The organism is Streptomyces sp. CB01249 (assembly GCF_001905735.1).
In the GTDB taxonomy this organism is placed as follows: Bacteria; Actinomycetota; Actinomycetes; order Streptomycetales; family Streptomycetaceae; genus Streptomyces.
This window is the reverse complement of the sequence record NZ_LISW01000005.1, coordinates 199,128-255,551: the sequence shown is the minus strand read 5'-3', so window position 1 is coordinate 255,551 and position 56,424 is coordinate 199,128. Positions and strand designations below refer to the sequence as shown.

Sequence of the window (56,424 nt, the reverse complement as noted above, 5' to 3'; positions counted from 1 at the left end):
ACTCCGGGTGGGCGCTGCCGTCCGCCGACAGCGCAGATCCCTGGGACTCACCCTGGCCGCGGTCGCCTCGCGCAGCGGCCTTTCCGTGCCGTTCCTCAGCCAGATCGAGAACGAGCGCGCCAGACCCAGCGCCCGGTCGCTCGACCGGGTCGCCGAGGCGCTGGAGACCACCACGGCCCGGCTGCGCGCCGCCGCGGACTCCGCACGCGCGGTCGACGTCGTGCGCGCCGCCCAGGAGGACGGGGTGCACCGGGTGGTCCGCGGACGCCACCAGCTCAGCGCCCTGGAATTCACCGGGGAACTCGACCTCGGGCGGGAGTTCCAGCACCGCAACGACGAGCTCCTGTACGTCGCCGAGGGCGCCGCCGAAGTGGAGGCGGAGGGGCGGGCCTACCGGCTGGTCCAGGGCGACACGCTCTTCCTGTCCGGCGGGGTCCGGCACCGCTGGCGGGCCACCCTCCCCGGCACCCGGCTGCTGTGCGTCGCGGTCGCCGAACACATCGACGCCACGTCCGACCCCAGGCGCTGAGGGCAGGCGTGCGCGTCGTCTCGCTGGTCCCCTCCCTCACCGAGGCCGTCGCCGGGACGGCCCCCGGGCTGCTCGTCGGCGTCACCGACTGGTGCACCCACCCGGCCGGACTCGCCGCCGCCCGCGTCGGCGGCACCAAGAACCCCGACGTGGACGCGATCCTGGCCCTGCGCCCCGACCTGGTGGTGGCCAACGAGGAGGAGAACCGGGCCCCCGACCTGGCCGCCCTGCGGGACGCCGGCGCGGACGTCCTCGTCACCACTGTCCGCACCCTGGACGACGCCTTCGGCGAGCTGGACCGGCTGCTGACCGGCGCCTGCGGGCTGCCCCGTCCGCGCTGGCTGGACGAGGCCGAGGCCGCCTGGGCGACCCTCCCGCCGCCCGGCCCGCCGCGCCGCGCGATCGTCCCGGTGTGGCGCAGGCCGTGGATGGTGCTGGGCCGCGACACCTTCGCCGGTGACCTGCTGGCCCGGCTCGGCGTGGCCAACGTGTACGCGGACCACGCCGAGCGCTATCCGCGCGTCCCGCTCGACGAGCTCAACGCGGCCGGTGCCGAGCTGGTGGTCCTGCCCGACGAGCCCTACCGCTTCACCCGGAACGACGGGCCGGAGGCCTTCCCCGGGCTGCCCGCCGCCCTGGTCGACGGGCGGTACCTCACCTGGTACGGGCCGTCGCTGGTACGGGCCCCCGCGGCGCTGCGAGCAGCACTCCGCTGAGCAGCCCGCGCACCGTGCGTACGCCCGCCACCGCCCACGCCGAGACCAGCAGCACGTACAGCGCGACGGCCAGCCAGCTGAACGCGGTCAGTCCGGTGTGCCGGGCCAGGCCCGCCGCGCCCGTCACACAGGTGCCGACGGGGAACGTGAAGCCCCACCAGGTCATCGAGAACGTCATCCCGCCCCGTACCGCCCGCACCACCAGCGCCACGGCCAGGGCCAGCCACATCAGGGCGAAGCCCATCACCGGCACCCCGTACAGCACCGCGAACGCCCGCAGCGCCGAGGCGTACGGGCTTCCGATCGCACCCGGCGCCACATCGGCCAGCGCGTTGACCGCGGTGGTCGACTGGCCCAGCGGGCCGAGCACCAGGAACAGGGTGGGCGTCAGGGCGAGCGGCAGCGGGCCCCCGTGCACCAGCCGTCCGAAGACCAGCGGGAGCATGACCAGCGTCGCCAGCAGGCTGAGCCCGAACATCGCGTAGCAGCCGAGGAGCAGCGCCTCGCGCCCCTGGCCCGGGGGCAGCTCCGCCACGAGCAGCGGGCCGAGCGCGGCCGACACCATCGGCGCCACCACCGGCAGCAGCCACACCGGGGACGCGGTGCCCGGCTCCGGCCGGTGGCGCACGATCATGAGGTACGGGACCGCCACGGCCGCCACCAGACCGGTCACCGTGCCCGCCGTGTACAGCACCACGTCCAGCGCGAGCGCCGCCGGGTGCCCGATGAGGTCCTTGCCCACGGTCAGGCCGGAGCCCCCGACGGCCAGCAGCGCCATCGACAGGCAGCCGTAGAACGGCGCGACGGCCTGGTCCGCGAGATGGGCGCGCGCCTGGTCGGGGTGGGCCGCCCAGTGCCCGGCGCGGGCGGCCAGCACGGCGGCGAGCAGCAGCGCCGAGAACAGCCAGACCACCGTGCACGCGCCGCGCAGCCCCGGCACGTGCACCGGCAGCGCCGCGCCCGCGCTCGCGACGATCGCGGTGCCCATCACCGTGGCGTACCAGTTGGGCCCGAAGTGCCGCAGCGCGGGCCGCCGGAGGGTACCGGCGTACGGGGGAGAGGTGCGGGTCCGCAGATGGATGGCCATGCCACGATCCTCTGCGGCGCGGCAGAACCCCACCAGGGATCACCGCTCTATGAGGTCATAAGGTGGACTTATGTCCAGCGAACCGCCCGCCCCCCTGTCCCACCGGGTGCCCGACCTGGGCGCACTGGAACTGCTCCTCGCCGTCGCCCGGCACGGCAGCCTCGGCCGGGCCGCCCGGGACGTCGGCATCACCCAGCCCGCCGCCAGCAGCCGGGTCCGCTCGATGGAACGGCAGCTCGGCCTCGCCCTCCTCGACCGCTCGCCCCGGGGCTCCCGGCTCACCGACGCGGGCGCCCTGGTCACCGACTGGGCGCGCCGGGTCGTGGAGGCCGCCGAGGCGTTCGACGCGGGCGCCCAGGCGCTGCGCGACCGCCGCGACTCCCGGCTGCGGGTCGCCGCCTCCATGACCATCGCCGAATACCTGCTCCCCGGCTGGCTCATCGCCCTGCGCGCCGAACGCCCCGGCACCGCCGTCTCGCTGCTCGCCGGGAACTCCGCGGTGGTCGCCGAGCGGCTGCTGAGCGGCGAGGCGGACCTGGGCTTCGTGGAGGGGCTGTCCGTCCCGGCCGGGCTCGACGGCACGGTCATCGCCCACGACCGCCTCGTCGTCGTGGTCGCACCCGCCCACCCGTGGGCCCGCCGCCGCACCCCGCTGACCCCGGGCGAACTTGCCGCGACCCCGCTGATCCTGCGCGAGCACGGCTCCGGCACCCGCCAGGTCCTGGACGCCGCGCTCGCCGTCCACGGCCCGCTGGCCCCGCCGCTCCTGGAGCTCTCCTCGACCACCGCGGTCAAGGGCGCGGCGGAGAGCGGCGCCGGCCCCTGCGTCCTGAGCGAGCTCGCGCTCGGCGAGGAGCTGTCCGCCCGCCGCCTGGTGAAGGTCCCGATCGCCGGGGCCCGGCTGCGCCGCCAGCTGCGCGCGGTCTGGCCCTCGGGCCACCGCCCGACGGGCCCGGCCCGCGATCTGCTCTCGCTGACCCGGTCGGAACCCTCCGGGGGCACGGTCTAAGCGGAGCCCGTGGAAAACCGCGCGACGTGCCGGGCCGGGCACGACACCCTTGCGGGGCACGGCACTTCAGCGAAAGGACGAACCATGGGTACTTCGCCGCACCTCAGGCGGGCCGGCGCGGACGACGCCGCCGAACTCACCCGGCTGCGCCTGATCATGCTCGCCTCCCTCGGCGACGTTCCGGAGGCGGGCTGGACACGGGAGTGCGAGGCGGCCTTCCGCGAGCGGCTGACCACCGACCCGCAGTTCGTCGCCTATGTGATCGACGGTGGGGACCGCCTGCTGTCCAGCGCGGTGGGCCAGTACACGCGGTCGCTGCCCCGGCCCGGCCGCCCCTCGTACGTCGGACACATCGCGTCGGTCGCCACCGATCCCGCCCACCGGCGGCAGGGCCACGCCCGCCGGGCCTTCGAGGCCGTCCACGACCACCTCGTGGCGGCCGGGTGCTTCCGCATCAACCTGACCACCACCCCCGAGGGTGAGGGCCTCTACCGGGCGCTGGGCTACGCGGACCCCGGCGGCCCCACGCCCCTGAGCTGGTTCGCCGCCCCCACGCCCGGCACCACGGGGAAGACGGACCGATGACCTCCACCGCACCGCCCGCGCAGGGCGTCCGCCACCCCTGGTCCGGACTGCCCGCCACCGTACGGGCGGCCGTCGAGGACATCCTCGGCGCGCCGGTCACCGAGGCCCGCACCCAGAACGGCGGCTTCTCGCCCGGCGTCGCCGCCCGGGTCCGCCTCGCGAACGGCGGCCGGGCCTTCGTCAAGGCGGTGAGCGCCGAGGTGAACCCGGACAGCCCCGACATGCACCGCGCCGAGATCCGGCACACCGCGTTGCTCCCGGCACACGCCCCCGTACCCCGGCTGCTCGGCTCGTACGACGACGGCACCTGCGTCGCCCTCGTGCTGGAGGACATCGACGGCCGCCAGCCGCGAGTGCCCTGGGACCGGGCCGAACTGGACCGGGTCCTGGCGGCGGTGGGGGACCTCTCCCGGGCCCTCACCCCGGCCCCGGCCGACGTGGCCGCGGCCGACTGGGGCAAGTCCACGATGTTCGACGGCTGGCGCACCCTGCACGCCGCCGGCGGCGACGCCCGCCTCCACCCCTGGGCCGCCGGCCACCTCGCCCTCCTCGCGGAGCTGGAATCCGGCTGGGCCGAGGCCGTCGCCGGGGACACCCTCGCCCACAGCGACCTGCGCGCCGACAACATCCTGCTCACCGGAGACCGGACCGTCTTCGTGGACTGGCCGCACGCGGTGCGCGCCGCGCCCTGGTTCGACCTGCTGGTGATGCTCCCGTGCGTGGCCGCGCAGGGCTACGCCTCCGGAACGGACCGCCCCGACCCCGAGGCCCTGTTCACCGCCCACCCGCTCGGCCGGGACGCGGACCCCGCCGCCGTCACCGCCGTACTCGCCGCCGTCGCCGGGTACTTCGCGGAGCACGCGCTGCGCCCCGACCCGCCCGGCCTGCCGACGCTCCGGGCCTTCCAGGCGGCCCAGGGCGCCGCCGCCCTGACCTGGCTCCAGCAGCGGTTCTAAGCGCCCGCCGCCTCCACCAGCCCCCGCACCACGCGGAAGTCCTCGCCCATCTCCGGATGCCACTGGACCCCCAGGACCCAGTGGTCGCCGGGGAGTTCGACCGCCTCCACGGTGCCGTCCGCCGCGTGCGCCGACGCCACCAGGCCGGTGCCGATCCGGTCCACGGCCTGGTGGTGGTACGTGGGCACGGCGCACACCTCCGGCGCCAGCGACGCGTAGCGGGTGCCCGGGACCGGCGTCACCGGGTGCGAACCGAACACGCCCACCGGCCCGCCGTGGCCGTCCAGATGCTGGGTCAGGGTGCCCCCGCACACCACGTTCAGCAGCTGCATCCCCCGGCACACCCCCAGCAACGGCGTCCCCGACTCCAGCGCCGCGCCGATCAGCGCCGCCTCCCAGGAGTCCCGCTCCGGCGCCGGGGGCCCGGTACGCGGATCGCGCCCGGCCCCGTACCGCGCCGGGTCCACGTCGGGGCCGCCCGCCACCACCACCGCGTCCAGCCGGGCCACGGTCTCCGCCGCGACTCCGGGCGCGTCCGGCGGCAGCAGCACGGCCAGGCCGCCCGCCTCCCGCACCATCCGTGCGTACCCGGCGGGCAGCAGCGCCGCCGGCAGATCCCATACGCCCCAGCGCGCCGAAGCCACCAGGTACGTGCTGATCCCGACCAGCGGACGGTTCACCGGTGCCCTCCCTCGTACGGCGCGCGGAACACCCCGGCACCGTACCCACAACACCCGCCCTGCCCATAGATTTGTACCCGCCTGCCGGCCCGCGAGGAGAGGACCCGTCCGTGTCCGACCGCACCGCCCCGCTCGCCCTCGGAGACCTGCGCCGCCTCGTGCACGGCGGGGAGATCGACACCGTCGTCCTGGCCTTCCCCGACATGCAGGGGCGCCTCCAGGGCAAACGCTTCGCCGCCCCCTTCTTCCTCGACGAGGTCGTCCGCCACGGCACCGAGGGCTGCGCCTATCTCCTCGCCGTGGACACCGACATGAACACCGTCGACGGCTACGCCATGTCCTCCTGGGACAACGGCTACGGCGACTTCGCCCTCCGCCCCGACCTCGACACGCTGCGCCGGGTGCCGTGGCACGAGGGCACCGCGCTGGTCCTCGCCGACCTCGCCTGGGCCGACGGCGCACCCGTCACCGCCGCGCCCCGGCAGATCCTGCGCCGCCAGCTCGCACGCCTCGCCGAACACGGCTACACGGCCCACGTCGGCACCGAGCTGGAGTTCATCGTCTTCAAGGACACCTACGAACAGGCGTGGGACCGGGGCTACCGCGACCTGACCCCCGTCAACCAGTACAACGTCGACTACTCCGTCCTCGGGACCGGCCGCGTCGAGCCCCTGCTGCGCCGCATCCGCAACGAGATGGCGGGCGCGGGCCTCGCCGTCGAGTCCGCCAAGGGCGAGTGCAACCCCGGCCAGCACGAGATCGTGTTCCGCTACGACGAGGCCCTGGTCACCTGCGACCAGCACGCCGTCTACAAGACCGGCGCCAAGGAGATCGCCGCCCAGGAGGGCATGGCGCTCACCTTCATGGCCAAGTTCAACGAACGCGAGGGCAACTCCTGCCACATCCACCTCTCGCTGCGCTCCACCACCGACCCCGGACGCTCCGTCATGGCCGGTGCGGACGGGGAGATGTCACCGGTGATGCGGCACTTCCTGGCCGGGCAGCTCGCCGCCCTGCGCGACCTCGCCCTCCTCTTCGCGCCGAACATCAACTCGTACAAGCGGCTGCGCCCCGGCTCCTTCGCCCCGACCGCCGTCGCCTGGGGCCACGACAACCGCACCTGTGCGCTGCGCGTCGTCGGCCACGGCGCCTCGCTGCGCTTCGAGAACCGGCTCCCCGGCGGTGACGTCAACCCGTATCTGGCCGTCGCCGGACTCGTCGCCGCAGGCCTGTACGGCATCGAGCACAAGCTCGAACTCCCCGAACCCTGCGAGGGCAACGCCTACACCGCCGCGTACGACCACGTCCCGGCCACCCTGCGCGAGGCCGCCGCGCTCTGGGAGGAGAGCGGGATCGCCCGCGAGGCGTTCGGCGAGGACGTCGTCGCGCACTACCGCACCATGGCCCGCGTCGAACTCGACGCCTTCGACGCGGCCGTGACCGACTGGGAACTGCGCCGCTCCTTCGAACGCCTGTGACCACGACGCCCGCGAGGCCACGACCGCTGTGAGGACCACGTGATCCACGAGCACCACGTCCTGAACCCGGCGACCGAAGAGGTCGTCGCCACCGTCCCCGCCACCCCGGCCCCGGCCGTCCACACCGCCGTCGTCCGCGCCACCGCCGCCCAGCGCACCTGGGCCGCGCTCGCTCCCGCCGACCGGGCCCGGCTGCTGCGCCGGTTCGCCGCAGCCGTCGACGCCCGCACCGAGGAACTGGCCCGGCTGGAGGTCCGGGAGGCCGGCCACACCCTCGGCAACGCCCGCTGGGAGGCCGGCAACGTCCGCGACCTGCTCGACTACGCGGCCGGGGGAGTGGAACGCCTCAACGGCCGGCAGATCCCCGTCCCCGGCGGCATCGACCTCACGATCCTCGAACCCCTGGGCGTCGTCGGCGTCATCGCCCCCTGGAACTTCCCGATGCCCATCGCCGCCTGGGGCACCGCCCCCGCCCTCGCCGCCGGCAACGCGGTGATCCTGAAACCCGCCGAGACCACCCCGCTCACCGCGCTGCGCCTCGCGGAGATCGCCCTGGAGGCGGGCCTGCCCGAACACCTCTTCCAGGTCCTGCCCGGCGCGGGCGACGAGGCGGGCAACGCCCTGGTCGAACACCCGGACGTCGCCAAGATCGTGTTCACCGGCTCCACCCGCACCGGCAAGCGGATCATGGCCAAGTGCGCGGACCGCCTCAAGCGGGTCACCCTCGAACTCGGCGGCAAGAGCCCCAATATCGTCTTCGCCGACGCCGACATCGAGGCCGCCGCGGCCGCCGCCCCCGACTCCTTCCTGGACAACGCCGGCCAGGACTGCTGCGCCCGCACCCGCATCCTCGTCCAGCGCTCCGCGTACGACCGCTTCCTGGAACACCTCGCCCCGGCCGTCGCCGCGTACACCGTCGGCGACCCCGCCGACGAGAAGACCCGGATGGGCCCGCTCATCTCCCGTACCCAGCTCGAACGCGTACGCGGTTACGTCCCCGAGGGCGCCACCGCGATCCGGGGGAGCGCGCCCGAGGGGCCCGGCTTCTGGTTCCCGCCGACCGTCCTCACCGGCGTCCCGGCGGACGCGCCCGTCGCCACCGAGGAGGTCTTCGGGCCCGTCGCCGTCGTGCTGCCCTTCGAGGACGAGGCGGACGCCGTCCGGCTCGCCAACGCCACCGACTACGGGCTCGCCGGCTCACTCTGGACCCGGGACGTGGGGCGCGCCCTGCGGGTGTCCCGGGCCGTACGGGCGGGCAACCTCTCCGTCAACTCGCACTCGGCGGTGCGCTACTGGACCCCGTTCGGCGGGTTCAAGCAGTCCGGCGTCGGGCGCGAGCTGGGGCCCGACGCCCTCACCGCCTTCACCGAGACCAAGAACGTCTTCCTGAGCACGGAGGCATGAAACGCCCATGACCACGGATGAGATCATCTGCCGCCGCCTCGTCGGCCGCACCGCCGTCATCACCGGCGCGGGCAGCGGCATCGGCCTGGCCACCGCCCACCGGCTCGCCTCCGAAGGGGCGCACGTCGTCTGCGGCGACATCGACGCGAAGGCCGGCGAGGCGGCGGCCGAAGCGGTCGGCGGCACCTTCGTACGCGTCGACGTGACCGACCCCGGACAGGTCGCCGAGCTGTTCCGCACCGCCGACGACACCTACGGTTCCGTCGACATCGCGTTCAACAACGCGGGCATCTCCCCGCCCGAGGACGACTCCATCCTCACCACGGAGCTGGAGGCGTGGAAACGCGTCCAGGACGTCAACCTCACCTCCGTCTACCTCTGCTGCAAGGCCGCCCTGCCCTACATGCGCCGCCAGGGCCGCGGCTCCATCATCAACACCGCCTCCTTCGTGGCCCGGATGGGCGCGGCCACCTCGCAGATCTCGTACACCGCGTCCAAGGGCGGGGTGCTGGCGATGACCCGCGAACTCGGCGTCCAGTTCGCCCGCGAGGGCATCCGCGTCAACGCGCTCTGCCCGGGACCGGTCAACACCCCGCTGCTCCAGGAGCTGTTCGCCAAGGACCCGGAGCGGGCGGCCCGGCGGCTGGTGCACATCCCGCTCGGCCGGTTCGCCGAGGCCACCGAGATCGCCGCCGCCGTCGCGTTCCTGGCGAGCGACGACGCCTCGTTCGTCAACGCCACCGACTTCCTGGTGGACGGCGGCATCTCGGGCGCCTACGTCACCCCCCTGTAGGCCTCTCTCCTAGAGTGGAGCGATGAGCTACCCGACGCCGCCCGGCTGGTACCCGGACACCGCAGCGCCCGGCACCGAGCGCTGGTGGGACGGGACGGCGTGGACCGCCCACACCCGGGCGCCCGCCGCGCCCGTCCCGGCGCCGATGCCGATGCAGTTCCAGGCCCCGGTCCATGCCCCGGTTCCGGCTCCGGCTTCGCAGGGCGGCGGCAGCGGCTGGGCCGTCGCGCTCGTGGTGGCCGGGGCGGTCGTCGTCGGCGCCGTCGTGACCGGGGCCGTGCTCCTCACCCGGAACGACGACCCGGGGACCCCGGTCGCCCACGCCTCGCAGTCGCCCACCCGGACCGGCAGCGACGGGGCGCCCGGCGACGACAACTCCTCGCCGGACGGCACCCCCGCGCACGAGGACGCGAACGTGCTCACCGACCAGCTCAACGGCATCACGCTGCCCATCCCGGACGGCTGGGAGCGGCCGGACCGGACCGCTGACGAGGCGCTCACGATGCGCACCAAGGACTCGTACGAGTGCCCCGGCGCGTCCTCCTCGTACTGCTACCACGGCACCGTCACCACCCGGACCCCCGGCGGCACCGACGCCACCACGCCCGAAGCCCTCGCCGAGGAGGACATCGCCGACGCCGCCGACCGCGCCTACGAGGAGGACATCGTCGGGCGGCGCATCCACGGCGGCATCACCGCGCACCGGCAGACCGCCGCGGGCGAGGTCACCGTCGCCGGCCGCACCGGCTACTTCATCCGCTGGAAGGTCACCACCGCCAAGGGCCCCGGCGGCTACGTGGAGTCGCTCGCCTTCCCGTCACCCGCCGGCAGCGAGTCGCCCGTCATCGTGCGGTTCGCCTTCGACGCCGGCCCCGACGGACCGTCACTGGCCCTCATGGACACCGTCACGAAGGGCATCCGCCCCATCGGTGCGAAGGCGACGGACGGCGGCGTCGGCAGCGCGGTCGAGCACCCGGGCGGCTGAGGAGACGTAGGGCTGAGGAAACGTACGGCTAGAGGAACGTAAGGCCTTCGCCCCGGTACGTCGGAACCGTCGCCGTCACCCGGTCGCCCTCGATCAGGTGCAGCGCGTCGAACCGCTCGCACAGCTCACCGGCCTTCGCGTGCCGGAACCACACCTTGTCACCGATCAGCAGATCGTCGGCCGGGGCGCCGAGCAGCGGGGTCTGCACCTCGCCGGGGCCCTCCTGCGGGTCGTAGCGCAGCCCCTCCGGGAGATACGGGACCGGCAGCCGGTCCGCCCCGGCCGCGCCCGACGCCGGATAGCCGCCCCCGAGCACCGTCACCACGCCCACGCCCGGCCGCCGCACCACGGGCTGCGCGAACAGGGCCGCCGGGCGGGCCGTGAACGAGGTGTAGTTGTCGAACAGGCGCGGCACGTACAGCCCGGAACCGGCGGCGATCTCCGTCACCGCGTCCTCCGCCGCCGTGTGCTGCACGCTGCCCGTGCCGCCGCCGTTCACGAACTCCAGGTCCGGCGCCACCGCCCGGACCGCCCGCACCACCTCGGCCCGCCGGGCCGCCAGCTCCTTGCGGGCCGTGGCCTGCATCAGCCGGATCGCCCGGGACCGCAGCGGACGCCCCGCCACCGAGTCCCCGACGCCCGCGATGTGCCCCTCGTACGCCATCAGCCCGACCAGCCGGAAACCGGGGCGCCGGACCACGGACCTGGCCAGGTCGGCCAGCTGGGCGGGGGAGCGCAGCGGCGAGCGCAGGGCCCCGATCCGGACCCGGCCGCCGAGCATCCGCAGCGAGGTGTCCAGCTCCAGGCACACCCGGATCTCCTGCGTGCCGCCCGCCCGCGCCGCGTCGATCAGGTCCAGCTGGGCGTGGTCGTCCACCATCACCGTCACGGCGGCGGCGAGCTTCGGATCGGCGGCCAGCTCCGCGTAGGCCGGGCGGTCGGCGGAGGGGTACGCCAGCAGCACGTCGTCGAAGCCGGCCCGGGCCAGCCACAGCGACTCCGCAAGCGTGAACGACATGATCCCGGCGAACCCGGGCCGGGCCAGCACCCGTTCCAGCAGGGCCCGGCAGCGCACCGACTTGCTCGCCACCCGGACCGGCTTGCCCGCCGCCCGGCGGACGAGATCGTCCGCGTTCGCGTCGAACGCCTCCAGATCCACGACGGCTACGGGAGCGTCGAGATGGGCGGTGGCCCGGTCGTAACGGGCCCGGTCAGTGGCTCGGGCAGTCATGGCCGCAGCTTGCCAGACGGTTCTACCGCTGGGTAGGGGGAAGATCCGTGCAGATCCGCCGGTGCGCGGACCACCCGCTCCCACCCGGGTCTCCGCAGCCCGTAGAGTGACGCCCACGCGGCGAACGGGGTCCCGCCCACGCGGGCGGAGGGACGCGCGGTACGGAACGGACCAGGGGGGCGGATGAGCACCGAAGCACGGCGCTCCCCCGTACCACCCCGCCCCGCCTCACCCCCGCTCCACGAGCCCGCGCCGCCCCCCGCCGACTGGCCACCCCCCGAGGCCCCCGCCCGCCCCCGCCGGACCGTGGCCGCCGGAGTCTGCGGCGTCCTCGGGCTCGGGCTGATCGCCGGGGCCGCCGCCGGCAGCTGGCTCACCGGCGGCTCCGACGACGACCCCGCCGCCCGCAGCGCGTACACCGTGGGCCGGGAAGCCTGGCACAGCATCCCCGTGGACACCCTCTTCCCCCGCACCCTGAAGGGCGACGGCACCGGACCCGGCGGCGCCGACCGGGTCTGGACCCGGCTCGCCGTCGCCCCCGACGGCGGCTGCGCCGACGCGCTCGACCCGCTGCTGGCCAAGACCCTGCGTACGGTCGGCTGCGCCCACGTCCTGCGCGCCACGTACACCGACGCGACCGCCAGCAGCGTCACCACCGTGGGGCTCGCCTTCACCGAGGCCGACACCGACGCGATGCGGGCCCTCGGCGCCCGGTTCGCCGACCAGCACCTCGACCGCCGCACCGACCTGCTGCCCCGCACCTACCCCGTGAAGGACAGCCCGGCCGCCTCCTTCGGCGCCCGGCAGCGCGCCAGCTGGTCCGTCCACGTCCTGACCGAGATCCCGGTCGTCGCCTTCGCCGTGACCGGGTTCGCCGACGGACGCGCGAGCACCCCGCCCCAGCCCGCCGACCGGGCCATGGCCGACGGCGCCACGACCCCCGCCGCCCAGGCCGGACTCGGCCACGAGGCCAAGGGCCTGGCCGACGGCGTCGAACGCGCGCTGCGCACCCACGTGGCCGACCTCACGGAGCAGCCACGATGAAACACGCCGCGGGCGTCCTCTGCGCGGCCACCGCCCTCGCCCTGCTCCCCGCGACCCCCGCCACGGCCGACACCATCCGGGCCCAGCAGTGGGGCCTGGCCGCGATGCACACCGACCGGGCCTGGGAGACCACGCGCGGCAAGGGCGTCACCGTCGCCGTGGTCGACACCGGGGTCGACGGCAGCCTGCCCGACCTCGCGGGCCAGGTCCTGCCCGGCAAGGACCTCATCGGCTTCGGCGCCGGGCGCGGCGACAAGGCATGGGCCAGGCACGGCACCGCCATGGCCGGGATCATCGCGGGCCGGGGCCACGGCAGCGGCCGCGCCGACGGCGTCCTCGGCATCGCGCCCGAGGCCAGGATCCTCCCGGTCCGCGTCATCCTGGAGGCGAGCGACCCGGACCGCGCCGAGGCCCGCAGGACCCGGGGCACCGCGCTGGCCGACGGCATCCGCTGGGCCGCCGACCACGGCGCCGACGTCATCAACCTCTCCCTCGGCGACGACAGCGAGTCCGCCCACCCCGAGCCCGGCGAGGACGCCGCCGTCCAGTACGCCCTGAAGAAGGGCGCCGTCGTCGTCGCCTCGGCCGGCAACGGAGGCGAGAAGGGCGACCACATCTCGTACCCCGCCGCCTACCCCGGGGTGATCGCCGCCGCGGCCGTGGACCGGTACGGCACCCACGCCTCGTTCTCCACCCGCCGCTGGTACGCCACCGTGAGCGCCCCCGGCGACGACATCGTCGTACCGGCGCCCGACCACAAGTACTACGTGGAGTGGGGCACGTCCGCCGCCGCCGCGTTCGTCTCCGGCGCGGTGGCCCTCGTGAAGTCCGCGCACCCCGGGCTCACGCCCGCGCAGATCCGGAAGCTGCTCACCGACACCGCGCGCGACGCCCCCGCCGGCGGCCGCGACGACGCGCGCGGCTACGGGATCGTCGACCCGGCGGCGGCCATCGAGGCGGGCGGCGCCCTGCGCTCCGCCGACGCGCGCGGCGAATCCGCCCCGGCCGGCTACCGCAAGCGGTACTTCGGCGCCGGACCCACGCCCGAGCCCGAGGACGACGGACCGGCCGGGTGGCTCGCCCCGGCCGCCGGTGGCCTCGGCGTGCTTCTGCTGGCGGCGGGCGTGCTGCTGTGGCGGGGCCGCTCCCCGTTCACCCGGAACCGCTGACCGGGCCCCTTCGGCCAGGCACTACGCTCGCCCTGTGGCGCAGAAGAACATTCCGGACCCCGGTTTCTCCGACGACGACGGCACCGCCGACCCCGCTCTGGCCTCGGCGCTCGCCGCCTGGGCCGAGGACCGCGGCGCCGTCGCGCCGGTCCTCGAAGCGCTGAAGAGCGCCCGGCTCCTCGTCCCCGTCGTGGCGGTTCTCGGTGAGGTGGAGGAGGACGAGAACGGACTCCGGCGCGAGAAGACCAGTGACATGGCGGTGCCCACCCTCCAGGCCGGGGACCGCCGCGCCCTGCCCGCCTTCACCTCCACCGCGTCACTGGCCCGGTGGGACCCGCAGGCCCGCCCCGTCGCCGTACCCCTGCACCAGGCGCTCCAGGCCGCCGCGCACGAGAAGGCCGACACGGTGGTGCTCGACCTCGCCGGTCCTGTGGCCTTCGAGCTGACCGGGGCCGCCCTGCGCGCCCTCGCCGAGGGCCGTACCAGCGCGGACCCGCTGGACGACCCCGCGGTCACCGCCGCCGTCCGCGCCGCGGTCGCCGCCGAGCCCGCCGTGCTCCGCGCCCACCTCGGCCCGGGCAGCGCCGACGGCACCCTCGCCCTGGTCCTCGCCCCCGACGCCGAACCGGCAGAGGCGGCGGGCCGGGTCGCCCGCGCGCTGGCGGCCGACGAGGTGCTGCGCGCCCGGCTGGTCCGCGGCCTGGACCTCGCGCTGCTCCCGGCCGGGGCGAACACACCGGGTGAGCCCCTGTTCACGCGCTGAATCACCCGCCCGGCTCAACGCGCGCGAAGCCGTACGCAGCCGGAGAATTGCGAAGAAAAGGAACGATCTTCGCGAGGTGGTTGTATGCAAGCGCGGACAGCCGTGTCGGAGTTCCTCGGCACCCTGCTGCTGGTCTTCTTCGCCGTGGGAGCGGCGGTCCTGTGCGTCGATTACATCGGAACCCTGGGCATCGCCCTGGCCTTCGGTTTCGTGCTCCTCGCACTCGCCTACGCCCTCGGCCCGATCTCCGGCTGCCACGTCAACCCGGCGGTCACCCTCGGCATGCTGATGGCCCGGCGGATCGACGTGCGCACGGCCGTGACGTACTGGATCGCGCAGTTCCTCGGCGGCATCGCCGGTGCGGCGCTGCTGTTCCTGCTGGCCAAGCAGGTGCCGGGGCTGAAGACGAGCGGCAAGTTCGGCAGCAACGGCTACGGCAGCCGCTCGGACGTGCACATCAACCTCGGCGGCGCCTTCCTGGCCGAGGTGGTGCTGACCTTCCTGCTGGTGTTCGTGGTCCTCGCGGTGACCCACAAGGTGGCGGTCGTCGGCTTCGACGGACTGCCGATCGGCATCTCCCTCGCCGTGATCCACCTGGTCGGCATCCCGCTCACCGGCACGTCGGTCAACCCGGCCCGGAGCCTCGGCCCGGCCCTGTTCGCGGGAGGCGCGGCCCTCTCTCAGCTGTGGCTGTTCATCGTGGCCCCACTGATCGGCGGCATCCTCGCGGCGCTCGCCCACCGGCTGACCCACCCCTCCATGCGCGGCGGCGAGACGACCGCGGAGGTCTGACCCGCGCCCGCGAAGCGAAGAGCCCCCGCCGGGAGGACCGGCGGGGGCTCGTTCTCGTACGGGGAAAGGGGCGGCGGGCGGACGGCTCAGCCGAAGACCGCGCCGGTGTACTTCTCGCCCGGGCCCTTGCCCGGCTCGTCCGGGACGAGCGACGCCTCGCGGAAGGCGAGTTGGAGGGACTTCAGGCCGTCGCGCAGCGGGGCGGCGTGGAAGGAGCTGATCTCGGTGGTGCTCGCGTCCAGCAGGCCGGCCAGGGCGTGGATCAGCTTGCGGGCCTCGTCCAGGTCCTTGTGCGCGTCGCCGTCCTCGGTCAGGCCGAGCTTCACGGCGGCGGCGCTCATCAGGTTGACGGCGACCGTCACGATCACCTCGACGGCGGGCACCTCCGCGATGTCGCGGGTCATCTCGTCGAAGCCGGGGGAATCACTGCTGGGGGTCGCGTCACTCATGCGCCTTACGATAGGCCCACGGCGACGGCCCCCGTTCTGTGGGAGTCGATGAGACCCGTGGTTCGCGCACCCCTCGGCGAGCTGCTAACCTTGTGTAACGACCGGCCGGACAGCTATGTGCCCGGCCCACAAGTGGAGGCTCCGTTCTCCCACCTGACCGCCCTCAGGGCGGCGGGTCACCGGTCAGGCGGTCCCCATCGTTCCGTACGGACGATGGAACCGCCCGATGCGCCCCGCGGTTCACCGTGGCGGTGTTCCGGTTTTCCAGGAGCCCCGCCTGTGTCCCGTCCGGGGCATTTTTGTTGCTCCGATGCGGTTGGTCTGTCTGAAACAGACGTTACGTGGCTGTCCGCCAGGCGGTCGCGTGGTGCTACCGAGGAGGATCCATCAGCGCCGAGCCCCGCATCAACGACCGGATTCGCGTGCCCGAGGTGCGACTTGTCGGTCCCAGCGGCGAGCAGGTCGGGATTGTGCCGCTTGCCAAGGCCCTGGAACTCGCACAGGAGTACGACCTCGACCTGGTCGAGGTGGCGGCAACCGCCCGTCCGCCCGTGTGCAAGCTCATGGACTACGGGAAGTTCAAGTACGAGTCGGCCATGAAGGCCCGTGAGGCGCGCAAGAACCAGGCGCACACGGTCATCAAGGAGATGAAGCTCCGGCCGAAGATCGACCCGCACGACTATGACACCAAGAAGGGTCACGTCGTCCGGTTCCTCAAGCAGGGCGACAAGGTCAAGATCACGATCATGTTCCGCGGTCGTGAGCAGTCCCGCCCCGAGCTGGGCTTCCGACTGCTCCAGCGGCTTGCTTCGGACGTGGAGGAACTCGGCTTCATCGAGTCCAACCCGAAGCAGGACGGCCGGAACATGATCATGGTTCTGGGCCCGCACAAGAAGAAGACCGAAGCCATGGCCGAGGCCCGCGAGGCCCAGGCCGCCCGCAAGGCGGAGCGCCAGGGGAACAACACCCCCGACGCCGCGCCCGCGGAGACGGCCCCCGAGGCTCCGGCCGAGGCGGCGCCCGAGGCCGAGGCCGAGACACCTTCCGAGGCGTGACCGCAGGGGGTGCCATCCAGGCACCCCCGGGTCCCCCCGGAACCCCCATCAAGATCTGACGCCCCTGCAGTCCGGTGCTCGCACCGAGAGGGGCGCCACTGACGAGGAGAGAACGGCGCGATGCCGAAGAACAAGACGCACAGCGGTGCCAGCAAGCGTTTCAAGATCACCGGCTCCGGCAAGGTGCTGCGCGAGCGGGCCGGCAAGCGCCACCTGCTCGAGCACAAGTCGTCCAAGAAGACGCGTTCGCTGACCGGCACGGTCGTCGCGGCTCCGGCCGACGCCAAGAAGGTCAAGAAGCTTCTCGGCAAGTGAGGCCGTCGTCCCCGGTGAGTCCGGGGACGCGCCCTCGATCCGACCGGGACCAATTCGTTTCCGGGCCGTGTGAGTACGACCACGGCCCCGCTACAAGGAGTTAACAAGTGGCACGCGTCAAGCGGGCAGTCAACGCCCACAAGAAGCGCCGGGCGATCCTCGAGCAGGCCAGCGGTTACCGCGGTCAGCGTTCGCGCCTGTACCGCAAGGCCAAGGAGCAGGTCACCCACTCCCTGGTCTACAACTACAACGACCGCAAGAAGCGCAAGGGCGACTTCCGTCAGCTCTGGATCCAGCGCATCAACGCGGCTGCCCGCCAGAACGGCATGACGTACAACCGCCTCATCCAGGGTCTGAAGGCCGCCAACATCGAGGTGGACCGCAAGATCCTGGCCGAGCTCGCGGTCAACGACGCCAACGCGTTCGCCGCCCTCGTCGAGGTCGCCCAGAAGGCCCTCCCGAGCGACGTCAACGCCCCGAAGGCCGCCTGACCCAGGGCGCACTTCTCGGTTTTGAGCCGGACCCGCAGGCGCTCGCCGTCTGCGGGTCCGGTGCGTTGTACCCCCAGGACCTTTTTCGTACCGCAGAGAGGCTCGCCGCCGACCATGGGCATCCCCGAACTGATCTCCCCGCGTTCGCCGCGGGTCGCCGCCGCCCGGCGGCTGGCCCGGCGCAACTTCCGCGGCAAGGAGCGCAGGTTCATCGCCGAGGGGCCGCAGGCCGTGCGCGAGGCCGCCGAGCACCGGGGCGACGACGGCGAACCGACCCTGGTCGAGCTCTTCGCCACCGTCGAGGCCGCCGACCGCTACGCCGCCATCATCGACGCCGCCCACGCGGCCGGCGCCCGCGTCCACCTCGCCGGCGCCGACGTCCTGGCCGACGTCTCCCAGACCGTCACCCCGCAGGGCCTCATCGGGGTCTGCCGCTTCCTCGACTCGCCCTTCGACGCGATCCTCGCGGCCCGGCCCCGGCTGGTCGCCGTCCTGGCCCATGTCCGCGACCCCGGCAACGCCGGCACGGTGCTGCGCTGTGCCGACGCGGCGGGCGCCGACGCGGTCGTCCTGACCGACGCCTCGGTCGACCTCTACAACCCCAAGTCGGTGCGCGCCTCGGTCGGCTCGCTCTTCCACCTGCCGGTCGCCGTGGGCGTCCCCGTCGAACAGGCCGTACGCGGGCTGCGCGAGGCGGGCGTCCGCATCCTGGCCGCCGACGGAGCGGGCGCGGACGACCTGGACGACGAGCTGGACGCCGGCACCATGGGCGGGCCCACCGCCTGGGTCTTCGGCAACGAGGCGTGGGGCCTGCCGGAGGAGACCCGGGCCCTGGCCGACGCCGTGGTGCGGGTGCCGATCCACGGCAAGGCGGAGAGCCTGAACCTCGCCACCGCGGCCGCCGTCTGCCTGTACGCCTCCGCGCGCGCCCAGCGCCCCCGCCGCACCACCGGCTGACCCCGGCGGGCGCCCCCACTTCGACGGAGAGCCGCCACAGGGTGTCGCTCCGTCACCGACGACTAGTAGGGTGACGCACTCGGGGGCCCACTGCACCGGTCGAGAGTGGGGTACGGAATGGCTGTCGGCATGAGCGGACCGCGCGCGGCACGGGCGGGCGTCGCGGACGCGGCGGGCGGCCTCGGGCTGGACCCGGACGACCTGCCCGACGGGCTCGTCGTCGCGGACGCGGCCGGCCGGATCATCTGCTTCAACGCCGCGGCCGTCCGCATCACCGCCGTGCCGGAGAGCGCCGCCCTCGGCCGCCCGGTCGAGCAGGTGCTGCCGCTGGAGGACCTCAAGGGCCGCCGCTGGTGGGAGCTGACCGACCCCTACGGCGGCCTCGCCACCCGGACCGGCCAGCCCGAGCGCAACCTCCTGCTGCCCGGCGGGCGCGAGGTCCTGGTCTCCGCCCGCTACGTGCGCGAGACCCCCGCCGGACCGGTCCGCCGCCTGGTCGTCAGCCTGCGCGGCACCGAGGCCCGCCGCCGCACCGAGCGCAGCAACGCCGAGCTCATCGCGACCGTAGCCCACGAACTGCGCTCGCCGCTCACCTCGGTCAAGGGCTTCACGGCGACGCTCCTGGCCAAGTGGGAGCGGTTCACCGACGACCAGAAGCGCCTGATGCTGGACACGGTGTACGCGGACGCCAACCGGGTCACCCGCCTCATCACCGAGCTCCTGGACATCTCCCGGATCGACTCCGGCCGCCTGGAGCTCCGCCGCCAGCCCGTCGACCTGTCCGCCGCCGTCGAGCGCCACGTCCAGGCGCACACCGCGGCCGGCCAGGACCCCGGCCGCTTCCTCGTCCGCACCCTGCAGCCGCTGCCCGCGGTGTGGGCCGACCCGGACAAGGTCGACCAGGTGCTCGGCAACCTGCTGGAAAACGCGGTGCGGCACGGTGAGGGAACTGTCACCATCGACGTGGCACCCGCACCGGCGAAGAGCGACGAGAGGGGAGCGGCCGTCACCGTGAGCGACGAAGGTCCCGGCATCCCCGAGGAGTCCATGAGCCGCGTCTTCACCCGCTTCTGGCGGGGCAGCAAGCGCGGCGGCACGGGCCTGGGCCTCTACATCGTCAAGGGCATCGTCGAGGCCCACGGCGGCACGATCACGGTCGGCCGCGGCCCCGGAGGCGGCGCGGAGTTCCGATTTATGCTGCCCGTGAGCACGCCGGCCTACCTCGCGTAAGGCCCCGAGCGGCCCACGGGCGCCCCACCCGCCCCGCGACCCTTAGACTCGACCCTTGGCACCTTTGCGTCCTCCGGTCTTCGAGCGAGGTCACGGGGGTCCGGGAGTATCCCCCGGCAAGCGCAGCACTCAGCCAATCGGAAGTACGGGAAGAGATGTCGGCACCGAACAAGTCGTACGACCCAGTCGAGGTCGAGGCACTGAAACCGGAAGAGATCGAGCGTATCCGGGACGAGGCGCTCGCCGCCTTCGCCGCCGCGGGTGACCTCGACGCGCTCGCCCACGCGAAGACGGCGCACACCGGTGGCACCTCGCCCCTGTCGCTCGCCAACCGCGAGATCGGCGCACTGCCCCCGCAGGCCAAGGCCGAGGCCGGCAAGCGCGTCGGCCAGGCCCGTGCCGCCGTGGGCCGCGCCCTCGCGGCCCGCCAGACGGAGCTGGAGGCCGAGCGTGACGCCCGCGTGCTGGTCGAGGAGGCGGTGGACGTCACCCTGCCCTACGACCGCACCCCGGCCGGCGCCCGCCACCCGCTGACGACCTTCATGGAGCGCGTCGCCGACGTCTTCGTGGCCATGGGCTACGAGATCGCCGAGGGCCCCGAGGCCGAGGCCGAGTGGTTCAACTTCGACGCCCTCAACTTCGTGCCCGACCACCCGGCCCGGCAGATGCAGGACACCTTCTTCGTCCAGGGCGCCGACGGCGCGAAGAACGACGAGTCCGGCGTCGTGCTGCGTACGCACACCTCCCCGGTCCAGGCCCGCACCCTGCTCGACCGCGAGCCCCCCGTCTACGTCGTCTGCCCCGGCCGCGTCTACCGCACCGACGAGCTCGACGCCACGCACACCCCGGTCTTCCACCAGATCGAGCTGCTCGCCGTGGACGAGGGCCTGACCATGGCCGACCTGAAGGGCACTCTCGACCACATGGTCCAGGCGCTCTTCGGCCCGGACATGAAGACCCGGCTGCGGCCGAACTTCTTCCCGTTCACCGAGCCGTCCGCCGAGATGGACATGGTCTGCTACGTCTGCCGCGGCGCCTCCGTCGGCAACCCGGACCGCCCCTGCCGCACCTGCGGCAGCGAGGGCTGGATCGAGCTCGGCGGCTGCGGCATGGTCAACCCCAAGGTGCTCACCGCCTGCGGCGTCGACCCCCAGAAGTACAGCGGATTCGCCTTCGGGTTCGGCATCGAACGGATGCTGATGTTCCGCCACAACGTCGAAGACATGCGAGACATGGTCGAAGGTGACGTCCGGTTCACCCGGCCCTTCGGGATGGAGATCTGATGCGCGTCCCGCTTTCCTGGCTGCGGGAATACGTCGACCTGCCGGCCACCGAGACCGGCCGTGACGTGCAGGCCAAGCTGGTCGCCGTCGGCCTGGAGGTCGAGACGGTCGAGCAGACCGGCGCCGGCCTCACCGGCCCGCTGGTCGTCGGACAGGTGTTGACCATCGAGGAGCTGGAGGGCTTCAAGAAGCCGATCCGCTTCTGCACGGTCGACGTCGGCACCGCCAACGGCACCGGCGCGCCGCAGGAGATCGTCTGCGGCGCCCGTAACTTCGCCGTCGGCGACAAGGTCGTCGTGGTCCTGCCCGGCGCCGTGCTGCCCGGCGACTTCGCGATCGCCGCCCGCAAGACGTACGGCAAGACCTCGCACGGCATGATCTGCTCCACCGACGAGCTCGGCATGGGCGACGACGGCACCCACGGCATCATCGTGCTCCCGCCGGAGTACGAGGTGGGCACCGACGCGATCGAGCTCCTGGAGCTCCGCGACGAGGTCCTGGACATCGCCGTCACGCCCGACCGCGGCTACTGCCTGTCCATGCGCGGCGTCGCCCGCGAGACCGCCATCGCCTACGGCCTGCCGCTGCGCGACCCGGCGCTCCTGGACGTGCCCGCGCCCAACGCGTACGGCTACCCGGTCAAGGTGTCCGACCCGATCGGCTGCTCCCGCTTCACCGCGCGCACCGTCACCGGACTCCAGCCCGAGGCCCGCACCCCGATCTGGATGCAGCGCCGGCTGCAGAAGGCGGGCATGCGGCCGATCTCGCTCGCCGTCGACGTCACCAACTACGTGATGCTCGAACTCGGCCAGCCGCTGCACGCCTACGACCGGTCCCGCATCGACGGCCCGATCGGGGTCCGCCGTGCCGAGCAGGGCGAGAAGCTCACCACGCTCGACGGCGCCGTCCGCGTCCTGGACTCCGGCGACCTCGTCATCACCGACAACCGCGGCCCCATCGGCCTCGCGGGCGTCATGGGCGGCGCCGACACGGAGATCGCCGACGCCGCCGAGGGCGCGCACACCGCCGAGGTCGTCATCGAGGCCGCGCACTTCGACGCGATCTCGATCGCCCGCACCGCGCGCCGCCACAAGCTGCCCTCCGAGGCGTCCAAGCGCTTCGAGCGCGGCGTCGACCCGCAGGCCGCCGCCGCTGCCGCGCAGCGCACCGTCGACCTGCTGGTCCTCCTGGCCGGCGGCACCGCCGAGGCGGGCGTCACCGAGGTCACCGCCCCGTCCGCGCCCCGCACCATCACGATGCCGGCCGACCACCCCGACAAGGTCGCCGGTGTCGCCTACGGCCGCGAGACCGTCGTCCGCCGCCTCCAGGAGGTCGGCTGCGACGTCTACGGGCAGGACGAGCTCCTGGTCACCACGCCGTCCTGGCGCCCCGACCTCACCGAGCCGAACGACCTGGCCGAAGAGGTCATCCGCCTGGAGGGCTACGAGAACCTGCCCTCCACGCTCCCGACGCCGCCCTCCGGCCGCGGCCTCACCGACCGCCAGCGGCTGCACCGCCGCGTCGGCCGGGCCCTCGCGGGCGCGGGCTACGTCGAGGCGCTGAACTACCCGTTCATCGGCGAGGCGGTCCTCGACCAGCTCGGCCTGGAGGCGGACGACGCCCGCCGCCGCACCGTCCAGCTCGTCAACCCGCTCTCCGACGAGGAGCCCTCGCTGCGCACCACGCTGCTGCCGGGCCTCCTCGGCGCACTGCGGCGCAACGACGGCCGCGGCAGCCACGACCTCGCGCTCTTCGAGACCGGCCTCGTCTTCCTGCCCACCGGCGAGGAGACCAAGCCCGTCCGGCTGCCCGTCGACCGTCGCCCCTCCGACGCGGACATCGCCGCGCTGAACGTCGCGCTCCCGCGTCAGCCGCGCCGCGCCGCCGTCGTCCTCGCGGGCGCCCGCGAGCAGGCCGGCTGGTGGGGCAAGGGCCGCCCGGCCGACTGGGCGGACTCCGTCGAGGCCGCGCGTACCATCGCCCGCGAGGCCGGGGTCGAGGTCATCGTCCGCGCCGACCGGCACGCCCCCTGGCACCCGGGCCGTTGCGCCGCGCTGTACGTGACCGTGGCCGGCGAGGAGACCCTGTTCGGACACGCGGGCGAGCTGCACCCGCGCGTCGTCAAGGAGCTCCACCTGCCCGAGCGCACCTGTGCCATGGAGGTCGACCTCGACGTCCTGGAGCAGGCCGTCGACGGCGTCCTGCGGGCTCCGCGGATCTCCGCCTTCCCGGTGGCGACCCAGGACGTCGCGCTGGTCGTCGGCCAGGACGTGCCGGCCGCCGACGTGGAGCGTGCGCTCCACGAGGGCGCGGGCGAACTCCTGGAGTCGCTGCGGCTGTTCGACGTCTTCACGGGCGAGCAGATCGGCGAGGGCAACAAGTCCCTGGCGTACGCGCTGCGCTTCCGCGCCGCCGACCGCACCCTGACGGTCGACGAGGCGAGCGCCGCCCGTGACGCGGCGGTGGCCCTGGCCGCCGAGCGTACGGGCGCGGTGCTGCGCGGAGCGTAGGACCACCCCGCTGTACGAAGGAGGGGCGCATCCGGCCACCGGATGCGCCCCTCCTGTGTGCTCGCCGTCCGTCCCCGCCGTGGAGTGTCGGGCAGGCCGGCGGGGTGGACTGCGCGGATGCGGGCCGCCCTGCTGTACGAGGGGGAGCAGACGGCCCGTTCGCGCCCTGCGAGGGGAATCATTCAAGCGAGCCCGGGGCCGCCGCGGCAGCGTGCGCGGCGGGACGGTTCGGGCATTCCGTTCACACCCCGTGTGAATCGTGCTCCACTGGGGCGACACGTCCAGGCGTGCCGAACCACCGGAGGGGGACATGGGGCCCAAGGAGCCCAATACCGCGCTGGAGGCCCTGATCGAGGAGGCGGGCGTCTCCCGGGCCGGACTGGCCGCCCATGTGAACCGGGCCGGCCGTGCGCGCGGTCTCGGACTGCGCTACGAACACACCGCCGTCGCCCGCTGGCTGAAGGGCCAGCGCCCGCGCGGCCAGGTGCCCGATCTGATCTGCGAGGTGCTGGGAAACCGCCTGCGCCGGGCCGTTTCACTGGACGACATCGGCATGGCGGCCCCCGACGCTGGCCACCCGCCCGTCCAGGGCTCCTCGCTCACCGGCTTCGTGGAACGGGCCACCGCGGTGTGGCGCTGCGACGCCCAGCAGCGCCCGCACGTCGTCGCCGCCCCGGCCGTGACCGGGACCGGTGCCGTGATGCCCGTCTGGGAGTGGGAGAACCCGCCGGAGGACACCGATGTGTCGCGGGCCGGGCCGTCCAGGGTCGGCGCGCCCGACCTGGCAACGCTGCGGGCCGCCCGTGACCACTACGAACTGATGTACCGGAAGGCGGGCGGGATCGCGACGCGGGCGCGCGTCGTCGGCTTCCTCAACGCCGGGGCCGCCCCGCTGCTGCGCGGCGGCTACAGCGATGCGACGGGCCGTCAGCTGCACCGCGCGACAGGCGCGTTGGTGGCCGTCGCGGGCATCTGCGCCTACGACTCCGACGCGCACGGCCTCGCCCAGCGCTACTTCCACCAGGCGCTGCGGCTGGCCAAGGCGAGCGGGGACCGGGCGCTCGGCGGCTATGTGATCGCGTTGCTGGTCAACCAGTCGCTGTTCCTCGCCGAGTTCCGCCAGTCCGTCGCCTTCGCCGAGGCGGCTCTGCGCGCGGCCGGGCGCGAGATCACGCCCGCGCTCGCCGCCGACCTGCACGCGATGCAGGCCAAGGCGTACGCGAGGCTCGGCGACCGGGCGAGCGCGCTGGCGTGCATCGGCCGCGCCGAGTCCGAGGCCGCCCGCATCCGGCCGGGCCGGGAACCGGACGAGACGGGCTATGTGCAGCCGGGTCTGGTCGATGTGCAGGTGGCGGAGGCGCTGCTGAGCCTCGGGGACCTGCCGGCGGCCCGGGAGCACGCGGTGGCCGCGGTCCGGACCCCCGCCCACGACCGGGGCCGGGTCCACCGCCTCGCCATGCTCACCACGGTCGAGCTCCGCCGGGGCGAGGCGGACCGGGCCGCGGCCACGGCGGTCGAGATGGCGGACCGGGCCCGGGGCATGGAGTCGCAGCGCCTGCGCGACCGGCTGCGGGCGGTCCGGGCGGACCTGGCCGCCAGCGGGAGCGCCGACGCGGAACGGGCCGCCGAACGCGTGGAGGGGGCGCTGCGCGTACCGCTGTGAGCCGAAGTCTGCTGCGATACCGCCACCAACGATCGAAAGGTGGCAGAAACGTGCAGTGGACGAACCTGAACGAACAACCCGTGTACGAGAACCCGTGGTTCCGGGTCAACCTGGCCGATGTCGAACTCCCCGACGGCGCCCGGCTCGACCACTTCGTGATCCGGCTGCGCCCGGTCGCGGCGGCCACCGTGGTCAACGCGGCGAACGAGGTGCTGCTGCTCTGGCGCCACCGCTTCATCACCGACAGCTGGGGCTGGGAGCTGGCGGCGGGCGTGGTCGAGGACGGCGAGTCCCTGCCGGACGCGGCCGCCCGCGAAATGGAGGAGGAGACCGGCTGGCGCCCCGGCCCCCTCCACCCCCTCCTGACCGTGGAACCGTCCAACGGCCTCACCGACGCCCGGCACCACTTCTACTGGTCCGAGGAGGCGCACTGGACGGGCGATCCGCACGACGCCTTCGAGTCCTCCCGCCGCGAGTGGGTCCCCCTCAAGCTGGTCCCCGACCTGATATCCACCGGCGAGATCCCGGCAGCGGGCATGGCGGCGGCCCTGCTGATGCTGCACCACTTACGACAGGGCTGAGCCCTGCCCCGTACGTGCGAGGGTTTCTCGGCCCCCGCACGTACGGGCCGGAGGCGTCACGCGTACGGGTAGAACCCCGACCCCGTCTTCCGGCCGAGCCGCCCCGCGTCGACCATGCGCTGGAGGAGCGGGGGAGCGGCGTACAGGGGCTCCTTGTATTCGGCGTACATGGAGTCGGCGACCGAGGCGACCGTGTCCAGGCCGATGAGGTCCGCGAGCTTGAGCGGGCCCATCGGGTGGGCGCAGCCCATCTCCATGCCGTTGTCGATGTCCTCGCGGCTGGCGATGCCCGACTCGAACATCCGGATCGCCGAGAGGAGGTACGGGATCAGCAGGGCGTTGACGACGAAGCCGGAACGGTCCTGGGCGCGGATCGGGTGCTTGCCCAGTATGTCCTGGACCACGGCCTCCGAGCGCTTGATCGTCTCGTCCGACGTGGTCAGCGCGGGGATCAGCTCCACGAGCTTCTGCACCGGCGCCGGGTTGAAGAAGTGGATGCCGATGACCTGGTCCGGGCGGGAGGTCGCGACGGCCAGCTTCACCAGCGGGATCGAGGAGGTGTTGGAGGCCAGGATCGCGTCCGGGCGGGTCACGACCTGGTCGAGCACCTGGAAGATCTCGGTCTTGACCTGCTCGTTCTCCACGACGGCCTCGATGACGAGGTCGCGGTCGGCGAACTCGCCGAGGTCCGTGGTGAAGCTGAGCCGGGCCAGGGTCTCGTCGCGCTCCTCCGCCGTGATCTTGCCGCGCTCGGCGGCCTTCGACAGGGAGTTGTGGAGCCGGGTCCGGCCGATCTCCAGCGCCTCGCCGGTCGTCTCGGCCACCTTGACGTCGAGGCCGCTGCGCGCGCACACCTCCGCGATGCCGGCGCCCATCTGGCCGCAGCCCACCACTCCGACGCGTGCAATGTCGGCCATAGAGTCCGTCACCTCGTGCCTTTCGCTGTTCCCGTTCGGCGGCTTCCGTCTGGTTCCGGGTTCCACCACGACTCCCCGACGTTACTCCGCGCCTTACCAGGGATAGCAGGCCGGGGCGTGCATGCTCGGCTCTGGACACCCCCGGTGCCCGGAATGCGGGCATACGGCGGGGCTTCGACGTGTACGGAGAGAGAGCGGGTGCGATGCGATGCGAGGTATGGCCCGGAGAGGGTTCGTGACGGGTGCGGCCGGGACGGTCGCCGGGGTGGTGGGCGCGGCGGCGGTCGCCGGTGACGCGGCCGCGCGGCCCCGGCGGGCGCGCGGATTGCCGGGCTCCGCCGCCGCGCGCGACGTGGTGCGGCGCGAGCTGCGCGGCGTGTGGGTGGCGACCGTCGCCAACACGGACTGGCCGTCGCGGCCGGGCCTGCCCGCCGCCGCGCAGCGGGACGAGCTGACCGCCCTCCTCGACCGGGCGGTGGCGCGGAAGCTGAACGCGGTGATCCTCCAGGTCCGCCCGACCGCCGACGCGCTCTGGCCCTCCGCGTACGAGCCGTGGGCCGAGTGCCTGACCGGGACGCAGGGCAAGGACCCCGGCTGGGACCCACTGGGCACCGCCGTCCGGGAGGCGCACGACCGGGGCCTGGAGCTGCACGCCTGGTTCAACCCGTACCGGGTCGCCAACCACACCGACCCGTCCCGGCTGACCCCCTCGCACCCCGCGCGCCGCAATCCCGGCTGGGTGCTCCCGTACGGCGGCAAGCTCTACTACAACCCGGGTCTGCCCGAGGTCCGCGCCTTCGTCCAGGACGCGATGCTCGACGCGGTCCGCCGCTACGACGTCGACGCCGTGCACTGGGACGACTACTTCTACCCGTACCCGGTGGCCGGCCAGAGCTTCGCGGACGGCGCCGCCTACGAGAAGTACGGCGCCGGGTTCCCGGACCGGGCGGCCTGGCGCCGCGACAACACGGACCGGCTGGTGCGCGAGATGTCCGAGCGCGTCAAGGCGCTGAAGCCCGGCGTCCGCTTCGGCGTCAGCCCCTTCGGGGTCTGGCGCAACGCGGACACGGACCCGGCGGGCTCACGGACGAGGGCCGGGGTGCAGACGTACGACGATCTGTACGCGGACACGCGCGGCTGGATCAAGAAGGGCTGGCTGGACTACGTCGTCCCGCAGCTGTACTGGCACATCGGCAACGCCGCCGCCGACTACGCCGAGCTCGTGCCGTGGTGGTCCGACACGGTACGCGGCACGGGCGTCGACCTGTTCATCGGCGAGGCGCTGTACAAGTGCGGCGACCCGGCCCAGCCCGCCGCCTGGCAGGACCCGGCGGAGCTGTCCCGCCACATCGACCTCGCGGCCGGTCACGACCAGGTCCGCGGCCACGCGTACTTCTCGGCGAAGAGCGTGGCGGCGGACCGGATCGGCGCGATGGACCGGGTGGTCGCCGACCACTACCGGTCGCGCGCGAGGCCGCCGCGCTGAGCCGTTACGTGATGTCCGCGTCCCGGCCCGCCGCGCAGCCCGTGTGCTGGACGACGGTGTCGGGGCCCGGTGCGAGCAGATGTTCGTGTCCGTCGTCGAAGCGGACGCGGTACGGGGGAGTGCCCCGGTCTCCGAGCACTTCCACGATCTCCGCGACCCGGTCGTGCTGTCCCACGGTCCTGCCGTGCGTCAGCAGCCGGTCGCCCTTGTGTGCCTCCATGGGGAGTGACCTCCTCGCGGGTGGCGTGCGGTGCCGTGCTGCTGACCAGTCTAGGACCGGGTCCGCGTCGCGCGCTGGGTGAGCGCGATGCAGACCAGGACCGCGACGGCCGCCGCCGGGGCCGCCGCCGAGACCTCCTTGCCGAGCAGGAAGAACGACCAGAACAGCGTCAGCAGCGGCTGCGCGAGCTGGAGCTGGCTGGCCCGGGCGACCCCGATCTCGGCCATGCCCCGGTACCAGACGTACAGCCCGAGGAACGTGGAGCCGGCCGCCACCCAGACCAGCCCGACGATCCCGTGCACGCCGAGCCGCACCGGCTCGTACGCCAGCGCGACGGCGGCGCCCGCGAGGTTGAGCGGCAGGGTGAGGATCAGCGCCCAGCCGGTCACCTGCCAGCCCGGCATCACCTTCGCCAGCCTGCCGCCCTCGGTGTACCCGGCCGCGCACACCAGGAGCGCGCCGAACAGGAAGAGGTCCCCGGCCGACAGCGCCCCGCCGCTCTGCGCCACGGTGAAGGCGATCACCACGGCCGCCCCGGCCACCGCCGCCGCCCAGAAGGCCCGGGGCGGGCGCGCCCCCGTCCGCAGCGAGGAGAAGACCGCCGTGGTCAGCGGGAGCAGCCCCACGACCACCGCGGCGTGCGAGGTCGTGGACGTCCGCAGCGCCAGCGTCGTCAGGAGCGGGAAGCCGACCACCACCCCGCCGGCCACGACGGCGAGCCCCGCCCAGGCCTCCCGCGCCGGCACCCGCACCCGGGCCGCGAGGAGGAAACCGCCGGACAGCACCGCCGCGAGCAGGCTGCGCAGCGCGACCAGGGACCAGGGGCCGAAGCTCTCCAGACCCCAGGCGGTGGAGGGGAAGGTCAGCGAGAACGTCACCACGCCCAGCAGCGCGAGCAGCGTGCCCCGGCGGGCCGGGGCGGAGACCGGGGCGGGCGGGCGCGGGCGGCCGTCGGCGGGGGTGACCGCTATCGTGTTCGGTGCGGTAGCGCTACTCTCTGCTCTCATGCATGAGCGTAGCAGTGTGGCGGATCTGGTCACAGCCCTGCGAACCGAGCTGGACCGCTACTCCCCGGGTGAGAAGCTGCCCTCCAGCCGTGCCCTGGTGGAACGCTTCCGGGCCAGTCCCGTGACCGTGTCGCGGGCCGTCGCCCAGCTCGCCGCCGAAGGGCTCGTCGTGACCCGCCCCGGCTCCGGCGCCTACCGGGCCCAGCCCTCCGCCCGTCCGGCGCCCCCGGCCGGTGACACCTCCTGGCAGGAGGTCTCGCTCAGCGGAGACGGCTCCCCGGAGGCGGTGCCCCGCAGCGTCGACGCCTCCGGCCTCCTGGTCAGCCTCGTCCCCCCGCCCACCGGGGTCATCGAGCTCAACGGCGGCTATCTGCACGCCTCGCTCCAGCCCGAACGGGCCCTGGCCGCCGCCCTGGCCCGGGCCGGCCGACGCCCCGGCGCGTGGAGCCGCCCGCCGGTCGACGGGCTCACCGAGCTGCGCGCCTGGTTCGCCCGGGACATCGGGCCCTCGCTCGGCGCCGCCGACGTGCTGATCACCGCGGGCGGGCAGAGCGCCCTGGCCACCGCGCTGCGGGCCCTCGCCCCGCCCGGCGCGCCCGTGCTGGTCGAGTCGCCCACGTACCCCGGTATGCTGGCGGCCGCCCGCGCGGCCGGGCTGCGGCCGGTGCCGGTCCCGGTGGACTCCGAGGGCGTCCGGCCCGACCTGCTCGCCGCCGCCTTCCGGGCGACCGGGGCCCGCGTCTTCGTCTGCCAGCCGCTGTTCCAGAACCCGACGGGCACCGTGCTCTCCCCGGCCCGGCGCCCCGAGGTGGTCCGGATCGCCCGGGAGGCGGGGGCCTTCGTCATCGAGGACGACTTCGCCCGCCTCCTGGCGCACGACGACGCGGGCCCGCTCCCGGCGCCGCTCGCCGCCGACGACCCCGACGGCGTCGTCGTCCACTCCCGTTCGCTCACCAAGGCCGCCTCGCCCAGCCTGCGGGTGGGCGCGCTCGCCGCCCGGGGCCCGGCCCTGGAACGGCTGCGCTCCATCCAGGTCGTGGACAGCTTCTTCGTCCCCCGGCCGCTCCAGGAGGCCGCGCTCGAACTGGTCGGCTCGCCCGCCTGGGCCCGCCACCTGCGCGCCGTCTCCGCCGAGCTGGGCGCCCGCCGTACGGCGATGACGGCGGCGCTGCGGACGGCCCTGCCGGGCCTCGGCCTCCCGCACATCCCGTCCGGCGGCGGCTACCTCTGGCTGACCCTGCCCGGCTCCGAGGCGGGCACGGACGAGTCCGCGATGGTCCAGGAGGCCCTGCGCGCGGGCGTGGCCGTCGCCCCGGGGCGCCCGTACTTCTCCGCCGAACCCCCGGCCCCGCACATCCGCCTGAGCTTCGCCTCGGTCGCCGGGCCACCGGAGATCGCGGAGGGCGTCCGCCGGCTGCGTACGGCCTGGGAGGGCACGCCCGCCGCCCTGATTCCTACTCGGGCGTAGGAGTGCCCGAACGACCTCTTGACCCGCGTCGCGATCCGCCCCACGATCGCGGCCATGAGTGTTCGGGTCACGCTCCTCGCCGCGGCGCGCGGCTCCGCCCTGCTCGGCGAGCGTTTCGACGACGACCGGCCGCTCGACGAGGCCGGCTGGTACGCGGTGCAGTTCGCCGCCCCGGCCCTGGCGCCGCTGGGCTCCGCCGAGCTGCGCTACTGCTCGCCGACCCCGCGCAGCCGCGCGACCGGTGAGGCACTGGGCTTCCACCCGCTGGTGCAACCGGCCCTGCGCGACTGCGACATGGGACGCTGGCGGGGCCGTACGCTCGCCGAGGTCACCGCCCTCGAACCGGCCGCCGTCGACGCCTGGCTGGCGGACCCGCGCTCCGCGCCGCACGGCGGTGAACCGCTGCTCGCGTTCATCTCGCGGATAGGCGGCTGGCTGGACACCCGCCCCGCCTGTGACGGCGCGATCGTCGCCGTCGCCGAACCCGCCGTGGTCCGGGCGGCGCTCGTCTACGCGCTGAAGGCCCCGCCGTCCACGTACTGGAACGTCGACGTCGGCCCGCTCTCCACCGTCACCCTCACCGGCCGCTCGCGCCGCTGGAGCCTGCGCCTGGAGTAGGCGGAGACCCGTCGGAGCCCTCCGTGTCGATGTGCGGCAGCACCCGGTCCAGCCACCTCGGCGACCACCACGCCGCGCGCCCCAGCAGCGTCATCACGGCCGGGACGAGCAGCAGCCGTACGACCGTGGCGTCGATCAGCACGCTGACCGCGAGGCCCAGGCCCAGCATCTTGACCACGATGTCGTCGCTGAGGATGAACGCCGCGAAGACGCTGACCATGATGAGCGCGGCGCAGGTGATCACCCGGGCCGTGATCTCCAGGCCGTGCGCCACCGCGTCCCGGCTGTCCCGGGTGCGCAGCCACGCCTCGTGCACCCGGGAGATCAGGAACACCTCGTAGTCCATGCTCAGCCCGAAGACGATGGCGAACATCATCATCGGGACGTAGCTCTCGATCGGCACGGTCCCCGACACGCCCAGCGAGGGCCCGCCCCAGCCCCACTGGAAGACCGCCACCACCACCCCGTACGAGGCGGCGATCGAGAGGAGGTTGAGGACGGCGGCCTTCAGCGCGACCAGCACACCCCGGAAGACGATCAGGATGATGAGGAAGGCGAGGCCCACCACGACGGCGATGATCCCGGGCAGCCGGGCCGCGATGATCGCGAGGAAGTCCTCCTGGGCGGCGGTCGTCCCGGTCACATAGCCCGAGGCGGCCGTGCCCTTCACCCCTTCCGGCAGCGCGTCGTCCTTGAGGCGCTTGAACAGGTCCGTCGTCCCCGCGTCCTGCGGGGCGTCCTTCGAGACCGCGGTCCCGACGAGCAGCGCGTCGTCGCTCGTCGGCTGGAGCGCGCTGACGCTCGCCGCGCCCGGCACGTCCGTGAGCGCCTTCTTCAGGTTCGACGCGAGCGCCGAACGGTCAGCGTCCGGCACCGAGCGCTGGTCGACCACCAGGGTGAGCGGTCCGTTGGCGCCGGGCCCGAAGGCCGAGGAGACCAGGTCGAACGCGCGCCGGTCCGTGAAGCTCGTCGGATCCGCCCCGTCGTCGATGTGCCCGAGCCGGATCGAGAACAGCGGGATGGCCAGGACGCCCACCACGACCGCCCCGGCGACCAGGAACCACCACGGCCGGCGCTCGACCCGGCGCGCGTAGCGGTGCCAGCCGCCCTGCTGGGCGACGCCCGCCCCGGCCCCGCCCTCGGCGACCGGCGGCCGGACCCGGAAGCGGTCGATCCGCCGGCCGACGAGCCCCAGCAGGGCGGGCACCAGCGTGAGCGCGCCGAGGACCGCGGTGACGACGGTGACCGCGGCGGCGGCCCCGAGCTTGCCGATGAACGTCACGCGCGAGACGTAGAGACCGGCGAGCGCGACGACGACGGTGCAGCCGGAGACCAGCACGGCGCGCCCGCTGGTGGCCACCGCCCGCCCGGCGGCCCGCACGGGATCGTCGCCGTCCATGACGAGCTGGCGGTGGCGGGTGATCAGGAAGAGCGCGTAGTCGATGCCGACGCCGAGCCCGATCATGGTGGCGAGCGTGGGCGAGACACTGGCGAAGGTGGTCAGCGCGGCCAGCAGCCCCAGACAGCTCACCCCCACGATCACCGCGATCAGCGCGGTGACCAGCGGCAGGCCCGCGGCGAGGACGCTGCCGAAGCCGATCAGCAGGACGACCACCGCGACCGCGAAGCCGATGGCCTCGCTGGTGAAGTCCTTGGTCTCGGGCCGGGCGAGCTCGCCGAGCGGACCGCCGTACTCCACCTGCACCCCGGCGCTGCGCAGCGGCTGCACCGCGGTGTCGACCTGGTCGAGGTAGGAGTCGTCCAGCGAGGTCGGGTTCACGTCGAACCGGACGGTGATGTACGCGGTCTTCCCGTCCTTCGACAGCGCGGTGGAGGTGGCCGAGGACGACGAGGGCAACGGGTTCTGGGCGGAGAGGACGTGCGGCAGCTTCTCCAGGTTCCCGACCACCTGGCCGACCTGGTCGCTCACGTCCGTCAGCGGTTTCTGCGCGTCGTGCAGGACCACCTGCGCGCCGGTGCCGCCCGCGGCCGGGTCGTGCGCCCGCAGCAGGTCGGCACCGGTGCTGGACTGCGTACCGGACAGATCGAAGTCGTCGGAGTACGTGCCTCCGAAGGCGCTCTGCAGGACGTGCAGCCCGCCGAGCGCCAGCAGCCACAGGACGAGGACCACCACGCAGTGGCGGGCGCACCACTCACCGAGCCTGAGGAGCCGCCCGCGCCGCCCCGCTCCTGTCTCATACGTACTCACGCCGAGAACGTAGAGGCCGGGCGCGGGACGGCCGGTGCGACACGTTCAGCCGACGGCGCGGTTCCACCGGGCGGGGGTCACTTGTCCGTGCCGGACGCCTGCTGCTTGGAGACGAGGATCGACAGCGCGTAGGTGATCGCCTGCTCGGCGGCTGCCTTGTCGATGCCGAGACCGCTGAGCACGCCGGAGCCGTCCTCGTGCTCCAGCAGGGCGAGCAGGATGTGCTCGGTGCCGACGTAGTTGTGCCCCATCCGCAGGGCCTCGCGGAAGGTCAGCTCCAGCGCCTTGCGCGCGTCACCGTTGTACGGGATCAGCTCGGGGATCTCGCCCTCGGTGGCCGGGGGGAGCGCGGCGGTGGCCGCCTGCCGGACGGAGTCCAGGGCCACGTCCTGCGCCTTGATGAACGCCGCCGCCAGGCCCTCGGGCTCGCTGAGCAGGCCGAGGACGAGGTGCTCGGTGCCGATCTCGGCGTTGCCGGCTGCCCGGGCCTCGTTCTGGGCCGCCATCACCACGTTCTTGGCGCGCTGCGTGAAGCGGCCGAAGCCCTGGCTCGGGTCGAGGGCGGTGCCCTCGCCGGGGTCCTTGGCGACGAAGCGCTTCTGGGCGGCCTGCCGGGTCACGCCCATGCTCTTGCCGATGTCGGTCCAGGAGGCGCCGGAGCGGCGCGCTTGGTCCACGAAGTGGCCGATCAGGTGGTCGGCGACGTCGCCGAGGTGGTCGGCGGCGATGACGGCGTCCTGAAGCTGGTCCAGGGCGTCGGAGTGCACCTTCTTGATGGCCGCGATCAGGTCGTCCAGGCGGACGGGCTGCGACGGCACTACGGGATTCGTCATGTGTCAACCGTAAGTTGACAGTCATGGAGTGTCAACCGAAGGTTGACAATGAACGTGTTTCCGAATGCGGAAACGCGCCGCCCGACGGGAAACGTCGGACGGCGCGTTCGGTCAGCCGGGGATCCGGGATCAGAGGATGCCGGAGTCCGCGATGGTGACCTTCGCCTGGGTGCGGCCGCTCTGCGAGCCGAGGCCCTCGATGCGCTTGACCAGGACCATGCTGTCCTCGTCGGCGACCTCGCCGAAGACGACGTGCTTGCCGTCCAGCCAGGACGTCACGATCGTGGTGATGAAGAACTGCGACCCGTTCGAGTTCGGACCGGCGTTGGCCATCGACAGCAGGCCCGGCTTGGTGTGCTTCAGCTCGAAGTTCTCGTCCGGGAACTTGTTGCCGTAGATGCTCTTGCCGCCCGTGCCGTCGCCGCGCGTGAAGTCGCCTCCCTGGAGCATGAACTCCGGGATGACCCGGTGGAAGGAGGAGCCCTTGTAACCGAAGCCGTTCTGGCCGGTCGCCAGCTGGCGGAAGTTCTCGGCGGTCTTGGGAACGATGTCGTCGAACAGATTGAAGACGATCCGCCCGGCGGGCTCGTCGTTGATGGTGATGTCGAAGAAAACCTGGCTCGTCATGGATCCCATCCTGACATCTCCCCGGAGCGACCCGGAAACCCGGCCCGTCAGATACCGGTGCTGCCGTCGATCCGCTCCCGGAGCAGATCGGCGTGACCGCTGTGGCGGGCGTACTCGCCGATCATGTGGTGGTAGATCCAGCGGAGCTTCACCTCGCCGCCCATGAAGGGCGCCGAGTCCTCCAGCGAGCGCTCGGCGCAGACCGCGCGGGACACGGCGACCTCCTCCCGCCAGACCGCCAGGGCATCGGAGAAGGCGGCGTCCGCGGAAAGGCCGAATCCTCCGCTGTGGACCCCCGGACCGGCCGGCGGGTCGTACAGCGACGGTACGTCCTCACCGGTCAGGACCCGCCGGAACCAGTTCCGCTCGACCTCCGCGAGGTGCTGGACGAGCCCCATCGGCGTCAGCGACGACGGCGGTACGGAGGCACTGCGCGCCTGCTCGTCGGTGAGGTCCTCGCACTTCTGGGCCACGGTGGCCCGGTAGAAGTCGAGCCAGCTCTCCAGGCCGGTGCGCTCGTCGGCGTCGAGGGGCGGCATCGGGCGTTCGGTGTGCGTCATGCTCCCCGATGCTGCCAGGCGGGTCTGACAACGGCCCGGCTACGGCCTCCGGCGGGGCTTCCCGCGCTTGGCGGCGGCGCCGCGCGCGCCCTTGGCCGCCTTGGAGCCGCCGGAGCCTCCCGCGCCGCCCCGGGAGCCCTTCCCCGCCCCCGTACCGGAAGCGCGCTTCGCCTTGTCCTTGGCCTTCGCCTTCGGCTGAGCGGCGGGCGCCGCCCCCGCCCGGCCGCGCGAGCTGTTCACCGTACGGCCGCGGACGATGCCGATGAAGTCCTCCACCTGGTCGGTGGTCTTCTCCTGCGGCCAGGACAGCGCGACGCGCGACTCCGGCGCGTCCGTCACCGTCCGGTACGTCAGGTCCTTGCGGTGGTGCAGCCGGGCCAGCGACTGGGGGACCACGAGGACCCCGATCCCCGCCGCGACCAGCTCGACGGCGTCCCCCGTGGTCGCCGGCCGCTCCAGCGCCGGGCGGCCGGGCAGCTGCTCCCAGGGCAGGGCGTCGTCCATCGGGTGGAGCACGATCTCGTCGGCCAGCTCCGCGACCGACAGCTCGTCCACCGCCGCGATCAGGTGGTCCTTCGGGACCACGACGACCGTGGTCTCCGTGTACAGCGGGATCGCGCTGAGGTCCGTGCCCTCCACCGGCAGCCGGAGGAACGCCGCGTCGGCGTCACCGGCGCGCAGCAGCTCCTGGGCGCCGAGCGCGGGGACCTGGACGAGGTGCAGCGGGATGTCCGGCAGGCGCTCGTTCCAGATCCGCACCCATTTGGCGGGAGTCACTCCGGGGACGTACGCCAGCCGGAACGAGGGGGTTGCTTCGGGGCCTGTCACCCCGCCAGGTTACCGGCCGTGGTCGAGGGCGCCGCACGCGCTGGATACCCTTGACCCCATGAAGTCCCACCAGACCACCCAGACGATGAAGCCCGCGACCGCGGCGAAGAAGCTGGGTGTGTACCTCGACGCCACCCCCGCCGAATTCCAGGAGGGTGTCGTCTCGCGCGCCGAGCTGGCGGCCCTCCAGGCCGATCCGCCCGAGTGGCTGCGCGACCTGCGGAACAACGGCCCGCACCCCCGCCCGGTCGTCGCGTCCAAGCTGGGCGTCTCCATCTCGGGCCTGGCCCGCGGCGGGGTCACCGAGGCGCTGACCACCGAACAGATCGAGGCCCTGAAGCAGGACAACCCCGAGTGGCTGCAGAAGGAGCGCGCCACCCAGGCGGACGTCCGCAAGGAGAACATCCGCATCAAGGAGCGGAACGCCGAGCGCGAGGCCAAGGACCGCGACGAGCGCGCCTGACGCCCGCGACGACGCCGTGAGGGGCCCGTTCCGCGTCGGCGGAACGGGCCCCTCACGGCGTGCTCGTCAGTTGTAGAGACCGAACCCGTTGTCACCGCCCAGGTTCAGGCCGAACCGGGCCTGCTTCGCCAGGATGCCCAGGTCGACCGGGTTGAAGGCGAGGGCGCCGGTCGTCGTCAGCCCCGTCGAGGTGCCGCGCAGCGACCACACCGCACCGCCGTCCGCGATCGCCTCCAGGTCCTCGTCCGGCGCACCGGCCGTCAGCTCCGCCCTGCCGTCCCCGGTGACGTCCAGCAGCCGCACCGAGGCGCCGAAGTGGTCGCCCTTCTCCGCCACCCCGGGCATGCCCGCCGTGTCCTGGTGGAACGACTTGGAGCCGGTGCCGCTCAGCCCGCCGGGCCCGCCCTTCAGCAGGACCACCGCGCCCGCGCCCGCCTTCGACTCCAGGGCCTCGAATGGCACGCCCACCGCGAGGTCGTCGTAGCCGTCGCCGTTGACGTCGCCCGCGCTGAGCCGGGCGCCGAACTGGTCGCCCTTCTCGCTGACGCCCGGGACGCCCGCGGTGTCCTGGGTGATCGTCTTGGTCCGGGTGGTGCTCGGACCGGACGCGGAGCCGTAATAGATCTTGACGGTGCCCGGGTCCGTGGGGAAGTCCTCGTAGATGCCGTTCGGCACCACCCGGACGGCGAGGTCGTCCTTGCCGTCCTTGTCGAAGTCGCCGACCGTCGGGGACGTGCCGGAGGGCAGCCGGGTGGAAGTGGTCGACAGGCCCTGCGGGGTGCCCAGCCACAGGCTCCCGCCCTCGGCGTGCTCCTCGTAGCTGAAGAAGGTGCACAGGTCGTCGATGCCGTCGCCGTTGAAGTCGCCCACGGCCGGGTCGGACATGAAGTTGTCCGACGTGAACATGGTCACCCGCTGCTCGCGGACCGGCTTCCCGGCCCGGCTGAACGGCCCGTACAGCACGCTCCGCTGTTCGAGGTCCCCGTCGCCCCAGCCGTGCGCCAGCATCAGGTCCGTGTCGCCGTCGCCGTTGAAGTCGCCGGCGATGACGTTGTTCCCCATCTCGCCGCTCTCGGGCCCGGGGATGCGTACCGCGCCCTCGCCCGTGATGCCGCCGGTGCGGCCCCACAGCACGATGACCGAACCCCGGTTGGTGGGGAGGGCTTCGTACGTGTACACCGCCAGGTCCGTCAGCCCGTCGTGGTCGAGGTCGGCGGGGACCAGCCGGAGGCCGAACAGATTGCCCTCACTGGGTTCGCCCGGCACCCCCGGGGTGCTCTGGTCGATGGTCGTCGTGCGGGCGGCGCTCAGGCCCTGCGCCGAACCGTAGGCGATGGTGAGGTATCCGGAGTAGGGCTGCCCGTTCACCGACGCGTGCGTCGTGCCGACGACGACGTCCTGGTACCCGTCGCCGTTGAAGTCCTCGCGGACGGTGGTGGTTGCCGTTCCCCCGGCCGTGCCCGCGTGCGCGCCCCCCGGCGCCGCGACGGCCACGCCGCCGGTCAGCGCCGTGGCGGCGCACACGGCCACGGTCAGCATGGTGCGAATGCCCACAAAATTCTCCTTGGTCGCGTACGTGGAGCCAATGGCGTACGAGGTGTGAGGGCTCGCATAGGAGACACGTGCGGCGCGGAGAAGGTTGCACGGCGAACGGAAGGTGAACTCGGCGCGGGGGCAGGGGAGTCGGGGGCGGTCCGTGGCCGCCCCCGACCCGTTTCCTAGCGGCCGGCCAGCAGGGTGAGCGTGTCGATCACCCGGTTGGAGAAGCCCCACTCGTTGTCGTACCAGGCCGACACCTTGACGTGGCGCCCGTCGACCCGGGTCAGCTCCGAGTCGAAGATGGACGACGCCGGGTTGCCGGTGATGTCGGCCGACACGAGCGGGTCCTCGGAGTATTCGAGTACGCCCGCGAGCGGGCCCTCAGCGGCCGTCCGGTACGCCTCCAGCACCTGATCGCGCGTCACGTCCCGTGCCACGGTGGTGTTCAGCTCCACGATCGAGCCGACCGGGACCGGCACCCGGATGGAGTCGCCCGACAGCTTGCCGTCCAGCCGGGGCAGCACGAGCCCGATCGCCTTCGCGGCGCCGGTCGTGGTCGGCACGATGTTGACCCCGGCGGCGCGGGCGCGGCGGGCGTCGCGGTGCGGGCCGTCCTGGAGGTTCTGCTCCTGGGTGTAGGCGTGCACGGTCGTCATGAAGCCGTGCTCGATGCCGGCGAGGTCGTCCAGGACCTTGGCCAGCGGCGCGAGCGCGTTGGTGGTGCAGGAGGCGTTCGACACGACCGTGTGCAGCTCGGGGTCGTACGCCTCGCTGTTGACGCCGTACGCGAGCGTCACGTCCGCCCCGTCCGAGGGCGCGGCGACCAGCACCCGCTTCGCCCCGGCGTCGAGGTGGGCGCGGGCGGCCTTCGCCGAGGTGAAGCGGCCGGTGGCCTCCACGGCGATGTCGACGCCCAGCTCCGCCCAGGGCAGCCGCGCGGGCTCCCGCTCGGCGAGCACCTTGATGCGGCGGCCGTCCACGACGAGCGTGTCCCCGTCCACGGTCACCGGGCGGCCGAGGCGGCCCGCGGTGGTGTCGAACGCCAGCAGCCGGGCGAGGGTGGCGGGCTCCGAGAGGTCGTTGACGGCGACCAGGTCGAGGTCGCTGTCGCGTTCGAGCAGCGCGCGCAGCACGTTGCGTCCGATGCGGCCGAATCCGTTGATGGCGATGCGAGTCACGTGAGATGTCCCTTCTCTCTTCGCCCTCCACGATCGCGCGCGCCGCGCGCCCCGGACAGCGGCGGGATCGCCACGGTCCGCAAGGATCCCGCCAGCGGGGCGTGGCGGCGGCCCACCCCCCATTCGCCCCTATTCGCCCCGGGTGAAGGTGCGCCGGTACTCGCTCGGGGTGGTGCCCAGGATGCGCTGGAAGTGCAGCCGCAGATTCGCGCCGGTCCCGAGCCCCACATCGGCGGCGATCTGCTCGACGGCCCGCTCCGAGCGTTCGAGGAGTTCGCGGGCCATGTCGATACGGGCCCGCATCACCCACTGCATCGGTGTGTACCCGGTGTCCTCCGCGAACCGCCGCGAGAACGTGCGGGGCGACACCGCCGCGTGCCGGGCCAGCGCGTCGAGCGTGAGGGGTTCGCCGAGCCGGTGCAGCGCCCACTCCCGGGTGGCCGCGAACCGCTCGCCCAGCGGCTCCGGGACGCTGCGCGGCACGTACTGCGCCTGCCCGCCGCTGCGGTACGGGGCCGCGACGAGCCGCCGGGCCGCGTGGTTGGACGCGGCGATGCCCAGGTCGCCGCGCAGGACGTGCAGGCACAGGTCGATCCCGGACGCGGCGCCCGCCGAGGTGAGGACGCTGCCCTCGTCCACGAACAGCACGTTCTCGTCCACCCGGACCAGCGGGTACTTCGCGGCGAGCGCCCGGGTGTAGTGCCAGTGCGTGGTGGCCCGGCGGCCGTCGAGCAGCCCGGTCGCGGCGAGCGCGAACGCCCCGGTCGAGATGGCGGCGAGCCGCGCCCCCCGCTCGTGGGCGGCCACCAGCGCCTCGATCACGGCCCGGGGCGGATCCTCCCGGTCCGGCTGCCGGTACCCCGGTACGAACACGATGTCCGCCCAGGCCAGCGCTTCGAGCCCGTGCGTCACGTGGTAGGCGAGCCCGTCGCCCCCGGTCACCGGCCCCGGGGCCGCCCCGCACACCCGTACCTCGTACGGCATGCTCGCCCGGGTCGTGAACACCTGGGCCGGGATGCCCACGTCGAGCGGCTTCGCCCCGTCGAGCACGAGAACGGCGACGCGGTGCAGACGGGGTGCGGGGGAGGGGGCGGGCATGGGCGCGAGCGTACGTGGCCGGGCGCCTACTCCGGTGGCGCGCCGAGCGCTACGGGGCCCGGGTCGGCCGGAAGACGGACGAGCGCCGCGGCGACGGCCGCCCGGGCGGTGGCGAACTCACCCGCGGCGCCGGGGCCGCCGCTCACCGCGAACGCCCCCTCCCCGTTCGCGGCGACGGACGGCCCGACTACGGTCAGGAGCGGACGCGTCGTGGTGGAGAACCGGAGCGCCCAGTGGCTCGTGAACGGGTAGAGCGCCCGCAGCACCGGCTCGGCGTACGCCGCCTCGATCAGCGAGCGGTACGCCGGGGCCCAGGGACAGGGGAGCCCGGCCGCCTGCTGCCGCAGCCCCTGCCACTCGGACTCGGCCAGGCGCCCGGGGTCCAGGTCCGGCACCTCGAACCGGCCCGTCGGCCGCGCGAAGGGCGCCGCCCGGTGGATGTCCTCCAGGGGCTCCCCGTCGTGCCAGCCCCGGACCGCCCGGGCCACGTGCGCCAGGTCGTCGGTCTCGCCGCCCAGCACGGGCAGCGACTGGAAGGCGTCGTCGCCCGAGATGCGCCAGCGCCGTTCGTACCGCCAGGCGCTGACCCGCAAGGGCCTCCGGTGCGGCAGCGTGGTGGCGGCGCCCGCGTCGAGCAGCGGCTCTCCGTCCGGCGAACTGAGCGGGACCGCGTCCAGGCCGCCCGCCGCAACGGCCCGCAGGGCGGCGGCGAGGCTGCCGTGCGCGGCGACCTCGGGGTACAGGGCGGCCGGGTCGGGCCGGGGGTCGGTCATCTCAGTCGAGGCAGAACTCGTTGCCCTCGACGTCCTGCATGTTGAGGCAGGACTCGTTCTCCTCGTCGGCGAGCAGCAACTGCCCGCGCTTGGCGCCGAGCGGCAGCAACCGCGCGCACTCGGCCTCAAGTACGGCAAGCCGCTCCTCGCCCTTGAGCCCGATGCCCACCCGGACATCGAGGTGCAGCCGGTTCTTGGCGACCTTGCCCTCGGGGACCTTCTGGAAGTACAGGCGCGGACCGGCCCCGGTGGGGTCGGAGGCCGCGAACCACGTGTTCCGCTCCTCCGCGGGCAGCGAGGCGTTGTACGCGTCCCAGGAGTCGAACCCCTCCGGCGGCTCCGGTGCGACATATCCCAGCACCTCGCACCAGAAACGCCCCACGCGCTCGGGGTCCGCACAGTCGAAGGTCACCTGGAACTTGTTGATCTCTGTCATGGGGGTCACCCTAAATGCAGATCCCCGATGTCACTGAGAATTCTAGTTGGCACATCATGGTCTGCGGCGTCTGCTCTCGCTCTCCTGAGGGGCGGCGTTCCATGCTGGGCCGCCGAGGTCGAGGAGGGGCTGCAGGGCGGGGTTCGCCGGATCCTGGGCGGCGTAGTCCAGCACGTCACGCTGGGACGTGAACAGCCTCCCGATCTTCGAGTCCCGTTCACGTTCCCCGAGCACCGAAGAAGAATGGAAGGCGTGTCGCAGCCTCCCGCTGCACGAGGCGAACGTGCTCCACCACTTCGGCACGTACGAAAGGTCAGACCCAGGCCATCGTCGGCGCCATCTCGCGTGTGACGCCGGAGCAGGCGACCTCCACGCATTCACCGCCCTCGTTGCTGTTGTAGTTGCTCTTGAACCAAACATGGCGCGCGGGTTCTGCATCGTTCATTGGTCCCCCAGCAAGTTTTCGATCGGGGATATCCGCTCCACATCCTCCGCAGTCGCAGCCAGTAGTCCCCTGCATTCCAGCAACTCATCCCCTGTGCACAGCAGTTCGGGCTGACGCGTCCGTCATCCCGCTCTAGTCGCCTCCCCGTAGCCGAGCCGGTCGCCCAGCTCCCTCTGGCTCATCCCGGCCCGTACCCGCACGACCCTGGTCTGCCGCCCTAGCGCCCGGAACGGGTCGCCACCTCGTCTGTACGTCCGCCTCACCGCCGGTGGGCCCCCGAACCGCCCGCCTGTGCTGCCATCCCGTACCGCTGCCCACTGCCGTCGCACCAGGGGCGAACTGTCGAACGTCCGGCCAGGTTAAGGCCGTACCTGCGCACATCCCGCCCTCCGCCCCGGGATAGTCGCCTCTCGGTACCACGCGGCACCTTTCACGATGTAGAAGTGCTTCGTCACTCTCGGTGGGGTGGGCCGGCAGGTCATCATCGTCACCGGGGGGCCGACCATCACGACTCACCACTTCCGCCTTACGTTTCACCAGCAGACACGGCGCCCACGCGAGCCCGCCATGCCGCCGAACGCTGGATTGCAGACCAGCGGGACCGCTTGGAGATAGCAGCCAGTGACGAGGGCACGGTTTGCGGTTTCCTCCCTCATTGCGGAACTCGCCGCGTACGGGCCGCCTTGCCTGCCTTGCCCATGGTCCTCACGGCTGGTGCCCTGCGCATCGAGGTCATGGATGCCTGAGGGGAGCGTCTCCCGCGCCGACGTCTGATGCGGGCAGCGAGTCCGGATGCGATCTGCTCCTCGTCGCCTCGCTCGCAGGCGCTTGGGGCTGCGAGCCCGCTACCTCGGACGGAAGACGGTATGGGCGGAACGCACCCGGCGTAAACCCGCGCGCAAGGGGGCGCGTGAGTGTAACCGTGCTCCCAGCCAACAAAGTTGGGGATTGACGGTGATTGTGAACGGCCTTCACGCTTGATGAGTAAGCGTGAAGGCCGTTCACGAGGAGCTGTCATGGCGGGCATGTCCGAGGCTGAAGACCAACTCGTCGGACTGTTCGAAGTGGCGGGGATGGCGGGGGTTGGCCGGACCGTCGTAGCGAATTGGCGCGCTCGTGACAAATACTTCCCTGCTCCCCTCGCGGACCTGCGGAGCGGCCCGGTTTTCCGGGCGAGTGAGATTCAGCACTACCTCAAATGGAGAAAGAAGCACATGGTATCCAAAGCCCACGTCATCTCGGCCATCAATCTGAAGGGCGGAGTCGGGAAGACCACGACCACGGCCGGACTCGCGGAGTGCCTCTCCGCAGAGTTCCGCAAGCGGGTCCTGGTAGTCGATCTCGATCCGCAGACCAATCTGACCACGGTCTTGATCGGGGAGGAGAGGTGGGGGGAACTGAACGACGATGGGTACACTCTGGCGACTCTGTTCAAGGATGCCCTTCGGCCCGAGGACGAGCCTCTGGAGTTCGACCTGGAGAAAACACTCCAACGCAATGTCTCTTCCGTGGACGCGGTGACGAAGGTGGACCTCCTGCCGTCCTCGCTGGACCTCATCGACGTCCAGGACCGCCTGGCGTCCATGCCCAGGGGGCGTTTCCACGCCAACAACCCCACCGATCTTCTGCGCAAGGCGATCCGGAAGATCATTGACGACTATGACTACGTGCTCGTCGACTGCCCTCCCAACCTCGGCATTGTCACTTTGAACGGTCTGCGCATCTCCGAGGGATACATCATCCCGACGATTCCCGACGTCCTGTCCACCTACGGCATCCCTCAGATCCAGCGGCGGGTGCGGGCCTTCGCCGACGACCTGGGGGAGACCATCAAAGAGATCGGTATCGTCATCACGAAATACAAGGCAAATTCGACAGTCCACTGGAACACTGTCAGGCGACTTCAGGGCGACAATAAGCTCCCCGCAGTGCTGCCGACCTTCATTCCCGAGAAGAACGACATCGCCGGTTCGGCGGAGTTCGTCGGTCGCAGTACGCTGCGCCAGAAGTACGGATACCAGGGCGGTTTCGACGCTTTCCGTGGTATGACGCAGGAATTTATTGAAATGGTCGAGGAGAAGGCGTGACCGAGCAGAGCGGCAGTCGGCCCGATGACAACGGACTCCTGAATGCACGGGTGCGGGAGGCCGAAGAAGCCCTGACTAAGCTCGGCGCCTCCGACCCTGAGCTCGCGGCGACGCTCGTAGGTGTCCTCGCCGTGGTGGCATCCGAAGCCGCACGCACGACACGCTTCGCCCGAGCGTTGGCCAAGGCGCTGACGTCTCCCGATGCGCAGACCGCACCTCGGTCGGCAGAACGCCCAAGGCGTAGCCGACGAGCCCCGGGAGTGATCGACCCGTTCGCGGTGCTCGCCGAATCCGGCGAGACGGGACTGCGTTCGAGCCTGAGCGAGCTCGGCCTCGAACAATTGCGAGACATCGTCTCCGAACACGGGATGGACCACGACCGGCTGGCGCTGAAGTGGAAGGACCCTCAACGGGTCGTCGACCGCATCGTGGAACGCGTCGAATCGCGGACAGCCAAGGGGGCCGCCTTCCGGGGACGGACGGAACAGCCCGCTCTGCGGGATGAAGAGGCCGCCGCCCCTGCGGGCGAGGACTCGTCCCTCTGAGGCAACCCGGCGCGACGCTGCAAATGCCTCACGTTCGCCACGCAGGTCAAGGCCATCCGCATTGAGCGGCGCGTACGGGACCGTTCTGTCCTGCTGATCCAGACTCAGACCCTGTCCCGGCTTTTCCATCGGTCCCGGACCCACATCAGAGCTTCGACGAGCAGCTCTCGGTTGCGATCCTTCTCCAGAACGGACAGCGGGAAGCTGGGGGCCGGTCCCCGGCCCGCCTCTCTCTCCTGATGGTCAATACCTTCAAGTTCATTGAGAAGCCGGAGGAATTCGTGACGCAGGGTGGCGCGGGTGGACGGCTCCATTAGTGAAAGCCATTGGAAGCCGAGATAGGCCGTGCCGCCCAGTCCGCAGCCAGAGGTAATGCCCATGGGCGAGATCACGCTGTCTGGGGCGCCCGTCTCCTCCAAGGTGAGCGTTGCACCGCTGCCGCTGGCCTTCGTGCCGCCGAGGTGATAGATCTTTCCGCCGATTTCATCCCAGCTTGCAAGGAGGCCGCGCACCGCCTCCACCGTCCTCGGCGAATTGTCCTCTGCGAGGTCACGGAAGAACCGCCTCTCGGGGGAGTTGTCCGCCATGAGCTGCAGGTAGAACGAGTTGGCGTCCGTCTGCTCACCCTGGCTCTCCGGGGCGCACTGCGTTGTGTCCTCCTCGCTGCCGGCCGGGTCGCCGGCTTCGCTGACCAGCGAAGCAAGCTCATCGGCGGAGAGGCGCTGCGCCGGATCGGCTGCCCCGCCGGCCGTAATGCGCACGCCGTCGCCGCTGAGCCGAGCACGAACGTCCCCTCCCGCGTCTTGAGGTGCCCAGCGGAAGCCGTCGGAGACCTTGCCCTCGGAGGTGAGCACCCGGTACGCGTTGGCCACCCCTGGCGTATTAGCCAGATGATTACCCACGGCCTGGGCGCCGGAGCCGATGAAGGCCGCGAGATCTCCGTACGACGTCCAGGCGCCGTGGGGGAGCGAGGCGAGCACCTGATGGGCTAGGTTCCAGTCCCGGCTCCGCTCCGCTCGGCCGACTCCGCGTAGCGGGGCCGGCCACAGTGTGATCGCGCGGTCGGCGAGTTCGTCGGCACGGGCGCGGATGTCTGCCGCGCCCCACCGCTCTGTGGTGGCGATGCGACGGTTCATCTCCAGATGGCTGCCCTGGAGCAAGCCCTGCTTGCGCTCGAATGGGTGATTGGATAGCTCCGAGTTGACTGCGGTGAGTGTTAGGTTCCCAAGCGTGTGCTGAAGCCGGGAGTGCAGGTCCTCCGCGCTCTCGCCGTCGACCACCTCCTCGCTCAGCATCCGGAGCCACTCATCGCTAGGCGACTGCGGCATGACATGCTCGATGGTGAGCTGCGCGGTGGCGAAGTCGATCGGTTCGGGATGCTCGTAGCTTTCCTCCAGCCGCTGGAGCACCATCTTGCGCTGGTGACCGCGGCCGAACTTGTAGAAAGGTGCCTTTCGGACCTTCTCGCGCAGTTCGTCGTCATCGGGCCAGAAGCGGTTCTCTGCGGAGAGGAGCTGGTGCAGCCCGTCGGCGACAGCCACGTCCAGCGGGAGTTGCCCAGGCACTGCCTGGAAAATCCTGTTGAGGTTGTTCGTCGGCACCCGGCACATCATCCGGCGCACCAGGAAGCTCTCGATGTAGGACATCGCGCGGGCCGTGTCCGCGGAGCTCAGCTCCCCGCGCTGACGCCGGTCGAGCAGCAGCATCAGCGCGGGATAGGCGACCTGGGCCTGCCAGGTGTCCAGCCGGTGCAAGTGGGCGCGGACCGCTTCGTTTGCCTCCTCCTCGGGGTGGAGCAGCCGACGGAAAAGGGCGCCACGCCGGTACAGCTCCTTGATGTAGGCCTCAATCTCCACCTCGCTGACCTCACCCCGCTCGAAGCGTTGCTGCTGAGCCGCGTAAAGGTCCTGGCGGCGAACCCGGCCGTCCCCGTCGAGCACCAGCTGAAGCCACATGAGCTGTTCCAACTCGTCGTTGCTCAGGCTGTCCTGCAGCGGAAGCCAGTAGGTCTCGTAGATGTGCTCACCGCGGGTGGGCAGCCGCATGAACAGGTAGTTGCGCAGCAAGTCTGCCTGGCTCAGCTTGAGGCCGGTGTTGTTGAGGGACTCGAAGATGCGGTGCACGTTGTCCGCGCGTTCGGCCGTAACCGCCACCAAGGTGAGCCGGGAGGTGATGGCCTCCTCGATGCGAAGCACGTCCTGTGGGGCGGCAGGATCGGCGGCCTCGACGAGCTTGCGGCGGAAGAAGCCGTAGGCAGCGGCGACGGCTCCGCCCGCCGCCTGCTCCGAGAGCGGTCCCCGAACGTATGCCGCGAACTGCGCCCGGTCAGCCTGGGTTGGTAGTAGCCTGAGGCGGTCGCTGCCGTTCTTACGCTTGTTGATGAGGTATTCATCGTCGATGCGCTCGGCCTCGTCGGGTTCGCCGTCCGCTATGTGGTCGCGGATCGCGGCCAGGGCGAGCGACAGCGTGGTCAGTCGCTGCTGACCGTCGACGACGAGCCAGCGGGGGAACGTAGCTTCGTTCTGCGGCGACGGCGAGAGCACCACGGACCCCAGGAAGTGAGTGCTCGCCTTCTCTCCGAACTCCACGAGCTCGGCCTGCTCCAGGATGTCGGTCCACAACTGTCTGAGCTGCTTCTCCGACCAGGAGTAAGTCCGCTGGTAAAGCGGCACCTGGAACTGCTGTGCTCTGCCCTGGACGAGATCGGCGAACAGCGTCTCCTTCGCCTGCACGGCGTCCCCCTCGGTGATCGGTCCGGCGTAGCACGTAAGTAGGACCTTACGGCTTCCCGCTGACATTCAGGAGCCTTGCAAGCCCTCGTTCAGGCACGCGCACCAGAGCGCGTGGGCCTGGCCCATCTCGTCCAGTTCAGCCCGGTGGGCCGGCCTTCCACGAGGGCTTGGTCGACGATCCGCGCCGTGAGTGAGACCAGGTGCGCCGCTGCCTGTTCCATCCGCTCCCCCGCACCCGTTCCGTCGGCGAGGCTTACGCCCAGATCCTCCTCGTCGTCGTGCACGGACGGCACGCGGGGCCTCGGGTTGGCCGTGAGAGCGGGGACGGAGCCCAGAGTGACTGGCTCGTCCGGTCCATCGTTGCCGAGGATGCGGTTGGCGGTCGTACGGACGGCCTCGGAGCATTCGACGCTCGCCGGCTAGGCCCGCAGGACCCTGGCCCCAGCGGCGGACCACCACCCGGCCGGGGACTCCGGCCTCCGCGGCGGCCTCGGCCTTCCGCCCGCACCGCGGCCGGGCTCCGCCGAGTCCGAGCCACTTCGCAGACGGCTGCGAGCGTCCAGCGGGAAGGGGCCTTCTCGATAGAAGACGGCCGGGAACCACCGACGCATGGACTTGTGCATCAACCGGTGCTTGGCACCCTGGCTCAGGCGGGCGCGCGGGCTGCGCAACAGCTACATCCCGCCGCCGATGCCTACCGCAGGCGCCAACGGGTATGGGTACCTGGGAATCCCAGCTCAGCGCGGCGGTGGCCGCGACAATGGTTCCGCTGAAACTGCCTGTCGGTGGCGCACTGTGCGTTCATCGCCGGTGTGACGGGATGACCGGCCCCTGTGCCAAGGCAGCGGGTTCGGTGTCCAGCCGATCACGTCCAGACTGGCCCGGCCGGCTAGCTACTCAGCGCTACAGGGCAAGCGTGCCAACAATCTCTCTTGGTGTGCCAATCAGGAGTCTCGGTCACAGAGTCCCGTGGCGCCTCAAGCCGTTTCTTTGCATAAAAGTGCATCACTGCGTATAGTCATGCCATCGATGAGGAGGCTTTCATGGCGGTACGCGCAGCAGTGGCAGGAGCGAGCGGATACGCGGGCGGGGAACTGCTCCGTCTGCTGCTCGCCCACCCCGAGGTGGAGATCGGCGCACTCACCGCCAACTCCAACGCGGGCCAGCCCCTCGGCGCCCTCCAACCGCACCTGCGCCCCCTGGCGGACCGCATCCTCCAGCCCACCACCGCCGACGTGCTCGCCGGGCACGACGTCGTCTTCCTGGCCCTGCCGCACGGCCAGTCCGCCGCCGTGGCCGAACAGCTCGGTGACGACGTCCTGGTGGTGGACATGGGCGCCGACTTCCGCCTCCGGGACGCCGGCGACTGGGAGAAATTCTACGGCTCGCCGCACGCCGGTACCTGGCCCTACGGCCTGCCCGAACTGCCCGGCGGCCGCGCTGCCCTCGCCGGCACCAAGCGGATCGCGGTGCCGGGGTGCTACCCGACCGCCGTGTCGCTCGCGCTCTACCCGGCGTACGCGGCCCAGCTCGCCGAGCCCGAGGCCGTGATCGTCGCCGCGTCCGGGACCTCCGGCGCCGGGAAGGCGGCCAAGCCGCACCTGCTCGGCTCCGAGGTGATGGGCAACATGTCCCCGTACGGCGTCGGCGGCGTCCACCGCCACACGCCGGAGATGATCCAGAACCTCAGCGCCGCCGCCGGTGAGCCGGTCACCGTCTCGTTCACGCCGACCCTCGCGCCCATGCCCCGCGGCATCCTCGCCACGTGCAGCGCGAAGGCGAAGCCCGGGACGAGCGCCGAGAGCGTACGCGCCGCCTACGAGAAGGCGTACGCGGACGAGCCGTTCGTGGACCTGCTGCCCGAGGGGCAGTGGCCCGCCACCGCCGCCGTGTACGGCTCCAACGCGGTGCAGGTCCAGGTCGCGTACGACGAGGCGGCCGGGCGGATCATCGTGATCAGCGCCATCGACAACCTCGCCAAGGGCACCGCGGGCGGGGCCCTGCAGTCCATGAACATCGCCCTCGGACTGCCCGAGGACACAGGTCTTTCCACGATCGGAGTCGCACCGTGAGCGTCACGGCAGCACAGGGATTCTCGGCGGCGGGCATCGCCGCCGGAATCAAGGAGAACGGCAACCCGGACCTGGCCCTCGTGGTCAACAACGGTCCGCGCCGCGCCGCCGCGGGCGTCTTCACCTCCAACCGCGTGAAGGCCGCGCCGGTCCTCTGGTCGGAGCAGGTCGTCAAGGGCGGCGAGGTCTCCGCCGTGGTCCTCAACTCCGGCGGCGCCAACGCCTGTACGGGCCCGAAGGGCTTCCAGGACACCCACGCCACCGCCGAGAAGGCGGCCGAGGTCCTCCAGGGCCACAGCGCGGGCGAGATCGCCGTCGCCTCCACCGGGCTCATCGGCATCCTGCTCCCCATGGACAAGCTGCTCCCCGGCATCGAGAAGGCCGCCGCGGCCCTCAGCGAGCACGGCGGCGAGAAGGCCGCCATCGCCATCAAGACCACCGACACCGTGCACAAGACCGCCGTCGCCGGCGGCGAGGGCTGGACCGTCGGCGGCATGGCCAAGGGCGCGGGCATGCTCGCCCCGGGCCTGGCCACCATGCTCGTCGTGCTCACCACCGACGCCGACGTGGACGCCGCCGGTCTGGACGCCGCCCTGCGCGACGCGACCCGCACCACCTTCGACCGGGTCGACTCCGACGGCTGCATGTCCACCAACGACACCGTGCTGCTGCTGGCCTCCGGCGCCAGCGGGATCGCCCCGGAGCAGAAGGAGTTCGCCGAGGCCGTCCGTACCGTCTGCGACGATCTGGCCCGGCAGCTCATCGGGGACGCCGAGGGCGCCTCCAAGGACATCCGCATCGAGGTCGTCAACGCCGCGACCGAGGACGACGCCGTCGAGGTGGGCCGCTCCATCGCCCGCAACAACCTCCTCAAGTGCGCCATCCACGGCGAGGACCCCAACTGGGGCCGGGTGCTCTCCGCCATCGGCACCACGAAGGCCGCCTTCGAGCCGGACGCGCTCAACGTCGCCATCAACGACGTCTGGGTCTGCCGGAACGGCTCGGTCGGCGAGGACCGCGACCTGGTCGACATGCGCTACCGGGAGGTCCGGATCACCGCCGACCTCGCCGCGGGCACCGAGTCCGCCGTCATCTGGGCCAACGACCTCACCGCGGACTACGTCCACGAGAACAGCGCTTACAGCTCATGACGACGGCGCGGAAGCACACCGCACTCCCGAAGGCGCAGATCCTCATCGAGGCCCTGCCCTGGCTCACCCGGCACAACGGCAAGACCGTCGTCATCAAGTTCGGCGGCAACGCCATGATCGACGAGGAGCTGAAGGCGGCCTTCGCCCAGGACGTCGTCTTCCTGCGCCACGCGGGGCTCAAGCCCGTCGTCGTGCACGGCGGCGGCCCCCAGATCAGCGCCCAGCTCGACAAGCAGGGCCTGGTCAGCGAGTTCAAGGCGGGCCTGCGCGTCACCACGCCCGAGGCGATGGACGTCGTCCGCATGGTGCTCGCCGGACAGGTCCAGCGCGAGCTGGTCGGCCTGCTCAACCAGCACGGGCCGCTCGCCGTCGGCATGACCGGCGAGGACGCCCACACCATCACCGCCATACAGCACCGGCCCACCATCGACGGCGAGCTGGTCGACATCGGCCGGGTCGGCGAGATCACCGCCATCGACACCGGCGCCATCCAGGCCCTGCTGGACGACGGCCGCATCCCGGTCATCTCCTCCATCGCCCGGTCCGCCGACGACAACCACGTCTACAACGTCAACGCCGACACCGCGGCCGCCGCACTCGCCGCCGCGCTGAACGCCGAGACGCTGATGGTCCTCACCGACGTCGAGGGCCTGTACGAGGACTGGCCCCACAGCGACGACGTGATCAGCCGGCTCACCGCCACCGAGCTGGAGAAGCTGCTGCCCGAGCTGTCCAGCGGCATGGTGCCGAAGATGCAGGGCTGCCTGCACGCCGTACGCAACGGGGTGGAGACCGCCCGCGTCATCGACGGCCGGGTCCAGCACTCGATCCTGCTGGAAATCTTCACCGACGAGGGAATCGGCACGATGGTCGTGCCCGACGCACAGGGGGAGTCATGAGCAACGCCGAGCTTTCGCAGCGCTGGCAGCACGCACTGATGGACAACTACGGCACCCCGAAGCTGTCCCTCGTGCGCGGCGAGGGCGCCCGTGTCTGGGACGCGGACGGCACCGAGTACCTCGACTTCGTCGGCGGCATCGCGGTCAACGCCCTGGGCCACGGCCACCCCGCCGTCGTGGAGGCGGTCACCGCCCAGATCTCCACCCTCGGGCACGTGTCCAACCTGTACATCGCCGAACCGCCCGTCGCGCTCGCCGAACGGCTTCTCTCGCTCTTCGGCCGCACGGGCAAGGTCTACTTCTGCAACTCGGGCGCCGAGGCCAACGAGGCCGCGTTCAAGATCGGCCGGCTGACCGGGCGCACCCACATGGTCGCCACCGACGGCGGCTTCCACGGCCGGACCATGGGCGCGCTCGCGCTCACCGGCCAGCCCAAGAAGCGCGAGGCCTTCACCCCGCTCCCCGGCGACGTCACCCATGTGCCGTACGGGGACGTGGAGGCGCTGCGCTCCGCCGTCACCACCGACACCGCGCTCCTGATCATCGAGCCCGTCCAGGGCGAGAACGGCGTCGTCGTCCCGCCCAAGGGCTATCTGGAGGCCGCCCGGGAGATCACCCGGGCCACCGGCACCCTGCTCGTCCTGGACGAGGTCCAGACGGGTATCGGCCGGTGCGGTACGTGGTTCGAGCACCAGGCCCACCAGGGCGTCGAGCCCGATGTCGTCACCCTCGCCAAGGGGCTCGGCGGCGGCCTCCCGATCGGCGCGACGGTCGCCTTCGGGGCGGCGGCCGACCTCCTCGCACCCGGCCAGCACGGCACGACGTTCGGCGGCAACCCGGTCGCCTGCGCCGCCGGTCTCGCGGTCCTGGACACCCTCGCCGCCGACGGCGCCCTCGATCAGGTGAAGCGGCTCGGCGAGCGCATCCGGGAGGGCGTGGAAGGACTGGGGCACCCCCTGGTCTCCCATGTCCGGGGCTCCGGGCTGCTGCTGGGTATCGTGCTCACCGAGCCCCTCGCGCCCCAGGCGCAGCAGGCGGCTCAGGGTGCCGGTCTCCTGGTGAACGCGCCCGCGCCCGACGTCCTGCGGCTCATGCCGCCGCTGACGATCGGCGACGCGGAGGTGGACGCGTTCCTCCGGGCGCTGCCGGGTGCCCTCGACGCGGCATACGGGGACGGACGATCCGGCGAGAAGCGCTCCGGAGAATGAGGCGACGACGATGACCGAGGCGCAGGAATCCGAGTTCGGCGGGCCTTCGGTGCCGCAGACCCGCACGGCCCGCCACCGCCGGATCGTGGACATCCTCAACCGGCAGCCGGTGCGCTCGCAGAGCCAGCTGGCCAAGCTCCTCAGCGACGACGGGCTGAGCGTCACTCAGGCGACGCTCTCCCGGGACCTGGACGAGCTGGGCGCGGTGAAGATCCGCAACACCGGCGGCGAGCTGATCTACGCGGTGCCCAGCGAGGGCGGTTTCCGCACCCCGCAGGCGCCGCTGGGCGGCTCCGCCAAGGAGGAGCGGATGCGCAGGCTCTCCGCCGAACTGCTGATCTCGGCGGAGGCCTCGGCCAACCTGGTGGTGCTGCGTACGCCGCCGGGCGCCGCGCAGTTCCTCGCCTCGGCCATCGACCAGGCCGAACTGCACGACATCCTCGGCACCATCGCGGGTGACGACACGCTCATGCTGATCAGCCGCGACCCGGCCGGCGGGCAGGCGCTCGCCGACCATCTGCTGCGGCTCGCGCAGAACGAGCGTTAGTGAAGACGCGTCAGTAGTTCGTGATCGCGGTCGCGCCGGCGACGGTGCCGATCGCGATGTGCGGGCTGCGGGCCGGGTCGGCCCAGGCCAGGATGCGGTCCATCGCGTCCGCCGGTACGGAGACGCAACCGGCGGTCGCGCCGGACCCGTTGACGTGCAGGAAGATCCCGGCGCCCCGGCCGCGTACCGGCTTGTCGTAGTTGAAGCCGATGACGAGCGCCCGGGCGTACTGCGTGGGGTACGCGGTGATCTGCTCGGACTCCGAGGCCCGGCAGTCCGAGGGCAGCGGCTCGACCCAGCGGTTGTAGGCGGCGGCCTCGTTGTCCTCGCACCACCAGGACTTGGTGGTGGCCTGCCGGTACGAGAAGCGCGTGCCCGCGGGCGCGGCCTTGACCCCGAAGGCGTACGGCAGGTCGTACAGACCGGTCGGCGTCGTGTACGTGCTCTGCTGCCGGGTGCTGCCCTCGGTGAGGCCCTTCGAGCCGAACCGGGCGGCGGCGGTCCCGGCGGCGACCCACTTCCCGTCCCGCAGGTCCCACCAGGTGAGGGTGCCGACGGTGGACGAGGTGGAGTCCGCCATGGCGGTGATCAGCTGGGTGCCGCCGCCCGTGTCGGCGAGCCGGGTCGGTAGCGGGGCGGTGGCCAGCGGCGGCCGCCCGGCCCCGACGACGGTGCCGAGGGCCAGCAGAACGGCGGCGGTTGTCACAAGTCTTCGCATGCCACGGACTCTAGGCCGTACCCGGCGGATCGGCTCAGGGTTCCGATACGGGATCAGCGCGCCGCCCGCAGCAGCCGCTGCGCCCCCACCCGCACCGCCCGGCGCGACTCCGGGCTGTCCCGCTCGCGCAGCCACTCCACCGGGAACTCGGCCGCGTGGGGGAGCAGGGCCCGGGTCGCCGCCCGGACCACGGCGGATGACGGGTCGTCCAGCAACGGCGCCAGCCCCTCCCATCGCACCGCGTCCAGCGCCCGCAGCCCGTTCACCGCCTGGGCGCGCACGGCCGGGTCCGGGTGGCGGACCAGGGCCCACAGCGTGCCCGCGTCCTCCTTCAGGTCGCCGCACTCGCCGAGCCCGGCGGCGGCGCCCGGCGCGACGGCCTCGCCCGCGCACAGCTCCCGGTACAGCGGCAGCGGGTCGGTCCCGCCCTGGCGCACCACGTACCGGGCGCAGGCCCGCACCACGCCCGAACGGTCCGTCAGATGGGCCCGCGCCTCCTCGTACCGGCCGGCGCGCCGCAGCGCGGTGACTCCGGCGGCCCGGACGCGGCCCGAGCGGCCGGTCAGCAGGATGCCGAGGACGCCGTCGTCGCGGCCCGTCCCGCGCACCGCGGCGACGGCCGCCTCCGCGCACAGGTCCTGGAGGACGGCGTCCCCCGAGCGCGCGGCGATGCGGGCCAGCCGGAGCGGCGGCAGCAGTCCGCGCTCGACGGCGACGCGATGGGCGAACCGGCGTGTCGCCCGGTCGGCGCTCTCCAGCAGCGGGTGCACGGCCTCGGCGGGGCCCTCGCGCAGCGCCCGGCCCAGCTGCTCCGCCGCGAACCCGCCCCGCTCGCGCCGGTCCAGGAGCAGGATCAGCTCCGCCTGCGCGACAAGCCCGGCGGGCGGTGCCTCCGCGAGCAGGGCCCGGGCCCGCTCACGTACCGGAGCCGCCCAGTCCGTGCACCGCACGACGAGGAGGGGCAGCAGGTCCGGGTAGCGGGACACGCGGTCGAGCGCGGCCCCCCGGATCCGGCCGTCGCGGTGGCACAGAGCGAGGGCGGTGCCGGGTTCGGTCGGCGCGGCGTCCCGGTCCGGGAGCGGCGGGACCCAGCGGTCCGCGGCGTACCAGGGCGGGTACCGCACCGCCAGATCGAGGGCCACCCAGTCCGCCGCGGAGTCCCGCCCGCCGAGCGCTTCGCGCACGGGCCGGCCCTCGGCGAGGCGCTGCGCCGCTGTCCACGCGTGGTCCATGATCCCCCCAGGTGTTCCGGAGACCGACCGTACCGGCGGCCCGGCGGTCCCGGCATCCGCTTTGACAAACCATGCAGAGCTCTGCATAGTTATGCCTATTACTGATCGTGGCACTTCCGAGGAGCACGTAGTGAGCAACGGCAACGGCAACGGCGACGTACGTCTCTGGGGCGCCCGCTTCGCCGACGGACCGGCCGAGGCGCTGGCCCGGCTGTCCGCGTCCGTCCACTTCGACTGGCGCCTCGCGCCGTACGACATCGCCGGCTCCCGTGCCCACGCCCGCGTCCTCAACAAGGCCGGTCTGCTCACCGAGGACGAGCTGAACCGGATGATCGCCGGGCTCGACCAGCTCGAAGCGGACGTGGCCGACGGCTCCTTCACCGGCACCATCGCCGACGAGGACGTCCACACCGCTCTGGAGCGCGGCCTGCTGGAGCGGCTGGGCCCCGACCTCGGCGGCAAGCTCCGCGCCGGCCGGTCCCGCAACGACCAGATCGCCACGCTCTTCCGGATGTACCTGCGCGACCACGCCCGCATCATCGGCTCCCTGGTCGCCGACCTCCAGGACGCCCTGGTCGGCCTCGCCGAGGCCCACCCGGACGTCGCCATGCCCGGCCGTACGCACCTCCAGCACGCCCAGCCGGTGCTCTTCGCCCACCATGTCCTGGCCCATGTGCAGTCCCTGTCCCGGGACGCGGAGCGGCTGCGGCAGTGGGACGAGCGGACCGCCGTCTCGCCGTACGGCTCCGGCGCGCTGGCCGGGTCCTCGCTGG

General features: G+C 72.6%; 55 protein-coding genes (2 of these 55 running past the window's edge). 34 read left to right on the top strand and 21 right to left on the bottom strand.

Annotated elements, in window-relative coordinates:
• Together AMK18_RS23835 and AMK18_RS23830 are read left to right on the top strand one after the other, a co-directional pair.
• Positions 1-529: the 3' portion of a helix-turn-helix domain-containing protein gene (locus tag AMK18_RS23835; protein ID WP_018103775.1), read on the top strand. It extends 17 nt beyond the left edge of the window; only the last 529 of its 546 coding nucleotides appear in the window; its start codon lies beyond the left edge, outside the window; it ends in the stop codon at positions 527-529.
• Between the two features lie 8 nt (positions 530-537).
• On the top strand, positions 538-1,245 hold the full coding sequence (locus AMK18_RS23830; RefSeq protein ID WP_073864428.1) for a helical backbone metal receptor: 708 nt from the start codon (positions 538-540) through the stop codon (positions 1,243-1,245).
• On the opposite strand, the gene AMK18_RS23825 is transcribed toward AMK18_RS23830, so the two are convergent.
• Positions 1,184-2,332: a TDT family transporter gene (locus AMK18_RS23825; RefSeq protein WP_073864427.1), complete on the bottom strand. Its 1,149-nt coding sequence runs from the start codon at positions 2,330-2,332 to the stop codon at positions 1,184-1,186. The two genes, AMK18_RS23830 and AMK18_RS23825, sit on opposite strands and share 62 nt — an antisense overlap.
• 70 nt (positions 2,333-2,402) lie before the next feature.
• On the opposite strand from AMK18_RS23825, the gene AMK18_RS23820 reads away from it, so the two are divergent.
• From AMK18_RS23820 to AMK18_RS23810, 3 genes are all read left to right on the top strand, one after another.
• On the top strand, positions 2,403-3,341 hold the full coding sequence (locus AMK18_RS23820) for a LysR family transcriptional regulator (protein WP_018103778.1): 939 nt from the start codon (positions 2,403-2,405) through the stop codon (positions 3,339-3,341).
• Between the two features lie 84 nt (positions 3,342-3,425).
• Positions 3,426-3,926: a GNAT family N-acetyltransferase gene (locus AMK18_RS23815; RefSeq protein ID WP_073864426.1), complete on the top strand. Its 501-nt coding sequence runs from the start codon at positions 3,426-3,428 to the stop codon at positions 3,924-3,926.
• Positions 3,923-4,882 carry an aminoglycoside phosphotransferase family protein gene (locus AMK18_RS23810; protein ID WP_073864425.1) on the top strand — a complete coding sequence of 320 codons (960 nt, stop codon included), beginning with the start codon at positions 3,923-3,925 and terminating at the stop codon, positions 4,880-4,882. The genes AMK18_RS23815 and AMK18_RS23810 overlap by 4 nt, the downstream gene beginning before the upstream one ends.
• Here AMK18_RS23810 and AMK18_RS23805 read toward each other — a convergent pair.
• Complete coding sequence (locus AMK18_RS23805; RefSeq protein ID WP_073864424.1) at positions 4,879-5,562, bottom strand: gamma-glutamyl-gamma-aminobutyrate hydrolase family protein; 684 nt, start codon at positions 5,560-5,562, stop codon at positions 4,879-4,881. The genes AMK18_RS23810 and AMK18_RS23805 overlap by 4 nt on opposite strands.
• 110 nt (positions 5,563-5,672) lie before the next feature.
• Between AMK18_RS23805 and AMK18_RS23800 the strand changes: the two genes are divergently transcribed.
• Genes AMK18_RS23800 through AMK18_RS23785 form a run of 4 tightly spaced genes read left to right on the top strand, consistent with a single transcriptional unit; the run spans position 5,673 to position 10,222 of the window.
• Complete coding sequence (locus AMK18_RS23800) at positions 5,673-7,040, top strand: glutamine synthetase family protein (protein WP_073864423.1); 1,368 nt, start codon at positions 5,673-5,675, stop codon at positions 7,038-7,040.
• Positions 7,041-7,079: 39 nt separating this feature from the next.
• Positions 7,080-8,444, top strand: coding sequence for an aldehyde dehydrogenase family protein (locus AMK18_RS23795; protein WP_073864422.1), 1,365 nt, complete (start codon positions 7,080-7,082; stop codon positions 8,442-8,444).
• 7 nt (positions 8,445-8,451) lie between these two features.
• Positions 8,452-9,237 carry a 3-oxoacyl-ACP reductase gene (locus tag AMK18_RS23790; protein ID WP_073864421.1) on the top strand — a complete coding sequence of 262 codons (786 nt, stop codon included), beginning with the start codon at positions 8,452-8,454 and terminating at the stop codon, positions 9,235-9,237.
• Positions 9,238-9,259: 22 nt separating this feature from the next.
• The gene (locus tag AMK18_RS23785) at positions 9,260-10,222 is read left to right on the top strand and encodes a DUF2510 domain-containing protein (protein ID WP_073864420.1); all 963 of its coding nucleotides are present in this window, start codon (positions 9,260-9,262) and stop codon (positions 10,220-10,222) included.
• 28 nt (positions 10,223-10,250) lie between these two features.
• Here the strand turns inward: AMK18_RS23785 and AMK18_RS23780 are convergent, their stop codons facing one another.
• Entirely contained in the window at positions 10,251-11,453 is a 1,203-nt protein-coding gene (locus AMK18_RS23780) for an amino acid deaminase/aldolase (protein WP_073864419.1), read from the bottom strand.
• A 306-nt stretch (positions 11,454-11,759) separates the two neighbouring features.
• Between AMK18_RS23780 and AMK18_RS23775 the strand changes: the two genes are divergently transcribed.
• From AMK18_RS23775 to AMK18_RS23760, 4 genes are all read left to right on the top strand, one after another.
• Positions 11,760-12,497: a hypothetical protein gene (locus AMK18_RS23775; RefSeq protein WP_018103787.1), complete on the top strand. Its 738-nt coding sequence runs from the start codon at positions 11,760-11,762 to the stop codon at positions 12,495-12,497.
• The gene (mycP, locus tag AMK18_RS23770) at positions 12,494-13,666 is read left to right on the top strand and encodes a type VII secretion-associated serine protease mycosin (protein ID WP_073864418.1); all 1,173 of its coding nucleotides are present in this window, start codon (positions 12,494-12,496) and stop codon (positions 13,664-13,666) included. Before AMK18_RS23775 ends, mycP begins: the two co-directional genes overlap by 4 nt.
• A gap of 34 nt (positions 13,667-13,700) precedes the next feature.
• Positions 13,701-14,429 carry an SseB family protein gene (locus AMK18_RS23765; RefSeq protein WP_073864417.1) on the top strand — a complete coding sequence of 243 codons (729 nt, stop codon included), beginning with the start codon at positions 13,701-13,703 and terminating at the stop codon, positions 14,427-14,429.
• A gap of 84 nt (positions 14,430-14,513) precedes the next feature.
• Entirely contained in the window at positions 14,514-15,221 is a 708-nt protein-coding gene (locus tag AMK18_RS23760) for an MIP family channel protein (protein ID WP_073864416.1), read from the top strand.
• Positions 15,222-15,307: 86 nt separating this feature from the next.
• Here the strand turns inward: AMK18_RS23760 and AMK18_RS23755 are convergent, their stop codons facing one another.
• Positions 15,308-15,670, bottom strand: coding sequence for a DUF1844 domain-containing protein (locus tag AMK18_RS23755; RefSeq protein WP_018103791.1), 363 nt, complete (start codon positions 15,668-15,670; stop codon positions 15,308-15,310).
• A gap of 341 nt (positions 15,671-16,011) precedes the next feature.
• Here AMK18_RS23755 and infC point away from each other — a divergent pair, with 341 nt between their 5' ends.
• From infC to AMK18_RS23710, 9 genes are all read left to right on the top strand, one after another.
• Positions 16,012-16,725 (top strand): translation initiation factor IF-3, encoded by a 714-nt coding sequence (gene infC, locus AMK18_RS23750; protein WP_078498719.1) that lies wholly within the window; start codon positions 16,012-16,014, stop codon positions 16,723-16,725.
• 120 nt (positions 16,726-16,845) lie between these two features.
• A complete protein-coding gene (gene rpmI / locus AMK18_RS23745) occupies positions 16,846-17,040 on the top strand; it encodes a 50S ribosomal protein L35 (protein WP_018103793.1) in 195 nt (64 codons plus the stop codon).
• A 107-nt stretch (positions 17,041-17,147) separates the two neighbouring features.
• Positions 17,148-17,531, top strand: coding sequence for a 50S ribosomal protein L20 (rplT, locus tag AMK18_RS23740; protein WP_018103794.1), 384 nt, complete (start codon positions 17,148-17,150; stop codon positions 17,529-17,531).
• Positions 17,532-17,645: 114 nt separating this feature from the next.
• Positions 17,646-18,488 carry a TrmH family RNA methyltransferase gene (locus AMK18_RS23735; RefSeq protein ID WP_018103795.1) on the top strand — a complete coding sequence of 281 codons (843 nt, stop codon included), beginning with the start codon at positions 17,646-17,648 and terminating at the stop codon, positions 18,486-18,488.
• A gap of 117 nt (positions 18,489-18,605) precedes the next feature.
• On the top strand, positions 18,606-19,718 hold the full coding sequence (locus tag AMK18_RS23730; protein ID WP_073864415.1) for a sensor histidine kinase: 1,113 nt from the start codon (positions 18,606-18,608) through the stop codon (positions 19,716-19,718).
• Positions 19,719-19,873: 155 nt separating this feature from the next.
• Positions 19,874-21,001, top strand: a complete 1,128-nt coding sequence (gene pheS, locus AMK18_RS23725) for a phenylalanine--tRNA ligase subunit alpha (protein WP_073864414.1) — start codon at positions 19,874-19,876, stop codon at positions 20,999-21,001.
• Complete coding sequence (gene pheT / locus AMK18_RS23720; RefSeq protein ID WP_018103798.1) at positions 21,001-23,511, top strand: phenylalanine--tRNA ligase subunit beta; 2,511 nt, start codon at positions 21,001-21,003, stop codon at positions 23,509-23,511. The genes pheS and pheT overlap by 1 nt, the downstream gene beginning before the upstream one ends.
• 310 nt (positions 23,512-23,821) lie before the next feature.
• A complete protein-coding gene (locus tag AMK18_RS23715) occupies positions 23,822-25,174 on the top strand; it encodes a transcriptional regulator (protein WP_073864413.1) in 1,353 nt (450 codons plus the stop codon).
• Between the two features lie 50 nt (positions 25,175-25,224).
• Positions 25,225-25,755 (top strand): NUDIX hydrolase, encoded by a 531-nt coding sequence (locus tag AMK18_RS23710; protein WP_018103800.1) that lies wholly within the window; start codon positions 25,225-25,227, stop codon positions 25,753-25,755.
• Between the two features lie 56 nt (positions 25,756-25,811).
• Here AMK18_RS23710 and AMK18_RS23705 read toward each other — a convergent pair whose 3' ends face one another.
• Positions 25,812-26,672 (bottom strand): 3-hydroxybutyryl-CoA dehydrogenase, encoded by an 861-nt coding sequence (locus AMK18_RS23705; RefSeq protein WP_073864412.1) that lies wholly within the window; start codon positions 26,670-26,672, stop codon positions 25,812-25,814.
• 208 nt (positions 26,673-26,880) lie between these two features.
• Here AMK18_RS23705 and AMK18_RS23700 point away from each other — a divergent pair, with 208 nt between their 5' ends.
• Entirely contained in the window at positions 26,881-28,158 is a 1,278-nt protein-coding gene (locus tag AMK18_RS23700; protein WP_443333231.1) for a glycoside hydrolase family 10 protein, read from the top strand.
• A 4-nt stretch (positions 28,159-28,162) separates the two neighbouring features.
• On the opposite strand, the gene AMK18_RS23695 is transcribed toward AMK18_RS23700, so the two are convergent.
• Together AMK18_RS23695 and AMK18_RS23690 are read right to left on the bottom strand one after the other, a co-directional pair.
• Positions 28,163-28,378 (bottom strand): DUF1918 domain-containing protein, encoded by a 216-nt coding sequence (locus tag AMK18_RS23695; RefSeq protein WP_018103803.1) that lies wholly within the window; start codon positions 28,376-28,378, stop codon positions 28,163-28,165.
• 50 nt (positions 28,379-28,428) lie between these two features.
• Positions 28,429-29,385 carry a DMT family transporter gene (locus tag AMK18_RS23690; RefSeq protein ID WP_073864410.1) on the bottom strand — a complete coding sequence of 319 codons (957 nt, stop codon included), beginning with the start codon at positions 29,383-29,385 and terminating at the stop codon, positions 28,429-28,431.
• Between AMK18_RS23690 and AMK18_RS23685 the strand changes: the two genes are divergently transcribed.
• The gene (locus AMK18_RS23685; protein ID WP_073864409.1) at positions 29,384-30,853 is read left to right on the top strand and encodes an aminotransferase-like domain-containing protein; all 1,470 of its coding nucleotides are present in this window, start codon (positions 29,384-29,386) and stop codon (positions 30,851-30,853) included. The genes AMK18_RS23690 and AMK18_RS23685 overlap by 2 nt on opposite strands.
• Positions 30,854-30,907: 54 nt before the next feature.
• Entirely contained in the window at positions 30,908-31,471 is a 564-nt protein-coding gene (locus AMK18_RS23680) for a histidine phosphatase family protein (RefSeq protein WP_198957069.1), read from the top strand.
• Here the strand turns inward: AMK18_RS23680 and AMK18_RS23675 are convergent.
• The 5 genes from AMK18_RS23675 to AMK18_RS23655 form a co-directional block, all read right to left on the bottom strand.
• Entirely contained in the window at positions 31,431-33,680 is a 2,250-nt protein-coding gene (locus AMK18_RS23675) for an MMPL family transporter (protein WP_198957068.1), read from the bottom strand. The genes AMK18_RS23680 and AMK18_RS23675 overlap by 41 nt on opposite strands.
• A 77-nt stretch (positions 33,681-33,757) precedes the next feature.
• The gene (locus AMK18_RS23670) at positions 33,758-34,513 is read right to left on the bottom strand and encodes a Clp protease N-terminal domain-containing protein (protein WP_026171611.1); all 756 of its coding nucleotides are present in this window, start codon (positions 34,511-34,513) and stop codon (positions 33,758-33,760) included.
• A gap of 129 nt (positions 34,514-34,642) precedes the next feature.
• Complete coding sequence (locus tag AMK18_RS23665; RefSeq protein WP_018103809.1) at positions 34,643-35,140, bottom strand: peptidylprolyl isomerase; 498 nt, start codon at positions 35,138-35,140, stop codon at positions 34,643-34,645.
• A 47-nt stretch (positions 35,141-35,187) separates the two neighbouring features.
• Positions 35,188-35,700, bottom strand: coding sequence for a DinB family protein (locus AMK18_RS23660; protein WP_073864407.1), 513 nt, complete (start codon positions 35,698-35,700; stop codon positions 35,188-35,190).
• A gap of 39 nt (positions 35,701-35,739) precedes the next feature.
• Positions 35,740-36,528 carry a LysR family substrate-binding domain-containing protein gene (locus AMK18_RS23655; RefSeq protein ID WP_198957067.1) on the bottom strand — a complete coding sequence of 263 codons (789 nt, stop codon included), beginning with the start codon at positions 36,526-36,528 and terminating at the stop codon, positions 35,740-35,742.
• A gap of 58 nt (positions 36,529-36,586) precedes the next feature.
• Between AMK18_RS23655 and AMK18_RS23650 the strand changes: the two genes are divergently transcribed.
• A complete protein-coding gene (locus tag AMK18_RS23650; RefSeq protein ID WP_073864405.1) occupies positions 36,587-36,991 on the top strand; it encodes a DUF5997 family protein in 405 nt (134 codons plus the stop codon).
• 66 nt (positions 36,992-37,057) lie between these two features.
• Here the strand turns inward: AMK18_RS23650 and AMK18_RS23645 are convergent, their stop codons facing one another.
• From AMK18_RS23645 to AMK18_RS34520, 6 genes are all read right to left on the bottom strand, one after another.
• Positions 37,058-38,545 carry an FG-GAP and VCBS repeat-containing protein gene (locus AMK18_RS23645; RefSeq protein WP_241836632.1) on the bottom strand — a complete coding sequence of 496 codons (1,488 nt, stop codon included), beginning with the start codon at positions 38,543-38,545 and terminating at the stop codon, positions 37,058-37,060.
• 164 nt (positions 38,546-38,709) lie between these two features.
• The gene (gap, locus tag AMK18_RS23640; protein WP_073864403.1) at positions 38,710-39,708 is read right to left on the bottom strand and encodes a type I glyceraldehyde-3-phosphate dehydrogenase; all 999 of its coding nucleotides are present in this window, start codon (positions 39,706-39,708) and stop codon (positions 38,710-38,712) included.
• 129 nt (positions 39,709-39,837) lie between these two features.
• The gene (locus AMK18_RS23635; RefSeq protein ID WP_018103815.1) at positions 39,838-40,806 is read right to left on the bottom strand and encodes a GlxA family transcriptional regulator; all 969 of its coding nucleotides are present in this window, start codon (positions 40,804-40,806) and stop codon (positions 39,838-39,840) included.
• Between the two features lie 26 nt (positions 40,807-40,832).
• Complete coding sequence (locus AMK18_RS23630) at positions 40,833-41,579, bottom strand: DUF6193 family natural product biosynthesis protein (RefSeq protein ID WP_073864402.1); 747 nt, start codon at positions 41,577-41,579, stop codon at positions 40,833-40,835.
• Between the two features lies 1 nt (position 41,580).
• Positions 41,581-42,015: a VOC family protein gene (locus AMK18_RS23625; RefSeq protein WP_073864401.1), complete on the bottom strand. Its 435-nt coding sequence runs from the start codon at positions 42,013-42,015 to the stop codon at positions 41,581-41,583.
• A 313-nt stretch (positions 42,016-42,328) separates the two neighbouring features.
• Positions 42,329-42,460, bottom strand: coding sequence for a DUF397 domain-containing protein (locus AMK18_RS34520; RefSeq protein WP_107422360.1), 132 nt, complete (start codon positions 42,458-42,460; stop codon positions 42,329-42,331).
• Positions 42,461-43,476: 1,016 nt separating this feature from the next.
• Between AMK18_RS34520 and AMK18_RS23615 the strand changes: the two genes are divergently transcribed.
• Both AMK18_RS23615 and AMK18_RS23610 read left to right on the top strand, forming a co-directional pair.
• Entirely contained in the window at positions 43,477-44,547 is a 1,071-nt protein-coding gene (locus AMK18_RS23615; protein ID WP_198957066.1) for an AAA family ATPase, read from the top strand.
• On the top strand, positions 44,544-45,092 hold the full coding sequence (locus AMK18_RS23610) for a hypothetical protein (protein ID WP_073864400.1): 549 nt from the start codon (positions 44,544-44,546) through the stop codon (positions 45,090-45,092). Before AMK18_RS23615 ends, AMK18_RS23610 begins: the two co-directional genes overlap by 4 nt.
• Positions 45,093-45,196: 104 nt before the next feature.
• On the opposite strand, the gene AMK18_RS23605 is transcribed toward AMK18_RS23610, so the two are convergent.
• On the bottom strand, positions 45,197-47,824 hold the full coding sequence (locus AMK18_RS23605; RefSeq protein WP_073864557.1) for a GmrSD restriction endonuclease domain-containing protein: 2,628 nt from the start codon (positions 47,822-47,824) through the stop codon (positions 45,197-45,199).
• A gap of 1,043 nt (positions 47,825-48,867) precedes the next feature.
• Between AMK18_RS23605 and argC the strand changes: the two genes are divergently transcribed.
• The 5 genes from argC to AMK18_RS23575 are packed head-to-tail and all read left to right on the top strand — an operon-like array spanning position 48,868 to position 53,701.
• The gene (argC, locus tag AMK18_RS23595) at positions 48,868-49,896 is read left to right on the top strand and encodes an N-acetyl-gamma-glutamyl-phosphate reductase (protein WP_026171613.1); all 1,029 of its coding nucleotides are present in this window, start codon (positions 48,868-48,870) and stop codon (positions 49,894-49,896) included.
• Positions 49,893-51,047 (top strand): bifunctional glutamate N-acetyltransferase/amino-acid acetyltransferase ArgJ, encoded by a 1,155-nt coding sequence (argJ, locus tag AMK18_RS23590; protein WP_018103819.1) that lies wholly within the window; start codon positions 49,893-49,895, stop codon positions 51,045-51,047. The genes argC and argJ overlap by 4 nt, the downstream gene beginning before the upstream one ends.
• Positions 51,044-51,946, top strand: coding sequence for an acetylglutamate kinase (gene argB / locus AMK18_RS23585; protein WP_018103820.1), 903 nt, complete (start codon positions 51,044-51,046; stop codon positions 51,944-51,946). Before argJ ends, argB begins: the two co-directional genes overlap by 4 nt.
• On the top strand, positions 51,943-53,154 hold the full coding sequence (locus AMK18_RS23580; RefSeq protein WP_018103821.1) for an acetylornithine transaminase: 1,212 nt from the start codon (positions 51,943-51,945) through the stop codon (positions 53,152-53,154). Before argB ends, AMK18_RS23580 begins: the two co-directional genes overlap by 4 nt.
• 10 nt (positions 53,155-53,164) lie before the next feature.
• Positions 53,165-53,701, top strand: a complete 537-nt coding sequence (locus tag AMK18_RS23575; RefSeq protein WP_018103822.1) for an arginine repressor — start codon at positions 53,165-53,167, stop codon at positions 53,699-53,701.
• A 10-nt stretch (positions 53,702-53,711) separates the two neighbouring features.
• Here the strand turns inward: AMK18_RS23575 and AMK18_RS23570 are convergent, their stop codons facing one another.
• The gene (locus AMK18_RS23570; RefSeq protein WP_026171614.1) at positions 53,712-54,419 is read right to left on the bottom strand and encodes a L,D-transpeptidase family protein; all 708 of its coding nucleotides are present in this window, start codon (positions 54,417-54,419) and stop codon (positions 53,712-53,714) included.
• A 53-nt stretch (positions 54,420-54,472) separates the two neighbouring features.
• Entirely contained in the window at positions 54,473-55,651 is a 1,179-nt protein-coding gene (locus tag AMK18_RS23565) for a hypothetical protein (protein WP_073864397.1), read from the bottom strand.
• Between the two features lie 130 nt (positions 55,652-55,781).
• Between AMK18_RS23565 and argH the strand changes: the two genes are divergently transcribed.
• A protein-coding gene (gene argH, locus AMK18_RS23560; RefSeq protein ID WP_241836631.1) for an argininosuccinate lyase crosses the window boundary here: on the top strand, positions 55,782-56,424 show its beginning. Its footprint extends 791 nt past the window's final position; the window shows 643 of its 1,434 coding nt (coding positions 1-643); its start codon is at positions 55,782-55,784; its stop codon lies beyond the right edge, outside the window.

Coding starts and splice junctions, on each gene's coding strand:
- AMK18_RS23825 (WP_073864427.1), bottom strand. CDS start 2,332: ATGGCCATCCATCTGCGGACCCGCACCTCTCCCCCGTACGCCGGTACC.
- AMK18_RS23820 (WP_018103778.1), top strand. CDS start 2,403: ATGTCCAGCGAACCGCCCGCCCCCCTGTCCCACCGGGTGCCCGACCTG.
- AMK18_RS23815 (WP_073864426.1), top strand. CDS start 3,426: ATGGGTACTTCGCCGCACCTCAGGCGGGCCGGCGCGGACGACGCCGCC.
- AMK18_RS23810 (WP_073864425.1), top strand. CDS start 3,923: ATGACCTCCACCGCACCGCCCGCGCAGGGCGTCCGCCACCCCTGGTCC.
- AMK18_RS23790 (WP_073864421.1), top strand. CDS start 8,452: ATGACCACGGATGAGATCATCTGCCGCCGCCTCGTCGGCCGCACCGCC.
- AMK18_RS23785 (WP_073864420.1), top strand. CDS start 9,260: ATGAGCTACCCGACGCCGCCCGGCTGGTACCCGGACACCGCAGCGCCC.
- AMK18_RS23780 (WP_073864419.1), bottom strand. CDS start 11,453: ATGACTGCCCGAGCCACTGACCGGGCCCGTTACGACCGGGCCACCGCC.
- mycP (WP_073864418.1), top strand. CDS start 12,494: ATGAAACACGCCGCGGGCGTCCTCTGCGCGGCCACCGCCCTCGCCCTG.
- AMK18_RS23760 (WP_073864416.1), top strand. CDS start 14,514: ATGCAAGCGCGGACAGCCGTGTCGGAGTTCCTCGGCACCCTGCTGCTG.
- AMK18_RS23755 (WP_018103791.1), bottom strand. CDS start 15,670: ATGAGTGACGCGACCCCCAGCAGTGATTCCCCCGGCTTCGACGAGATG.
- rpmI (WP_018103793.1), top strand. CDS start 16,846: ATGCCGAAGAACAAGACGCACAGCGGTGCCAGCAAGCGTTTCAAGATC.
- AMK18_RS23735 (WP_018103795.1), top strand. CDS start 17,646: ATGGGCATCCCCGAACTGATCTCCCCGCGTTCGCCGCGGGTCGCCGCC.
- AMK18_RS23730 (WP_073864415.1), top strand. CDS start 18,606: ATGGCTGTCGGCATGAGCGGACCGCGCGCGGCACGGGCGGGCGTCGCG.
- pheS (WP_073864414.1), top strand. CDS start 19,874: ATGTCGGCACCGAACAAGTCGTACGACCCAGTCGAGGTCGAGGCACTG.
- pheT (WP_018103798.1), top strand. CDS start 21,001: ATGCGCGTCCCGCTTTCCTGGCTGCGGGAATACGTCGACCTGCCGGCC.
- AMK18_RS23715 (WP_073864413.1), top strand. CDS start 23,822: ATGGGGCCCAAGGAGCCCAATACCGCGCTGGAGGCCCTGATCGAGGAG.
- AMK18_RS23705 (WP_073864412.1), bottom strand. CDS start 26,672: ATGGCCGACATTGCACGCGTCGGAGTGGTGGGCTGCGGCCAGATGGGC.
- AMK18_RS23700 (WP_443333231.1), top strand. CDS start 26,881: ATGCGAGGTATGGCCCGGAGAGGGTTCGTGACGGGTGCGGCCGGGACG.
- AMK18_RS23695 (WP_018103803.1), bottom strand. CDS start 28,378: ATGGAGGCACACAAGGGCGACCGGCTGCTGACGCACGGCAGGACCGTG.
- AMK18_RS23685 (WP_073864409.1), top strand. CDS start 29,384: ATGCATGAGCGTAGCAGTGTGGCGGATCTGGTCACAGCCCTGCGAACC.
- AMK18_RS23690 (WP_073864410.1), bottom strand. CDS start 29,385: ATGAGAGCAGAGAGTAGCGCTACCGCACCGAACACGATAGCGGTCACC.
- AMK18_RS23680 (WP_198957069.1), top strand. CDS start 30,908: ATGAGTGTTCGGGTCACGCTCCTCGCCGCGGCGCGCGGCTCCGCCCTG.
- AMK18_RS23670 (WP_026171611.1), bottom strand. CDS start 34,513: ATGACGAATCCCGTAGTGCCGTCGCAGCCCGTCCGCCTGGACGACCTG.
- AMK18_RS23665 (WP_018103809.1), bottom strand. CDS start 35,140: ATGACGAGCCAGGTTTTCTTCGACATCACCATCAACGACGAGCCCGCC.
- AMK18_RS23660 (WP_073864407.1), bottom strand. CDS start 35,700: ATGACGCACACCGAACGCCCGATGCCGCCCCTCGACGCCGACGAGCGC.
- AMK18_RS23650 (WP_073864405.1), top strand. CDS start 36,587: ATGAAGTCCCACCAGACCACCCAGACGATGAAGCCCGCGACCGCGGCG.
- AMK18_RS23635 (WP_018103815.1), bottom strand. CDS start 40,806: ATGCCCGCCCCCTCCCCCGCACCCCGTCTGCACCGCGTCGCCGTTCTC.
- AMK18_RS23630 (WP_073864402.1), bottom strand. CDS start 41,579: ATGACCGACCCCCGGCCCGACCCGGCCGCCCTGTACCCCGAGGTCGCC.
- AMK18_RS23625 (WP_073864401.1), bottom strand. CDS start 42,015: ATGACAGAGATCAACAAGTTCCAGGTGACCTTCGACTGTGCGGACCCC.
- AMK18_RS34520 (WP_107422360.1), bottom strand. CDS start 42,460: ATGAACGATGCAGAACCCGCGCGCCATGTTTGGTTCAAGAGCAACTAC.
- AMK18_RS23615 (WP_198957066.1), top strand. CDS start 43,477: ATGGCGGGCATGTCCGAGGCTGAAGACCAACTCGTCGGACTGTTCGAA.
- argC (WP_026171613.1), top strand. CDS start 48,868: ATGGCGGTACGCGCAGCAGTGGCAGGAGCGAGCGGATACGCGGGCGGG.
- argB (WP_018103820.1), top strand. CDS start 51,044: ATGACGACGGCGCGGAAGCACACCGCACTCCCGAAGGCGCAGATCCTC.
- AMK18_RS23580 (WP_018103821.1), top strand. CDS start 51,943: ATGAGCAACGCCGAGCTTTCGCAGCGCTGGCAGCACGCACTGATGGAC.
- AMK18_RS23575 (WP_018103822.1), top strand. CDS start 53,165: ATGACCGAGGCGCAGGAATCCGAGTTCGGCGGGCCTTCGGTGCCGCAG.
- AMK18_RS23570 (WP_026171614.1), bottom strand. CDS start 54,419: ATGCGAAGACTTGTGACAACCGCCGCCGTTCTGCTGGCCCTCGGCACC.
- AMK18_RS23565 (WP_073864397.1), bottom strand. CDS start 55,651: ATGGACCACGCGTGGACAGCGGCGCAGCGCCTCGCCGAGGGCCGGCCC.